This is a genomic window from Faecalicatena contorta, from assembly GCF_021531995.1.
Lineage (GTDB): Bacteria > Bacillota > Clostridia > Lachnospirales > Lachnospiraceae > Dorea_A > Dorea_A contorta_A.
In genome coordinates this window covers 1-47460 of sequence record NZ_JAFBIZ010000008.1, presented here as the reverse complement: position 1 = coordinate 47460, position 47460 = coordinate 1, and the positions used below count along the sequence as shown (strand labels likewise).

The following is a 47460-nucleotide window of genomic DNA, read 5'->3' as shown; positions in this document are numbered from 1 at the left end:
TATGAAAATTTACGCTATTTTTAACAGAAAACTCTTGACCTTCCAGTTACTCCACCCCATATAATGTCCATAACATCAATGAAAGAGGTGAATTCCAATGAAGATCAAAGAACTGGAAAACCAAACCGGCATCAAAAAAACAAACATCCGTTATTATGAAAAAGAAGGTCTGATGACTCCTCATCGAAACGATGAAAATAATTATCGGGAATATTCCGAAGAAGATCTGCGGCAACTGGAACGAATCAAGGTTCTTCGCCTTCTCGGCATATCGATCACAGATATCAAAGATTTGAATAAAGGAGGATTGACACTGGAGGACGCGGTAAAAGAACGACTGCAGCAGCTGAATGAAGAAGAAAAGATGCTTCGGGTTATCCGAAAAGCCTGTGAAAACATTCTTCAGGAAAAAATCTCTTTCGAAACGATAGACGAACACATTCTGGAAGAAAAACCGCTCTGGAAAAATCAACTTGTAAAACTATGGAAGGAGGATACGAAAATGAAAAAAACAAGAAAAATAACCGGTATGATCTTATGTACTTTTCTGTTTGTCTGGCATTTGCTGTTCCCTGTCCTGTTGACATATGGACAGACACCGGGCATTTCAGAACGCCTGAACAGTCTCGGCAAACTTGGCTCTGGTACTGCAATTGTAACTCTGATTATCACTTCGCTCATGCTTCCTATCATTTACATTGCATTTTTTCTGAGTTACCTTTACGAAAAGAACAGTATATTCTGGACGATTCTGTCAATTGCAACCATTGGAAACGGGATTATATCCGCTTATATCTGTTATGCAATCCTTGTTACAGAAACTGCACCGGTATGGGTATTTCTGACATGGATGGCAATCCGGGTACTGTTATCGATTGTCGAACACGCAAACAAAAATTCCGGGGAAGAATTCTGGCAGGTCATGCTTAGAAAAGAGGTTTCCATTTAATCCTTTATAGTAAAGGGATTGTTGCAAATCATGAATATTCTTTACAATAATCCCTTTACAAATGTACATATTTCTCGATTGCCTGAGCGGCAAACTCAGCTGTTCCGTCGCCGCCGGCTTTATCAATATTACGCTTCATGCGCTCATCACCGACATACATCTGACCAAGACCGCTTAATATTTCCTTTGTACAGGAATAATAATGTTCAGAAATAAATGCCTGTAACGTTGCGATCTTTTCCTGTACGCAATGATCCTCCGGTGAAAGATGCTGCAATTTTCCGATTTCCGCAAAGATCTCCATCATCTGATCTGCCGTGTCTCTGACCTCATTTTCTGTCTTTCCTTTCATTTTCTCCTCGCATTCTTCGTAGGCTCTGGTCTGTCCCCATCTTTCCTTCACTTCCTCGGCATACTGGTTCCATTCACTTTTATCAAAAGCATCAAACTCCATCTTATAGACTCCCTTCTCCTGGATTTCACGGGCAAGTGCGATCATTTTTTCGATATGCTTCTTCTGCAGCTCCAGAAGTGTTATCTGCTGATCCAATGCTTCTGCCGGATCAAACTTCGGACTGTCCAGTATCTCCCTGATCTCCTTCAGAGGGAATCTCAGCTCCCGAAACAGTAATATACTTTGTAAACGACCAAGCGCTGTATCGTCATACAGCCGATAGCCTGTTTCTGTCACCTTTGCCGGTTTTAACAGATCTATTGCATCATAATAATGAAGTGTGCGCACACTTACACCTGTGAGTTTACTGACTTCATGTACTGTTCTCATTTTCCCTCTCCTCCTGTTTCCTCCCGTCCGAGTACATTATGAGGTATGACGTAGCGTCAGAGTCAAGCAATTTATTCTATTTTCTTCTATATTTTTTTTGCACGCACATAGCGTGTTGCGATCTCCACAATCAGAAATCCAAATGCAATCGCCGCACACGTCTGTCCGAGCGCAATCGTCTGCTGCTTCGCCATCACATAGTCCGCCTGAACGATTCCATGCATCAGGTAGAACAGGGTTGCTCCCGGAATCACAGGCATGATCGACGTGGTAAGAAATATCGTTGCCGGTGCTTTGTGAACCCGGGACATGATGTAGGCATAAGCTGCCACAAATGTTGCTCCTGCAAGTACAGCTGCCATATCATTTTCATAATAATGCTGAACCAGAAGATAGCACCCACAGTTAATAAGACCGCCGATTCCCGCCCAGAAAGACTGCCACGGCTCCGCCTTAAAAACCAGTGCAAATCCCATACTTGCCACACCACAGGATATCAGTTGTACCGCAATACTTGGTGCAATATACATTTCATACATATCCCCTTCAAACAACAGCATTGCAAGCCCGGTCCCACAGGCAATCGCGACTGCTCCAAGACATGCATGCGCAATGTTCAGTATTCCTGAAAGATAAGCCCGATCCAGCACATCCCGGATTCCGTTTGTAACGCCAAGGCCACTGATCAGTACCATGTTCAATCCCAGAATGATCCGATCCGGATGATGCCCCAGTCCGAACCTTGCCACCAGAAAAACTGCCGCCGCCGAAAGAAAGGCAACGATAATATTATATACCGCAAGGTTGTCCTCCTTTTTCCCAAGTATATTTCCAAAATATACTTCCACAAGAGCACAGATTACAATACCGACCAGAGTATCCACCACATCACATCCGAAATATACACCGAATCCAACGCCTCCCAGAATCGCCGCAAGATATGCGAGATATACCGGCTGAGGCTTTCGGTTTATTACTTCGTTGTATTTCTCTCTGATCTCTTCTACTGACGGCTGATTTTTGCATATATATCTGGACAGATTGTTCAGATAGTCCAGACGGTCATAATTAAACCCAACCTTATGTATCCTCCGAATCTGCGTAATATAAGGCCCTCCCGGCGGTTTTATTGTCGCCTGTATATTACTCTGGATTACAAAAACATTGCACTGTTCTGTGCCGTAACTCTCCATCATTCGATAGATACTGTCTTCCGCACGGTTCGTTTCTGCCCCGCTTTTTACCATCTCTTTTCCAATATCCAGAACCACATTGAGCAATGCTTCATAATCTATATCCTTTTGTCCTCTTTTCATTCTATCATCTCCAGAATTCCTGCATATCCACTTCGCCTCGCAAGATTCTTCAATCCCTCTAGAACCTCTTCTTCCGAATAATTACATTGCTTCAGAAAATCATTCCCTTTCCTGCTGACATACTCATAAAAGAGCAACGCTTCCTCCACATCTGCCTGATTCTGATAGTCGATCTTTTCAAGCAAACTATTTTCCGCTTCATTGATATGCCCATTGTCTGTCAGATCCTTCCATTCCGGTTCTTTCGAACCGGACACCTGATATTTATTTTCAAGCGGAAGAGTCACCTGAACATACTTCTTTCCCAATATCAGACTGGCAAGTACACGAACGGATTCTTTGATCATACGCATGATATAATCCTGTTCATCTTCGTATTGCATAACGGATACCTCCTGATAAAGTCAATCATTTTTTCCTACTGCGGCTTCCTTGCCGTAACAGATGAGGACATAATATACTCGCCAATAGAAAGTTCCCGTCCCCATCGTTCCTCGTATTCTTGCGATACATGCTTTGTCGTGATCTCCACATCCTGAAATCCTGCCATTTTCACAATATTTTCCAGTTCTTCCACCGAAGAAGCGCCGGACACTCAGCAGGAATGCATTTCTTCACTTTCCTGCATCTCTTCTGTGAGCTCTTTCATGATTACAATATCACAGATGGATATTCTTCCTCCCGGTTTGAGTGCACGATAAATTTCCCGATATACGCGCGGCTTGTTATCTGAAAGATTGATCACACAGTTGGATATGCATACATCCGCCGTATGATCTGCAATGGGAAGGTTCTCGATCTCTCCCAGGCGAAACTCTACATTGCGAATCCTGTTTGCTTTCGCAATCTTCCGGGATTTTGACAGCATCTCCGGAGTCATATCCACACCGATTACCCGGCCTCTTCTTCCAACTGCTTTTCCGGCAATAAAACAGTCCAGACCGGCGCCGCTCCCCAGATCCAGAACCACTTCTCCGGTCTGAATATGAGCTTTCCGGTGTGGATTGCCACATCCAAGACCCATATTTGCGCTTTCCGGAGCCATCGCCAGTTCCTCTGCCGTATATCCGATACTGGCCGACATCTCTTCCGATGAAACCACTTCATTCAGAATCAAGTCCTGCTCTCCACCCAGAGCAATCTTTCCATAATCTTTTCTTACCTGTTCCTGTACTGAGTCCATAACGTTCCCCTTTTTATAACATGATCCTTATATCCACTATATACTGCCTGTTCAGTTTCGTCAATTCTGAGTATCTTCCTTCTGAGCAAGAGTTGTGTACATGGCAACTCCCAGTATTACCATTCCACCTATGATCTCCCGTATCGTCGGGATCTCTCTCAGAAACAAAAATGCATACACTATGCCGTATACCGTTTCCAGACCGGAGATTAGTCCGGCTGTCTGTGCCTTTACTTTCTTCTGAGCCGATACAAACAGCGTATATGCAAATGCAGTACAGATACAGCCGATAAACAGAATTCCTGCCGCGTCCTGAATCCGCATGTGAATTTTGACAAAAAACATGACCGGAAGCAGCACAAGCGCTGCCGTTCCCTGTTCATAAAAGCAGATCAACTTCCCATCGTATTTTACTGCAAAGTAACGATTCGCCAACGTCAGAATTGCATAGGTGACACTGCAGATCATTCCCCAGATGATTCCTATTGTCATCTGATTTTCAAGTGAAAACTCCGGAATTGTAATGAAAACCCCGACCAGAAGAAGAACCGCTCCCATCACACTCTCTTTACGAATCGGCTCATGATAGACGATCGGCTCAAGAACCGTCAGAAACAGAGGATATGTAGAGAACGTGATTGTTCCGATTGCTACAGAGGACACTTGAATAGACTGAAAAAATGTAGTCCAGTGTATTGCAAGTACTACTCCGATCACCATGATCAACAGGTAATCTTTTTTTTCATCCAGACGGAGCCTTTCCTTTTTTATGAGAATCATACCCAGAAGAAGTAACGAAGAACACACGACTCTCCCCAGTGCAACGAGCACTGACGGCACTTCCACAAACTGTCCGATTACTCCTGACAGTCCAAACAACATAACCGCCACATGAAGATATATGATTGATTTTTTATCTTGTTTCATTCTCTTTTCCCTTCATAGCCATAACATAATAAGATTGTGTCTTATGCGCATCGTCGCACGCAGTTTTTTGTAACAGGTAATTCCTGATGAATGTCCTGTCACAAAAAAGATATATCCGACAACCGGAATCCACCCGACCATCGGATATCATATATTTTCTGTTACAAGAATATTCTACGTATATCGTTATACATGACAAACACCATCAGCACCATCAACAGCACAATTCCGACCAGATGTACATACCCTTCTTTTTCCGGCGGTATTCTCTTTCTTCTCACAGCTTCTATTGCCAGAAATACCAGCCTTCCTCCATCAAGAGCCGGAAGCGGCAGCAGGTTCATGACACCCAGATTCGCGGACAACAGAATCGCTATATTTAAAAGCTCTGCCAGTACCACAAAGATTCCGTAAGACTTACTCTCCTGATAGGTATCGTCCACCACATTTACGATTCCGACAGGCCCCGATAACTGATCCGCACCAATCTGTCCAGTGACCAGCATTTTCAGACTGTCCAGCGTCGTACAGATCCAGAACTTCACCTGGTAAGCGCCGTACTGAACTGCCGTAACCGGATTAGCATTCATGTAACCGGAACTTGTAACGCCAATTCTGGTATATCCCCGTTCTTCATCCATCTTTGGTGTCAATGTAACCGTCATCTTCTCCCCGTCACGGATAAAAGTGATTTCCACATCCTCTCCCTGATGAAATTGATTGTAGAAGTTTACCTCCCGGAAGAGATTGATCTTCTTGCTGCCCATCCGGATGATTCTGTCTCCGGCCTGCATGCCGGCCTCTGCCGCCGGATAGCCACTCTCCACTTCACTGATCACCGGTTTGTCATAACCGATCATCGCAGTAAGAATCACAGAAAAAACCAGTGCCAGGATAAAATTAAACACAGGGCCTGCAGCAATCACTGAGATTCTTGCCCACACAGACTTATTATTAAAATTGTTCGGAGAGTCTGTAGCCTCCTCATCCTCTCCCATTGCACAAAACCCACCGATCGGAAGAATTCTGACCGAATATTTCGTTCCCTTATGTTGTCTGGAATAGATTGCAGGTCCCATTCCGATCGCAAATTCATCTACATCAATTCCATTATTTTTTGCAAGAAGAAAATGTCCCAGTTCATGAAAGAACACAATAAAACTGAAGATCAATATTGCCAATATAATACCCAAGTTATTCCTTACCTCCTGCTGTTGATTCTCTCATAGGTTGCCGACTCGGTCTCCAGAATCTGTTCCAGAGTCGGGTTTTCTATATTTTTATGAGCCTTCATACAGTCTTCTATGATTTCCATAATTTCCAGATATTTAATCTCCCGTTTCAGGAACTGGCTGACTGCCAGTTCATTTGCCGCATTGAAAACGGTCGGAAGGCTTCCTCCTTTTCTGCCTGCCTCATATGCAAGCTTCAATCCATAGAATGTCTCCATATCCGGTTTCTCAAACTCCAGCTTTCCAAGACTCCAGAAGTCCACACGTTCTCCCGGAAGATACCTTCTCTCCGGATAATACAGCGCATACTGTATTGGAAGCTTCATGTCCGGAGTCCCAAGCTCTGCCATAATAGCTCCGTCCACATATTCAACCATCGAATGAATAATACTCTGTGGCTGCACTACAACCTGTACCTGATCTACATCTACACCAAACAGCCATTTTGCCTCAATTACTTCCAGGCCTTTATTGATCATCGTGGAAGAATCGATGGTAATCTTCTGACCCATGGACCAGTTTGGATGCTTCAGTGCATCTTCCACTTTAATTTCCATCAGCTTCTCTGCTTTTCTTCCACGGAACGGACCACCGGAAGCAGTAAGAAGAATTTTGTGAACGGCTTTCTGTTCATTTCCCTGCAGGGACTGAAATATTGCACTGTGTTCACTGTCCACCGGCAGAATGGATACTCCTTTTTCCTTCGCCAGAGGCATAATCAGATGTCCGGCTGTTACCAGCGTCTCTTTGTTGGCAAGCGCAATATCTTTTCCTGCGTTAATCGCTTCAATTGTCGGACGGATTCCGATCATTCCAACTACTGCTGTTACCAGTATATCCGTCCCGGACATGGTTGATACATCCAGAAGCCCCTCCATACCGGATACGACTTTTGTATCCGTATCTGCAATCTTTATTCTCAGCTCCTGTGCTTTACCCTCAGACCACACAGCCACAAGTCTCGGATGAAATTCCCGGATCTGCTCTTCCAGAAGCCTGATATTACTTCCGGCTGCAAGTCCGAGCACTTCGATATCTCCATTCTCCCGGGCCACCTCAAGTGTCTGAGTTCCTATCGAACCCGTCGAACCTAATACCGCTATTTTCTTCATATTCTACCTCTTTCACGAATGCTTTCATATAAGATTACAATGTTCCGGCAAGGAATGTTGCCAGATAATAGATGACAGGCGCCGTAAATATTACACTGTCAAAGCGATCCAGAATACCGCCATGTCCCGGAATCAGCTTGCCATAATCTTTAATCTCATGATTTCTTTTAATTGCAGAGGCAGCCAGATCTCCGACCTGAGAGATCATGCCGCCGACTCCGCAGATAATCGCATAATGCAGCACATTAGCATCTGTGCCTGCCCAATGATTGGCAGCCAACGCAAAAAGTGCACCAAGCAGCGCCGCTCCGACAACTCCTCCGATTCCGCCTTCTACCGACTTTTTCGGACTGAGCTTCGGCGCCATCTTATGCTTTCCGATCAGCATACCCACACAATATGCACAGGTATCACATCCCCAGGAGCTTAAAAAGATCAGCCACACAACGACCGCTCCATCCACAAGCATTCTCGTCTGATATACGTAAGAAAGCATAACCGCCACGTAAAACAGACCAAAGAACACCGTCATAACCTGCTCTGCTCTGTATGTCGGAAATGTAAATACATACACTGCCATAACAACTACAAGCAAAAGAATGGTGAGCAGGGTTACATATTCCATATGCGAACTGATCACCAGACCATAATAAACGACTGCCGCAAGATATCCTGTCAGTCCCGGCAGCTTATTGTGCACTCCCACAACCTTGTATAATTCTGATAACCCGATCAGACTGATCAGAGCCAGGAATCCAAACAACAGGTTCCCGCCATTTCCGACCGTAAGAATCAGTACAATTACAAGCACAATTCCGCTTAACAATCTTGTCTTAAACATTCTGTTTTTCCTCCTTTACGCCTCCGTACCTTCGATCTCTGGCGTTATACTGCTCAATCGCCTTTAACAGCTCTTCTTTCGTGAAATCAGGCCACGGAACATCTGTAAAATAGAATTCTGTATATGCCAGCTGCCATAACAGATAATTGGAAAGTCGAAGTTCTCCGCTGGTTCGGATCATAAGATCCGGATCCGGTATATCGTGCGTATCCAGATAATGTTCAAAGATCTCTTCATCAATCTCTTCTGTCTTTATCTTTCCGGCAACGCAATCATCTGCAATTCTGCGGACTGCACGAAGGATCTCATCTCTGCTTCCATAATTAATGGCAATCTGGAAATTCAGTCCTCCATTATTCCTGGTCGCCTCCTCAAGCTCCAGAATCCGTTTTCTAATATCCTCATCTAATCTTGATATATCCCCGATTACACGCACTTTCATGTCGTTCTTTGCAGCCGTTTTCAGACAGGTCTTCATATAATTTCTCAAAAGCGACATCAGTGCATCCACTTCATCCTTCGGACGGTTCCAGTTCTCTGTAGAAAATGCATATACCGTCAGATACTTGATCCCCATGCGCCATGCTTCCTCACAGATACGTTCTACATTCCTGCTTCCCTGTGCATGGCCATAATTACGCGGCATTCCCTTCGCTCTGGCCCAGCGTCCGTTTCCATCCAAGATAATCGCAACATGCTGCGGTACATTCATATGGTCTAATCTCCTTCTATAACGTAAGGACAGCCTCAGTCACCCTGGGCTGTCCCATTTTTCTTATACTGTCATTACTTCTTTTGACTTTTTCTCTATTGACTTATCAATCTCTTTTACATATTTATCCGTCAGTTTCTGAAGATCATCTTCCATATCCTTGATCTCGTCCTCAGATACTTCAGAACCTTTCAGTTTCTTTACTGCATCAATTCCGTCACGACGGATGTTACGGATTGCAACCTTTGCAGCCTCTCCTTTTTTCTTAACATCCTTTACCAGCTCTTTTCTTCGTTCCTCTGTAAGCTCCGGAAATACAAGACGGATCGTAGAACCGTCGTTTGTCGGATTAATTCCAAGATCAGATACCTGAATTGCCTTTTCAATCACCTTCAGCATCTTCTTCTCCCATGGCTGAATCTGGATCATACGTGCTTCCGGTACGGATACATTCGCAACCTGCTGAATCGGAGTCGGTGTTCCATAATAATCTACAACAATCTTGTTGAGTACGTTCGGATTGGCACGTCCTGCACGGATCGCACCAAGCTCTCCGTCAAGATTCCCCAGTGTCTTTTTCATCTTTTCTTCATACACGTTCAGTCTTGCATTCATAGTTTTTCCTCCTCATTTATGATACGGTCACTTTTGTTCCCGTAAACGTTCCTTTCATAGTTTCTACAATGCTGTTCTCTTCATTCAATCCAAATACCAGCATTGGCATCTTGTTCTCCAGACACATGATGGATGCAGTAAGGTCAACCGCCATCAGCTTTCTGTCAATAATCTCCTGAATAGAGATCTCATCAAACTTTTTCGCCTGTGGATTTACCTTTGGATCACTGTCATAGATTCCGTCAATTGCCTTCGCCAGAAGCATTGCGTCTGCCTCAATCTCAATCGCACGAAGAACTGCTCCTGTATCTGTAGAAAAATACGGATGTCCGGTTCCCCCTGCAAAGAAAATAACCTTTCCCGCATTCAGTGCCTCCACTGCAGCATCCTTGGAAAACAGTGTGGTAAATGCCCCGCATACAAACGGTGTAAACACTTCTGTCTTCATCCCTGCATAACGAAAGATATCGGACACGTAGATACAATTCATAACCGTCGCCAGCATGCCGATCTGATCTGCCTTTACACGGTCAATCGTCTCACTGGTTCTTCCTCTCCAGAAATTACCTCCTCCGGTTACGATTGCAACCTGAATTCCTTCATCCACCAGCTGCTTTACCTGTTTTGCCACACCCATACAGGTTGCCTCATCAAATCCGGTCTTTTTATCTCCTGCGAGTGCTTCCCCGCTGAGTTTCAACAATACTCTTTTCATAAGTTCATGCTCCTTAATTGTATGTTCTATGCTCTCTTCGCATAATTATTTTAAATTATATCACAGGAATACAAAAAAGGGAATATCTTACCTGTGAACTCCGAAATTATCTTCTGATTTTTTCAAAATATTTCTCATAATTGCAAAGTACATAATGACCAGAAGTCCACCGGCAAGTACCCATGCTGCCGGACTTGCAAGGCATATTCCTGTATAACTTCCGGCTTGTGATGCTGCAATTGCTGCCACACTTCTTCCGACCAGTTCTGCAATCCCTGCAGTCATCGGCAAAAGTCCATACCCCATTCCCTGAATCCCATTCCGATATACATTGACAAACGTCAGGAATATCAAAGAACCGCCAACACATTTCAGATAGATATCAACATACCCGGTAATCTGACTGATATTCTCTGATACAAATAATCCTGTCATATATTTTCCGGCAAAAGCAAGAACCGAACCGGACACAATCGAATAAACAATCCCTGTCCATGTAGCGCTTCGAAAGCCGCTACGGACACGTTCTATTCTGCGCGCTCCCATATTCTGTGCGCAATAAGTTGCCATCGTGGTTCCAATGGCAATATATGCCTGTGTAAATACCTGTTCGATCTTGTTGGCAGCGGAAAATCCTGCCACTGCCACAGATCCGAGCAGATTCAATGCAGACTGAACAACGATCGTTCCGATGGCTGTAATTGAGAACTGAAATGCCATCGGAAGACCAATGCTCATCTGCCACTTTGCCAGATTCCAGTTCATTCTCCATTCTTCTTTTTTCGGATGCAGAAGTGGAACTTTTTTGATAATATAGATCAGACACATGATTCCGGATATCCCCTGTGAGATTACAGTCGCACCGGCGGCCCCTGCCGCACCCATATGAAATCCGATAATAAAAAGCAGATCCAGAATAATATTTAATATTGCCGCCAGAATAAGAAAATACAAAGGGCGCTTACTGTCTCCCACTGCCCTTAAAAGACTGGAAAGAAGATTATAAAGTACCTGTGCCACAATTCCTCCACAGATGATCATAATATAGCTGTAGGCCTGATCATACATATCCGCAGGCGTATTCATCCAGAACAGAATCTTCTTCATCAATGTCATACTTAAAATTGTGAGAACAACTGATATGATTGCAGAGAGAATGGCCGCTGATACCACAGACTGGCGTACCGCCCGCATATTTCCTGCTCCAAAGTGCTGTGCCGTAATTACAGTGAACCCTGCAGTCAGTCCCATCAGAAATCCAAGGATCAGAAACATCAGCGTTCCACAGGATCCAACTGCTGCAAGAGCCGTATTGCCGACAAATTTACCAACAATTACGGTATCCACCATACTATATAACTGCTGAAATATATTTCCAACCAGAATCGGAAATGTAAAATTCAATATAATCTTTGTCGGGTTGCCTATTGTCATATCACCTTGCATCTGTATATCCTCCAACTTCAAAAGATTCTTTGCAGATGACAGGACTGTCGCAAATCTCATTCGTTTGCGACAGTCCTGTCAAAAAAACTTTATTCATTATATAGATCGTATATGTCAATTGCAATATGTATTTTCCACAAAAAATATGACTTTTAGAATGACTTTTTAATAATTTAGCCGATTCCGCCCATCACACCCGGCATCTGATTACTGCATCTCCTCAGTAGACGAAAGAATCATACATATGGAATTGCTTACAGCGATTGCATACTCCTGCGGACTTTCCCGCATCCCGGTCTCCACCCACCGGAACAGAAGATTCCCAAATCCACCTGCAGAATATTCCATAAAATATTCTACCTGTGGAATATCCCCCGTCCGTTTTCCTCCGATTCGCTTCTCCATCACCCTGTGAGCAAAATGTCCTGTTGCATAATACAGAATCTCTAGTATACTATATAAATGAAAACGTTACAACTGTGACATTTTATACTTTTACAAGTGTTATTCTATTTTACATAATATGATCCGGAGGTTATTATGAATCAGACAATTGTAATATATGAATCTAAATATGGATCTACCAGACGATATGCCGAGTGGATTGCCGGGGCTTTGTCCTGCCCGGTTCTTGAAAAACGGTCTGTTCACCCTGCTTCTCTTGCCGAATATGACACGATCATCTATGGAGGCGGTCTGTATGCGGGCGGCGTCAGCGGCATCTCACTCCTTACCAAAAATTATGATTCCATCAAAGAAAAAAATCTTGTTTTATTTACCTGTGGAGTCGCCGATCCAAAAGATAAGAACAATGTATCTCACATCCGCGAAGGGCTGTCCAAAGTTCTGACCCCGGATATGATGAACAGGATACAGATTTTTCACCTGCGCGGCGGTATTGACTACTCCCGTCTGAACTTTGTACACAAGTCCATGATGGCCATGCTTCATAAAGTCATGATTTCAAAAGACCCTTCCGAACTGACCGAAGAAGATCGCATGATGCTTGATACTTACGGAAAAAAGGTGGACTTTTGCGATCAAAACTCCATCGATCCACTGGTCAGATATGTTTGCGCTCTCAATGCATAAATGGTATAATAAAGTTAATATTTGTGCAAAACACATCATTACCGGTGACGGTAAAACAGTACTGGAAGATCAGGCAGTTGTTGTTGAAAATGGAAAGATTCAAAAAATCGGAACCAAAGAAGCTCTTATAGCAGCATTTCCGGAAAAAGAAGTCAAAGATTATGGGGATGCAACTCTTTTACCTGGACTATGTGACATGCATGTCCACCTTGGTTACTGGTTTTCACAGCCTGACAGCTTCAATTACAATGATCAGCTGATCACTTTGTATGCTTTACAGCATGCACAGGCAGCTTTTGAACGGGGTATTACCAGTGTACGTGACATGACTTCTGCAAGAAAGCTATGTGCAACATTAAAGATGGCTGCGGAAAAAGGATTTATTACAATTCCGAGAATCACACATGTTGACAATGGTATGTGTATGACCGGCGGTCATGGATGGGACGATGATATCGCCCAGGTAGACGGACCATGGGAGATCCGTAAAGAGATTCGCCGTCAGGTACGTGACGGCGCAGAATGGGTGAAGATTCTTACTACACATAGAAGCCACATTCCCGAATATACGCAGGAAGAGCTGGACGCAGCTGTCGATGAATGCCATCGCAGAGGCATCAAGTGCGGCATCCACGCCGGAACCCAGCCGGGAATTCAGATGAGTATTGATGCCGGATTTGACACCATCGAGCATGGTACTTTCATGACTTATGAGCAGGCACAGCAGATGGCTGAAAAAGGACTTGCCTGGACTCCTACCATTATGGCTTATACTTATCTCTATGAAATCACAAAGAAAAACCTGGAAGAATGTGCAGGAAAACCAGTCAATGATCCTGTTATGCAAAAGGAAATGGCCAACTGGGAATATTTCGAACCCGCTTACAAGGCCTATCGTGATAACTTCAAAAAGTTTTATGACACCGGCGTTACCATACTTGCCGGAACAGATATGGTTGTATATGGCTCTCCACTTCTTCCGCTTCCGCGAGAACTGCAGTACATGGTAGAATACGGAATCACTCCGGTACAGGCTATTCAGACTGCAACCTCCAATCCGGCAAAGGTACTTGGCTTCGAAAGTGAACGCGGACTGGTCAAAGAAGGTCTGGACGCAGATCTTCTGGTAGTCGGCGGCGACTTAAGCCAGGATATCACTCTTCTGAATGATGTAAAGCTTGTCACTCTTGGAGGCAAACGTGTCTTTGAAGATGGTATCCGGTATGTAGGAACCGGCAACATGTTTATGTGATTTGCATAGTTTATTGCATTTTCAGTATATGAACTGAAGGGGACACCGCAGTAACGGCTATTCAGCTGTTACTGCGACGTCCCCTCTTTGCACATTTATCTAATCCCTCTGTCTCGGACAAAACTATTTCAAATTCTTTGCACGTTCATCCCAGAAAATACAGTCATTTCTCCCGATCACTTCTGAAGTAAACGGAGTTCCGTCATTCTTTTTATAATGCTTTGTTGCCCGCAGTACATATCTGGATCCTACATAGACAATCGGAACATTGAAAAATACGATCAAAATATTTCCAAGATCGGAAAATGCCCACAGGTTTCCAAGTTCCAATCCGGCAATATTGCAAAGGATACCAAATGCAGCCACAAAAAGCGCAATCCCTCTGACGATATTTATGAACCCCTTGTCTTTACGGATCCGATTTGCCGCAATCTCCGAAAAACTGATCATACCAAGAAGACAAGTATAGGCAAACATGCAAAAGCACAGTGTAATCAGGAAAGTCACAATTGCATTTGCTGCCGTTCCCGGTGTCAGCTGTGCAATGGATTCGGTAAATTTCGGTAATTTATCAAGACCTGCCCATGTATCTGCATTCGGTCCGTCCCAGCAGTGAGCCATTACCACAACAAATCCGGATAGTGTACATATCACAATCGTATCCAGGAATACACCGATAGATGCCAGAATTCCCTGCTCACATGGATGTTTTGCATCAGATGCTGCCGCAGACATGGTAATCGTTCCCTGTCCGGCCTCATTAGACATTAATCCTCTTTTTACGCCCTGCGCGAGTACCGTTCCAAACATTCCGCCAAAGAAGGCTTCCGGTCGAAAAGCACCGGAAAATACTGCTTTGAAAAAGTAAGGAACCGAACCAATATTCAGAACAATCAGAATCAGAACCGTCACAATATAAAGAACTGCCATCACCGGAACCATCTTATCCGTCCACTTTGTAACCTTCTTTATTCCTCCAAAAGCAATGATTGCAGTCAGCACAATCGTCAATGCACCAACCACATAATAGAATACCGAATCAGAAGCAATGGCTGCTCCCGTTACAATCTCAGCCATTCTTCCCAGGGAAGATACAACATTGAATCCCTGTGCCGGAAGACAGCAGAAAGCATACAGAATATAAAGCAATGACAGAAACACTCCGATCCATACTTTATTGCCAAGAAGTTTTCTTCCATAGAATGGAAGACCTCCGATAAACTCATCATCTTTCTTCTCTTTGAAGATCTGCGCCAGAACACCTTCCATATAGGCTACCGCCATCCCGAAAAATGCAGAGATCCACATCCAGAACAATGCTCCCGGCCCTCCAACTGCAATCGCCCCAGTTACGCCGATGATATTTCCCGGCCCCACGCGCATGGCAGAACTGAGAAGAAATGCCGCGAGTGGAGAGATTCCCGTATCTACCGTGCGCTTCTCCGTCATAATTGCGATTCCTTTTTTAAAATGCGTCACCTGCATGAATCCAATCCGAAAACTGAAAAAGATACCGGAACCTAATAACAGGATAATTGCAAATGAAAAGTTTCCCAGCAGAGGAATGGAAGCATACCATTCAAAATTCGTCGGAAAATCCCATAAAAAATCCGATAAAGGACCGATAAACGCAAAAATACCATTGATTGATTCAAAAATTTCTTGCATACCTTATTCTCTCTTTTCTCTTTCTTTTTATTATTTTATCTGAAATTTTACAGATAAGATTCTTGTTACTGACTGATCAATTCTATCCTGCGATATTTCTCCGTTATGAACTGCCTCTATTACCCCTTCATAAGCAGACCGGAAATCTGCAGGCATCAGGATCAGATCCGTCCCTGCCTGTATGGTCTTAACAGCCGCTTCCGCCGAAGAATACTGTTGTACAATAGCCCCCATATTCATAGCGTCTGTAATGACAATGCCGTCATATCCCATCTTTTCCCTCAGTACTTCTGTAATCATATACTCAGAGAGAGAGGCCGGTTCCTGATCCCCCGTAATCCCCGGCATAGAAATATGCCCGACCATCACGAAAGAGGTGCCATCCGCAATCCCCTCCTGAAATGGAATCAGCTCACACGATTCCAACTCCTCCAGTGTTTTATCTGAATATGCATATCCGGCATGTGTGTCTGCCGAAGTCATACCGTGTCCCGGAAAATGCTTATAGGTCGCATAGATACCGGATTCTTTCAATCCTTCCATTACTGCCTGACACATATCGGAGACGACCTGTGGATCCGTCCCGAATGAACGTTCTTTTACGACTTGATTCTCCGGGTTGGTCAGTACATCCGCAACCGGTGCAAAATCAACATTAAATCCCAGTTCTGCCAGCGAAACACCGATAGACGCACCAACCTCTCTGGCCCGGTTCATATCATTGGCCTGTCCGATCTCGGACATATTCTCAATGGCCTGAACATTAAACTTCCCGGTTCCACTGATCCTTGCAACCGTTCCTCCTTCTTCATCCACACACAAAAGTGCCGGAAGGCCGATCCGTCCCATACTGTAAGACTGCACATTTGCAAGCATCGTCTTCACCTGTTCCGGTGACTGCAGATTACTGTCCAGATAGATAAATCCACCAACCGGAATCTGATCAATCGCATTTCTTGTCGCATCTCCCGCTGCAATCACCGGATCCACTCCTTCTACAAGAGATTCCGGCAGCACAATAAACATCTGGGCCACCTTTTCCTCCAGTGTCATTGTCTGCAGATACTGGTTGATCTTCTCTGTCATCTCATTCTCTTCATTTTTCTGTTCTGTATCTTTTCCTCCTGCATCTTCAGTCGACGCTTTCAACGGTGTCGCGTCTCCTGTCTGCTTATCCCCGTTTGTTTTACTGCTGCATCCACTGCACAATAACAGAAGTACAGCGACCGCCAGCAGACTACATCTTCTAATTTTCATATTCTACAATATATCCTATCTTTCCGCTGAAATACGGAACCACACTGATAATATCATTCGGTACATCATTCCAGGTCCATCTGTTCTCATTTTCATAATAATAAAAGTCCATACAGTCTTCTGCTATCTCACCATCCTGAAAACTTGGTTCTCCCTGCATCCATTCGCCATATGCCCAATATTCCGGAGAGTTGAGCACATCCCCATAGAGTTCATTATTCTCATCTACCCAGTAATAATCTACTCCATTCGCATCACGGCGTCCTCCCAGTCGGAACTGAATCTTATTGTATCCCAGTCTGGCAATGTCCGCCAGAATATAATTATATTCTTCTCGACTGTTGATATGGACCAGATATCCACCAGCCTGGCGGGCTTTGTTGAACGCTTCCTGCCATGTACAGTCATCAATCACATAATCATAACTGTGAATTCCGCCTTCCGTCGAGTCATACACCGGCTCTTCCTCTTCGGCATCTGTTTCTGACTCTTCGTCCACTTCTTCCTCAGGCACATCTTCGCTGTTTTCTTCTCCCCTGTCTTCCTCTTCGGCCAGAAATGCCTCCATATCAAAGTCTTCTTCTGCTTCTTTGTTCTTCATTATTTTTACAGCAGATCCAAGCACAGCGGCGAGTACCAGTACACCGACAATTAAAAGAATCTTCTTCTGATCATTCATTCCTTTTTTTGGCGGAACCGGCTGTATTTCCGGCTGTTGCCACAGCTGCTGCTCCGGCTTTTGTTCTGTCCCGGATCCAACAGGTGTTCCACAGTTCGTACAGAACTTTGCATTCTCCTTTACTTCCATTCCACAATTCGGGCACTTCATTTTCTCATTCCTCCCTATTCTCTGATGATTCCGGACAGAAAACTTCCTCTACCGGATAATCTTCCTCATCCGTATAATGCCACCATTCTCCTGCATATGGCCGAAACCCGTTTTCTACCATTAGACGTTCCAGATTCTGTGCATTATTCGCCGCATCTGACCCACAATCACTGTAGTCACGATCCGCTCTGGCTGAAAAATCATCAAATCCGGAGGGCATTGGAAGCTCTTCCCCATCATCTCTTACAATTGTAATATCTATAGTATTTCCTCTGCTGTGCGAAGAATATCCCTGATTCGGATTCGCCACGTATGTAGCGTTCGGACAGATATTCCACAACGTATACTGTGCCGATACCGGTCGGAATGCATCCCATATTTTCAATGAAAAGCCTCCCTGCTTTAGCTGTTCCTGTACCTGCATCAGCTTTTTCACTGTCCCAAAACGGAGATAGGCATCCGAAAAATCATAGATCTTTTGCCCTGTAAAGTTATCTGTTGTCGCATACTTCAGTTCCACAAAAATATCCGGCAGATATACTTTTACATTGACAAATGTCTCATCTGACACCTGCATATCCGGCTCATCGTCAGCATTATTTTCTTCTGTTTCTTCTGTTTCCTCTGATTCATCATTCCCGATTTCCGATTCTTTTTCCTGCCGGTCTTCTTCCGGATCCGAATGCTCCAGATCCTGAGTAACCTCCACATTGCTCTTGTCCTCATCACCGGAATGCGAAGAGCAGCCGCTGATTCCTGCTGCAAACGCCATAATCAGAATCAACACTCTTGTTCTGAATAATATATGTTTATACATTCCATCCTCTATCCTGCAATCTTAGAAAAACTGAATTTCTGATATGACGGTATCCGAATATTTTGTTCCCGGATATACAGAAACGATCATAAGCGAAATCGAACCGGTTACCGTTTCTCTGCTGAAATGAATCTCCTGCATACCGTTGATATCCTGAAGCGCGCAGTCTTCTGTGCTCCCATCGGTATAAATGACACGAAGCACTGACGGTCTGGAATTCTTACTGTAAAGATCCGCACTTTTCTGATATCCGGCATTGATTCTCATTCCACTAACCCTGCAGTTGGCATCAAAGCATATGGTGATTGTCTCAGATTCGCCCTGTCCGGATGATCCTTCCACCCAGGCTGTGGAAAGACTGCCATCCATCACACGTTCCGGACCATGCGTCATATTATATTCAGAAAGAGAAGAAGATGCCGTAATGCTGGTTACATGAACTTCAGCCACTGACGGATAGGCTGGAACGTCCGTAGAACTTTCATTCACGGCTGTATCCTGATCTGATGATTCTGGTACATCCGATGTATCTTCTTTTTCATTCTCTTCTTCCTGTGACTCTTCTGTCTCCTCTTCTGTTTTTTCCGACTTTTCTTCCTTTTTCTCTTCTTCCGCAGAAACCAGATAATCTTCATCCGCATCATTCTGACGCATATTTTTCACAATCAATCCGGCAGCTACTGCAATCACAAGCATCGCTGCCAGTACAATTATCTTGATCTTATCACTGCCGGTCCCCGACTTTATTACGGATTTTCCAGAAGTCTTATCTGACGGTTCTACCGGTGTCCCACAATTCGTACAGAACCTGGAAGTATCCTTTACTTCACATCCACAATTCTTACACTTCATTCTCTCACCTCATCAGTTCATCTAGCAGGATATTACTGATACTGTTCCATTGGAACTGATCGCTCTGCAGCAGTCTACATATACTTCAATAAAATCATATCCTCCGCGCATTGCAATGCCTCTTGCTTTTTCCATCCCGTTCGGCAGTGTTTCTCCGGCTTTGTAATGCTCAATAATACCACCTGCTACATCCAGCGTATGGACTTCATATGGTCTTCCCAGATAGCAGATGGATACATAGCCAAGCAGGATGCCCGACAGCTCGATCTCCGGAAATTCCTGGCGGATCGTATGAATGATACTGTCTACTTTCGCCTGATTATGCACATGTCCGCCCGCATCCAGCTTATGCATTGCATCCATGTACGCTTTGGAACGAGGCTGTCTTAAGAGTCTGTCCAATTTCATCTTATCAATCTGCTGTGTCTTCTGCTTCTGTTCCTGATTGCAGGTTGCACTCAGGATACTGTTTGTCTGTGTTTCATTTTTCTGTGGTGTTCTCAATATTGGTCTTGGCATCTTTGCATCTCCTCCTTAATAATGTTTTTTCCCAAATACACTGTAAAACAAAAATACTAACCCTGCGATCATTATCAGTGCCGGTCCGGCAATAACGGATAAAGCAGACATCTGAGACATAAAGTTTGCTAATGATCCAAACTTCACTTCCAGAAAATAAATTGCCCAAACAAATACAATTGCCTTTAAAAAAGAATCTCTGAGAATCCCTACCACCTTGCTCTTCGAAAAAATCAATAAAGTAGCAAGAGCTCCCACTCCTATGGACTCATTCTTCTTTAACACTGAAATAATAGCAGCCGGTACACTTCCAACTGCAATTAATGCAATTCCCGCTCCAATCAATGCAGTAATATATTGGTATGGTCCGGACCCTTTTATCACATAGTTCAGTATAATCAACGAGATAATACCCAAAATCATACCTGTAAATATCTTTACTCCTAATTTTCCAACGGCACTTCCGGAAGTTAATGGTAATAATGATATAATATTAATAATCGCGGACATAAATACAACATCCATAAATGATTCTGCTGCCTTTAACGGAGCAGTATGGAACATGGCTGCCAGTGAACCATAGTCAGCAATATCAGACAAATATGGAATTCCTCCGCATATTCCCGAAAAAATCTGTGCCAGTTCAGACAAACTGGAAAAACTCAGCAATAGAAAGGAAAACACTACCAGCATAGCCATCGTAGCCGCAACATTTGCATCTATCTCAGCCAGACTTTCTGTTCCAGAGCGTCCAATCAGTCCGGCTGCAAACAGGCCTACACATACTACTAATAATACTCCAACAACTGATGTCATCTCTTCTCCTTTTCTGATACATCTATCAATACAGCTTTTTTTAATATCTCAAAATTTTCTTTGGAAGGAAGGATAAATCCACTGATCTCCCCACATTTCTTATCGATTGCAATTCCACTGTTTCCAATCTTTACCTGTCCCGGGCGGCCTCCAAATGCGATCCAGCTCTTTTCTGCATCATAGAATTTTGTAATCTCCTGACTGCCATTTTCCTGATAATATCTTTTTGCAATCTCCAATGCTTCATTTTTTTCTACCATTATTCTAAACCCCTTTACAACACTCTGTTATTTTTTTCGAAGTTTTTGCATCATCAATCCGACAGTAACGAGTACAGTTATCTTTGACATTATCAAAATACCATGATACATCCGATTCTCCGGTCTGCGGATCTGTAAAGTATGTCTTTCCATCTCGCTGCTCAGCAATAAACGTATGTCCGCCGTCTCCGACCTCCCACAGTACCACAACCTGAGCACGGGATCCATCCCCCCACTCATTCATAGCTTCTTCAATATCTGCTTTTCCATCTCCGATCGTTGCCCGGATCTCAGCATCTTCCCACACTTCAAATGGATGGTAAGACAGATAATCATCCGCATCATTACACGGAAGAGCTGTAACATCATAGCCTCGCTCCCTCATCTCATAAGTGGGAACACATCTCTGACAGTTGGTTTGCCATTCCATACCGGACTCATAATTCGGATTGGTTGCTTCCAGGTTCTCCTGTGGAGACATCTCAACAGACATCTTTTTCCACTCCTGTGTGTTGTCATTCTCTTTAAGCGGCGGAAGCTCATAGTCCGGGAACTCCTGCTTATGTAATCTTCTCCACTCCGGATCCTGAGAATAGGTCTCATAGTCTTCTCGCCCATAATTATGAGCATTCATATATTCCGTGAGATTCTCATAAGAAGTTTTTTCTTCCACAAGATCTTTTTTCGCTTCCATTGACTGAATCTTTTCATCCAGTTCTTCCTTCTGTGCTTTGAGATCATTATACTCTTTCAACGCTTCTTTGTACTCATCTGAGCCAATTTCTTTTGACAGGACATCCTCAAACTTTTTATCTATCTCATCGCTCATCTGCTTTTGTTCGAGCACAGCATTCTCGAGGGTCTCTTCCGGCAGTTCTTCTGTTTCTTCCGGTATTTCTTCTGATTCTTTTGCTATCTCTTCTGTTTCTTTTGTCTCATCCGGCACTTTTTTCTCTGTTTCCCCGGCAATTTCTTCTTTTTTAGCGCAGTCACTGAAATCCTCTTCTTCTATCTCCTGAATCTCAGAATGATTCCCTTTTATTCCTTCTTTCAATTCACAATCTTCGAAGTTTTCATCCACTTCCTCTGTTTCAGATACGTTCTCGACATTCTCCGTGGTTTCGTTCACTTCACTGTGATCTTCTCCGCCTTCAGCAGAGGAATGACCGCCGGTTTCCATATTCCCTGACATTGTTTTCTCCTATCATTCCATAATCAATACTGAAATCTTCTCTTTCATAAAACAGACGCGGATCCCATTCTGTATGACAGATAGTCCTCCGCGTCTGTGACATGATCAGCTATACTAATACTTTTCTTGTCTTTGGTCCGCTCTTCTTAAGGGCAATCTGCTCTCCGCCAATCGGTTTTCCGGAAGCCGGCACGGCTCTCTCTTTTCCCCAGTCCCTGATAGACTCGATCTTTTCAGGACTTGTCTGTGAAAGCGGCACAACATTATTGAATGCATTGATAATATTCTCTGCACTCATAACAAAATTATCATTTGCAATGGACCGATATGCCAGATCTCTGACGGTCGACTCCAGATCAGCACCTGTGAATCCATCACTTAATTCTACAATCTTATCTGCAAACTCTCCGCTGAATTCAAGATTCAGATATTTGCGCATATACAGGGCAAGGATATCTTTTCTTTCCTCTGCTGTCGGAAGATCAACAAAAAACAGCTCATCAAAACGTCCTCGTCTCAAAAGTTCTGACGGCAGCATGGATACATCATTCGCAGTTGCAACCACAAACACCTGTTTTTTACACTCCTGCATCCAGAATAAAAACTGTCCTACCATTCTGGTCGATACACCGCCGTCTCCTGATCCTCCTGTGGCTCCGGACAGTCCCTTTTCAATCTCGTCAATCCAGAGAATGCATGGAGATACATTTTCCGCAGTCGTCAATGCATCCTTCAATTGCTGCTCTGACTGTCCCACATAACTTCCCTGAACAGTTGCAAAATCAAGTCGATACAATGGAAGTTTCCAATTGGCGGAAATTGACTTTGCAGAAAGAGATTTTCCACAGCCCGGAACACCAACCAGCAGAATTCCCCGCGGCGGCTGAAGGCCTTTGGAACGGAGCTCATCACGCTTTTCCGGAGTCAGAAGCTCTTTTTTCTCATCCAGCCATTTTCGGAGTCCCGCCAGACCTCCGACGTCCTTGACACTCTCATCTACATCAATTTTTTCAAGCCCGGAGATATCAGAGAACAATCTGTCCTTTGCATAGCGGATCTCATCCATATCAGACTTGCGGATACACTTATTCGCAATCAATGCTGCAATTACATTTTCCGCTTCAATACGGGTCACACCTGCCAGTGTGGATGCTGCCTCCCGAATATCCGTATTGTCCCACTCGATCGGAATCTCATTCCGGTAATCATCAATATACTCTTTGATAATGGAATACATCTCATCTTCATTCGGCAAATCGATCTTGATCGTCATACCCTGGCGCTGCAGCTGATTCCATACAGAATTGTTCGTCAGCACAATTACCATTCCTCCGGATTCATTTGCCAGATTCACAAGTGCCAGTATCTGTTTCGAATCACTGTTTTCCGCACTGAGATCCGGAACCTCTGTCAGTACAATCGTGAGGTACTGTTTTCTCTTCATCTGCTCTGTCATAAAGTCAATTGCTCCATATACCGACTTATCATCGCACAGAGACTTGTCTGTGGAGATATCATATACCCCTTTTGTCAGCGTGTGTGCATAGAACGGAAGCTGAAGTTCATCTGCAATCTCTTTTAACGCATCCAGTGTACGCCCAGGCTCAATCGTATTAATAGAGATAAACGGAATTCGTGCAATTGAATATCTTTTCAGCAGTTCCTTACTTTTGTTAATATCGCTCATTTCAGTCTTCTCCTTTTCAGATAGCATTCACTTTGTGATTTTTCACAATGCTGAGCAGCTTTCCGCTCCTGTCATATTTTCGCTGATTATCCAGTGCAGACTGTTCCAGCTGCTCCTGTCTTTCATTCACATAATCAACAACTAATTGTACATACTGCTGTCTGTCTTTTTCCGGCAATACTGGCAAATTGATAGCTCTTGCCAGAAAAGCATATTCTTTTCTGGCTGTAAGTAATGCCTGAACGAGTGCGCCTTCACTCCATCCTGCTCGCTGCATATCCTTATTCAACTTGTCTGTTGCATGATTCAGCCTGTCATTTACAGCATCAATCAATCTCTTCACAAACCGGTCTGCAACTCCTGCCTGCCATTCGATCGTGCCATTCTGCATTGCTTCCAGAACTTCAAAGTCATCCGATTTGGATTTGAAGATTTCAAGTACATTTACCCATTCTGCATATGTATGTGGTGCCGGTATCATTATCTCTTTTTCCTCCTGACCATAACCTGTGGAGGTACCATATCCCAATCCGGAAGGCCCTTTGCAAATACACTTTCCGGTTCCTGATATACCTCTTTCCGCCTCACTTCTGTATTTTTCACCGGTTCAAGTGCCGGTGCAACAGCCGGTTCTACCTTTTTCACCGGTTCAAATGCCGGTGCAACAGCCGGTTCTACCTTCTTCACCGGTTCAAATGCCGGTGCAACAGCCGGTTCTACCTTCTTCACCGGTTCAAATGCCGGTGCAACAGCCGGTTCTGCCTTTTTCACCGGTTCAAATGCCGGTGCCGCAGCCGGTTCTTCCTTCTTCACCGGTTCAAATGCCGGTGCCGCAGCCGGTTCTTCCTTCTTCACCGGTTCAAATGCCGGTGCAACAACCGGCTCTGCCTTCTTCACCGGTTCAAATGCCGGTGTCGCAGCCGGCTTTGGCTCTTCCGGTTTCACCAGACGTGTGCCGCAAGCTTCACAGAACTTGGAATCTGGTTCATTCAATTTCTGACAGTTCGGGCATGGTATCATTCCTCCCGCAACCGAATTAATAAAATCCGCTTTAGATCTTGCATTCATGGTCTTCCCCCCTACATCTTGATTCTTCTGTTAGTCTCAGCAAGTTTACGTACATACTGATCCGGAGATATCTGCTCCAGGAAGTCTACTACCTTCTGGCTTTCTGCATCCTTTGCGGCATATTCTGCTCTGAAGTCCACCACCTCTGCGAGCGTTGCCCGTATCAACTGCGAACCATTCGTACGTTTTTGTTCATACTGTGCCTCAATACTCTGACGATTTGCTTCAACCTTCTTTTTCTTGGAGAAATGATTCAGTACCAGTCCTGCTCCTGCGATCAGTGCAATCAGACCCAGAAAAACGTTTCCAGCAATAAACATGAACACACCAATTGCGGCAACGGCTGCTCCCGCATACAGGCTGTATGTATCAAATGCGGACATCACACACTGTGCAAGTGCGTTTGCTTTTTCGTTATCTACAAGAGTATTAAACTTGTAGATCAGTTCTGCTTCATTCTGTCCGTCTGTCGTCTTATCATTAAATGTATCAATATTGATCTCAATCTCATTTGGTATTTTCATGCGATTCTGAGCAATCACATCATTATATGCATTACTTACCCATTCTTTTGAAAGTGCAAGTGCAAATTTCTGCGTAGAAACACTGGAATGGGTACTCTCCGGCTTCATTGCCGCATCTGTCAGTAACTGAGTAAAGTCTTTATGCGTTTCAAATGCAGTCTGTTCAATTGTCATACTCTGTTTTGCTCTATTTTCATCTCCGCCAAAATCAACTACAAACTGTTCGAACTTTTCTTCTTTTCTAAGTGGCAATTCTTCATCATCAAAGTCCGTTACGAGACTGTTCAGAATCTCATCCAGCTGTTCCTTGATGGAATCCGTAGATGCTTCCTGCGCAAAGATATTGGTAAAGTAATCCAGCATCTTGGCATGAAGATTGGCTCCTTCCAGAATATCCTCCAGTATCGGCCATGTCTTACTGTATTTCTTCAGGTATACATAAGAATTGGTATCGATCGGCTCCCGCTTGGCATTAATAGCGTCTGACCACTGTGTCGTCTGATTTTCAAAAAAGCCCGGTTTTTCGGAAAGATGTTCCATCCAGTCTCCAATCTGTCTGGAGATCACTCCCTCAGAATCTGCTCCCAGAAGTCCGCCGGCATATGCATCCAGAACAATAATCGCCTTTCTGTCAAGATCTTCTTCATCCTGATTTTCCAGATACCTCTGCGTCCATTTCAGGCATGCCTGTCTACGATCTGCTCTTCTGCAGATCAGAGCAAAAAACAGAGAGGTCTTTTCATCATTGCGTTTAATTCCTTCTTTCAATGCCTTTTCTGCCAGCTCCGGCTGATCATTGATCCACGCAGCCAGCGCAACCAGACAAGGTGCAAGCCAGTATCCCGGTGTAGAGATCATGATTTCCTCCGTTGCACTGCTGATTGTATCCTTCTTTACAATTCCAAGATCATCTGCCTGAAGGATACCTGTCGTCGTTCTTCTTACGATATCATAATGCCCATACTTCTTTTCCAGTTCCTGGCGAATCTTTACCAGACGGGTTTCTGCCTGCCCCAGTCTGTTTGCCCGAACCTGAACATTTACAAAGTCGTGAAACTCAGCAGCAAGACTGCCAATCTCATCATACACAACTTTGACGTCATTTCTTACGCCTCCGATCTCCGAATCCAGAGTCTGAAGATCTCTGTGGATCGCTCCCAGATTATTCTCAATTGCTCTCAGGTCGGCCGGTCGAATTGATGTAACTTCTGCCATATTTAAATCCCTCCTCATTGTGTGTGTATATATCTTAAATAGTCAGCCAGGATTTTTTGCTGCTGCCCATCATTAAGATCTCTTCTCTTCTGCAGAATATATCCGATACAACATCTGCTGACGAAATCGTTTTCCTGATTCAGTCCCTGCATCAGACCTGCATTTAAAAACATGCTCAGAACGGCCGGACGATAATTTCTGGCCGCCCACTTTTCCAATACTTTTTCTGTATCTACCCTGCTGTCAATATAGGTTTTGACTCTGTCGTAATATCTGCATCGGTGTTCACAGAACGTACAGCCCATATGATGCTCTGTAACCACATCATAGCCACTGGCAATCTCCTGTACGCGCCTTTGCACTTCCCGGATCACATCCTGTCGATTCTTCTCGTAAAATGACTGTACCAGCGGAAGCTTGACACATTTGGGTTTATTATCTCCCTCCGCATACACTGCCGCATATCCTCTTCTCAGAGAACTCAGATACTCGATCTGTTCCGGACTCATGTTCATCGCCCGTCCCATAGCTTCTCTGTCCTCAAGAGCGACTGTACGGTGCACGATCTTCAGATTCGTATTTTTTATCGTATCCGGCGCGATCTTTGTCGGAATCTGATCCGCGATAATAATTCCCTGTCCAAAAGTTCGGATCTCTGCAAGCAGATTGCAGAAAAATTCCACCGATTTTGCCCTGGTATTACCTCCTTCACCGCCTTCCGATACATTTTTCAGAAGACGATGTGCCTCCTCGATCATCAGAATATGCGACAGCTCCTTACTTCCCTTTGTCATGAGTGATTTGCGGTATTCATACAACTGTACCAGTAAGATTCCGATGACAAAGGATTTTGTCTCGTCGTCCCCCAGATCCTCCAGTTCCATAACGACCGGTCTCGACAAAAGCTCCCTGATCGGAACCGACTTGTGCGTATTCATCATGGCACCCTTGCCGCCAATCATCAGAGAATATATCCTGGCCTGAAGTGCGGCCTTTACATTCGACTGTACCTCCTGATAATACCCCATATTGTCTACTACTACGGCGATCTTATTATAGAGATCTGTAAGCGTCGGATACTCGGTAAGTCCATACAGATTCCGGTTTTCTACGATGTCCCATCCCCGGTCGCTGTAGATCTCATACACCGCCTTTTCCAGCACATACGGCATCGGTGGATATAGATCAAATGCCGCTTTAAATGTCGACAACAGATAATCTATGTGCGTCTGCAGTGAGATCCCCGGATTCGTTTCAAATGGATTGATACGATATCTGACAGAGGTGTCTGTCGCCTCGGCTCCCAGTGTAAATACCAGAAGATCCTCAAAACCTTTCAGATTCCGCAGTTCCCAGTATTCCCGCTTCGCAGATTCGATTACCATAAAGGGAACCCGATCCCGTCGCTCCCCGGCATTCCACAGCGTATTCAGAATCGACTTGGATGTATTGGTCTTTCCTCCTCCGGTGATTCCGATGATCAAAGCATGTCTTGTAAAATCATTTTTCTCGATACAATATTTATTCTCTACAGACAGACCGCTGTTACGTCCGGCCATGCTGATATCTCCGATCTCTACCGGATGCTGCATACTTCCTTTTGTCCTGTCTGCCACGTCAAATTCTACGTATTCATCTATGTAATATCCCGGAAACTCTTTTGCAGGCAGCTGACACAGAGTTGCCAGTTGATCACTGTTCAGTAATGTCTGAAATTTATAGATATAAAGTGTGATATCCTGCGGAAATCCATCTCTGTGCCATCTTCCCAGCGGATGAAGTTCCTGATTCTCGATCAGATCCGCCATCATATAAGTATTGGATATCACGTCTCTGATGGAATTGTATTCGATCACGCGAAATGGCTCCGGCCTGGACTCTTCCCCGGAAAAACTTGCCTTAATGATATTCCCGAGCCGCATTGCATCCAATTGATTGTCCGACGCATAATACCCGTTCATTCTCCACATTCCTCTGGAGATGCCATCCTTCAGATATCCCTCCAGAATCTCAAGATTTTCAAAATAATTTTTACTGTGAAAGTCCTGCTTCTGTGCCGTCAGATTGCCTTGTGCTCCTCCGGAAACTGTCTGATTAATCAACGAGAAGATCTGTTCCATCTCCTCCAGAATTCTCTCATGTCCAAAGGTCACGGCAATATTACTGATTCCGGAAGCCAGTATGATATAAGAAAACTTTCTTCCAAGCATTCCCCGGCAGATATTCTCTATCTGAAAACTCTTTTTTTCTGCATTCGCCTTATCCGTCGGAATTCCTGTAAAGAGTCCTCCATATTCTCTCGGACAGATCCGCAGCGGATTTTCACGGACATATTCCATATCAATCCCCGGATATTCCGATTCGTAGGAAGATTTCAGGCTATCCAGCAGCACCTTCATTGTGCCGACATAGATATTGATCCCTTCTTCGTCTCCAATGACAGCATATGCAAACGGAACACCATGTCTGGCACAGCTGTTCAGAATATCTCCCACCATCAGCCCCGTATTCAGATTCTCCTCACAAGTCCAGAATCTTGTGATTCCACAGATCTTCAAAAACTGCATGTTCCGGCATTCTTCATATCCGTCGGAACGAAAATTGCCATTGGGGATCATATCCAGTTCTTTTCTGCACACTGCAATATTTTTTTCCGAAGAAGTATAACCATACTGTACGTTCATAATATCATGCCTCGTCTTACGTTATTTTTTCCGTGTAAAGAATATCCCAAAGAGCACACCCAGTATCTTAAGGATGAACGGAAGACCGGTCAGGCATAGTACAATAATAATGGCCCATACAATTCCACCTGTACCAAACGCAGTGGAAATACAGAATAACATCCCGAAAACGATAAGCGTAATAACCCACGCTGCAGCAGCCGGAATTGTACGATCCGGGCGGATTGTCGTTCCGCTCGCCTTATTCTTGATCATCTTTGCGACCACATTATTGTTGGAATCTCTGTATCCATATATCTCTACATCGTTGTTTTCAGCGACTGCACCGGAATTCACTTTTCCATACACAATCACCTGATCACAGGCATTGCCCAGCGCATTCAGTGCACTTCCGGTGTAATCCGGGAACACCTGAAACATTGTAATATCATCATCCAGCGATATCGGAATCCCGGAAAACAGTGCCCGGAACCACTTTCCGATCATAGACTTTTTCTGTGTATCCACCGATATGTTCTTTGTAATTCCGCTGCATATCGGCTGATTTCCTTTGGCAGCTGACTTTACAGCCTGCGCTCCTCCTGGCTTTGTACTCCCTGAATCAACCGTCGTCTGTCCCTGAGACGAAACGGGTACCTGACCCGCCTGATATACCTGCACCTGATCATCCGCTTCCGGAACAATACTGTTTCCATAAGGATCCGTATTTACCAGAGATCCACCACCGCCCAGAAGCACTTTTCTTGTTCTTCCGCTTCCGATCACACGAGTGCTTCCCTTATCATTGCGAGGCTCTGCATAGTCAAGCGCAACTTTTCTTGTGTTATCACTCTGCATCGCAGATGCATAAGGATCCTGCCCGATCGCACACAATTCACACACATCGCCTTCATATTCCACATCATTCACTCCACATATCCTACATTTACAAGCCATAAGACCCTCCCTCGAAACCTCGACAATATCTTATTAAATTTTACAAAATACGAACTTATTTGTCAATGAATCCTATACTGTTGCATGTCTTTTTGCACATCTTTTCGCACAATACAGATAATTTATATTACTTCAGTACATTTTTCTTCTTATTAAAAAGGGGATTATCCCGTCCTTTATTGTCAGGATAATCCCCCTCATACCAATCCTATCATAATATCGAATTCACATATTCTATGAATCCCTTCATATTACTGATCTGCCTAATGTTGGTCAATTTTTCATATAATTCTTCTGCACGATCTGTATCGGAAACATATCGAACACATTCCATAAACTTTTCTTTCAACAGATTTTCCTCAAGTGGTCTTGACGGATCGCCTTTTGCCACCTCGACTTTTTTCCTGTATTTTGTACCGTCCTTCATGCTGATCACTATCTCAGCACCTCCCACTGCATCCGAGGAAAATCTTTGGTCGTCTGCGACTACATCCAGCTTTTTGCATAACGCAGAGATCCTGGGATATATTAATTCTTCTCCATCAAAATCATCCAGTGTAAGCTTCTGAGCTGCCAGCGCAAGAGCCACCCCATAAGGCATACTGAACTTTGCCTGAGAAGGGGAATCCGGATACGGAAAACGGTCATTGTACAAAGCCGTCTCCTGTGCATAACATACGCCGTGGCTTATTTCTTCTATATTCACTGCATATTCTTTTGCAAGTTCCATTGCCGCATCGACTGCACAATGTGTGTCACGACAGGAAGGATACAGCTTTCGAATGATTCCCGGTTCCCGAAAAACAGATATCCTCTCTCCTATGATACGTTCCAGCAGTTCTTCATCCAGCTTCTCCGCAAATGTAGCAAGATAGCCGCTTATATTCTCAAAAGACTCCGGACAACTGTCAAACCCTTTCTGTGCGGCAAGTGCACAGAACACTCCTTTCATGGCGGTATGACCTGCAGAGATATCTTTATTCATATAGCCATATACTGACCGTGTACCGGAAGCTTCATTTACTGCAATTCCCAGTGCATGTATAAGCTGCTCTCTGGTAAGCTGAAGCAGCCTGGCTGCGGCAGTCGTCGCACCGAAGATACCAACCGTTCCGCTGGAATCCCATCCGGCTTTATACCCTTCGGCAAAAAGAGTTCTTCCCAGAGTTCCGGCAATCTCTACACCGGTAATATATGCTTCCAGCACCTCATTCCCCGATGCGCCGACATACTCCCCGACTACCAGAGCCACAGGAAATACGGATATTGTCGCGTGTCCCGCCAGTCCCACAACGATATCGTCAAAATCTCTGACGTGTGCTTCCATCGCATTCAGCATGGCTGCATGCAGCAGATCCGTGCCATATCCAGGAGCACCAATCACACGATATTCTCCCGGCGCACATATATCTGAATACAATTCCTCCATCATCCTGACAGAGCGTTCCTTTGAACCGGCAAGCATACAGCCGACGATCTCTGTGACACTTTGTTCTGCAATCGTACGAACATCCGGGTGGATCGTATCCATATGGATCGACATTGCATAATCAGCAAGTCTTTCTGTAATTGTCATATTGTTTCTCTCCTGTTCTATCTTCTGACACTAACTCCATGTCCACTCCGGAAGCTTGATGATCTCTCCTCCTCGAAGTGCCGATTCATGTGACAGGATTCCGCTGCATGTAATATTTGCTCCCATTTTTGCATTTGGATATGGCTCTCTTCCTTCCAGAATAGAAGAGATAAACTCATGTACCAGATGCGGATGAGATCCTCCGTGGCCGCTTCCCTGTACGAAAGAAAGATGTTGATTATCATCATTATCGTATACACAATGTGTAGTAAATGGACGAATCTCTTCCGGAAGAAGCTTCGCATAATCCGGAACTTCTATATATTCTGCATTTTCTCCACAAAACAGGACATGTTTTCCATCTTCGGTCTGCTGCCATTCAAAACTCATCTTAGAACCATATACATCCACACTTTCCCGGTACTGTCTGACTACATTCCACAGAGATCTGGTCACTTCCGCACACAGATCGGAATCTTTGAATCGGATATGCGTCGTCTCAACCGCAAAAGGTGAGTGGTAATTGTCAATCATGGATTTGTCGATGGTTCCGGAACCAAAGCAGCATACTTCTTCTGCCTGATTTCTTCCCAGTGATAAAGTAGGTGCTATTGCGTGTGTTGGATTCAGCATCGGCGGGAACCCTTTCCAGTAGTCCGGCCAGCCCGTCATATCCTGCGGATGGGATCCTCTTAAAAACTGAAGTTTTCCGAGCTTTCCTGTGCGATACAGTTCCTCCAGATAAAGAAATTCCCGGCTGTAAACCGTTGTCTCCATCATCATATAGACCTTCCCGGATTTTTCCTGTGCATCCACAATTCGCTTACAGTCTTCCACAGACAGAGCCATCGGAATCGTACATGCTGCATGCTTTCCTGCCTCAAGCGCCTTACATATCATATCTGCATGAAGCTGTGGCGGTGTATTGATGTGTACTGCATCAATCTCATCGTCTGCAAGTAATTCATCATAATCCGTATATAGCTTCGGTATCTTCCACTGTTCTCCCAGCGCTTTCAGCTTTTCTTCCGTTCTCTGACAGACTGCCACAAGAGTGGCACCCGGATATGCCTGATAGATCGGTATGAATTCTGCGCCAAATCCAAGACCTACGATCGCTACATTTACATTTTTCAATTTCCGTCCCTCCTTCTTACAGTTTGACTGATTCTTCCTCATTTTATTGACTTTTTTTGTCTATTTCCTATAATTAAATATAGCATATACATATTTGAAGAAAGCGACACGGTTTAGTATATTTACGACATATCATCGGTTTTTTATATATAACAGGAGGATTCATATGACTCGCAAAGTAACAACACTTGATTTTTTAAAAACAGTCTCTTTCTCTTCCCTTTTCAGTCTGTGGGATCAGAATCATGAGACCAGCTTTTTTCTAAAAGATACGAACGGCGTTCTGGTGTTTGTCAATGACGCACTCGTATGCCAGTATCATCTGCAATCCAAATCTGACATCATCGGAAAAACGGATTTTGACATCCTCCCCTGGCATCTTGCTGCCAAATATCGCAACGACGATCTGCACATTCAGGAAACCGGACAACCCATGCCTGATATCTATGAACTGGTGGTGTCTCCCTCCGGTTCTCTTCGCTGGTCAAAGACCAGTAAGTATCCGGTCTTTGACACGAATGAGCAGATCATTGCCATTCAGGGTACAATGGATTATCTGAGTCTCGACCGACTGATCATGCAGAAGGCAACAAAACTTTATTATATCTTGCCCTACATAGACGAACACTACTCCACATTAACCGTCACCTCTCTTGCCAATGCCTTGAATCTGTCGGTGCGCTCTCTTCAGAGATACTTTAAGCTCCATCTGAACATGACACCGATCGAGTTCGTTACCTGTATAAAACTGCAGAAAGCCTGCGAACAGCTGAAGAACGGAAAGAACCTTCAGACTGTCAGCAGGCATTGTGGATTTTGTGATCAAAGTTATTTCACCAGAATATTTCACAAGCACTTTGGGATCTATCCAAAAGAGTACATCAAAAAATACTGCCGCTCCTGAGCAACAGATCTCTTTTTCATGGTTTTATGATTCTGCAAGATACTTTGCCGTGATCGTATGCCCGTTACTCAGCATCTCGAGAGGTGTTCCGGTAAATACAACTTTCCCTCCGTGTGTTCCGCCATCCGGTCCGATATCAATGATATAATCTGCCATCTTCATGACATCTGTATTATGCTCAATGACGATCACAGTATTGCCGTGCCGAATCATGGATTCGAATAATTCCATTAATGTACGGATATCAGAAGCATGCAGCCCGGTGGTAGGCTCATCCAGCACATAGATGTGCCCTTTTCCGCGCAATTCTTTTGCAAGCTTTACTCTCTGGCGTTCTCCGCCGCTTAAGGTTGATAACGGCTGTCCGAGAGACAGATAAGGCAGTCCCACCTCCAGAAGTGCCTCCAGATGCTTCCTGATCTTTGTATTATCCCGAAAGAATTCTGCCGCATCTTCTACGCTCATATCCAGTACTTCTACAATACTTTTTCCCTGGTACTTACACTGTAGTGCCTCCTCACTGTAACGCTTTCCGCCACAGCTTTCACAGACAGTGGTTACCGGATCCATAAATACCAGTTCTGTGGTGATGGTTCCCCGTCCTTTGCAGGCCGGACAGGCTCCTTTGCTGTTGAAGGAAAAAAGTCCCGCATCTTTCTGACAGGCTCTGGCATATACCTTACGAATTTCGTCAAAGAATCCAAGATACGTACAGGCCGTCGAACGCCCCGTTGCAGTGATTGCGCTCTGATCCACCAGAACCACACGATCCTCATACTCTTTGGCAAACACATCCCGGATCAGAGAAGATTTACCCGATCCCGCAACCCCGGTCACAACAGTAAGCACACCCAGCGGAATATCTACATTCACATGCTTCAGGTTGTGAACAGCTGCATCTCTTACCTGCAGCCACCCGGTTGGTTTTTCCGGTACTTCCTTTACCGGAATCTTTTCTTTCATCGCATCACCGGTTCTGGTACCGGACAAAAGCAGATTTTCATAACTACCCTGAAACAGGATCTGTCCGCCGCCCTTTCCCGCAAGCGGTCCCACATCAATCACCTGATCCGCAATGCGGATGATATCCCGGTCATGCTCCACCACCAGAACCGTATTTCCCTTGTCTCTGAGGCTCTCGAGCAGACGGATCATCCTGTGAACATCTCTTGGATGCATCCCTGTACTGGGCTCATCAAAGATATAGATCATCCCCGTCAGAGAACTTCCCATATAACGTACCAGCTTCAGTCTCTGTGCTTCACCTCCCGACAGCGTGGAAGACTCCCGGTTCATACTGAGGTAAGGCAGGCCTATATCAATCATGCGGCCCAGCGCTTCCGTCAGTGATCGTACAATCGACTGCGCTCTGGGATCCGTAATCTTCTTAAGTTCCTCATACAGCCTTGAAAATTCCATCTCGCACATGTCCATGATGTGATATCCATGAATGCGACAGGATAAAGCTTCCGGATTCAGTCTGGCCCCTTTGCAGTCCGGACATACGATCTCATCCATATATTGATTGATCTTCTTCAGTGTATGGTCACTTTGTTCCTCCGGCCCCTTCATCAGACAGAGCCGTTTAAACTGGTTATATACACCTTCTATTTTCTTGTCCAGTCTTTCCCCGTCTTTGGTACGACTTCCATACAGAAGAATATTCTGTTCCTCTTCCGACAGATCCTTCCATTTCTTATGAACGTCAAACAGATCCGGTCTCCGGTACAGCTTCCAGTAATATTTTCCCGGTCCAAAGGCCGGAAGATGAAAGATTCCTTCCTCATACGTCTTTTCTTCATCGATCAGCTTATGAATATCCAGTTCCATGATCTTTCCGATACCCGCACAGGTTTTACACATCCCATTCGGATTATTAAAGGAAAAATAAGATGCCGGTCCGATATGTGGTTCCCCGATCCGGGAAAAAAGAAGCCGTAAAGAAGCATACATATCACTGATGGTTCCCACGGTAGACCGGGCGTTTCCGCCCAGCCTGCTCTGATCGATCACAACGGAAGGATTCAGATTATCAATGTATTCCACATTCGGTTTTTCGTATTTGGGAAGCCGCCCCCTGACCCAGGCAGTATATGTCTCGTTCATCTGACGCTGACTCTCTGCAGCAATCGTATCAAATACGATACTCGACTTTCCGGAACCGGACACACCGGTAAATACAACAATCTGATTCTTCGGTATTTCCAGCGATATATTCTTCAGATTGTTCTGCTTTAGTCCTCTGATTATGATTCGATCAGTCTTCATCTTCATGATTCATCCTCCTTCATTTCTATTCAATCTGGAGTCATTGTACAGTCTCCCCATAAGGGGAGAGTCAAGAGCATATTTTCGTTTATCCCTGATTCTTTTCCGGAACTGCAGTCATCACAAGATATACTGCTCCCAGCAACAGCACTGCCCCGATCATTATGATCAGCATTTCTGTCGTGGTGACTACATGACCACGGAACACCGGATTGCAGTCCAATGAATCTGCGATTCCCGTAACCACCTCACCCGGAAACCCTTTCGCTTCCATCTCTTCAAACACGCCTCGAAGCATGTGATTCTTAAGCATGGAAGTTCCATATGTACTGGGAAGATATGACATTCCCTTCTGCAGACCCTTCGAAAAATTTGAGATTGGCATATATGCGCCGCAGACGAATCCATAACCTGCACTTACAATGGTGCCTACCGCAGACATCTGCCCCTGTGTCTTCAACGGATAGCATACGATACTGGACAGAACCGTACCAAAAAGGATCAGAACAACAATATCAATCACCAGTAACACAATATCTCCTGCATTCAGATACCATCCCATTGTCTTGATATATGCCAGGCATATGACGAGTGCCAGAAGATTCACCATCAGTGAATTCAGTACCGTAGAGAAAAAATACCCAAGATATATGACAGGCTTTTTCACAGGTGCCACATTAAAGTCTTTCCTTGAACCATTGGCTCTGTCCTGAATCATTGTCAGATTCACACAGAATGTTACTGTAACACAGCTTACTGCAAGAAGAGCTGCTGCAAGCTGTGAAGCAACCGTCCCGTTAATCAGTTTCTCTGACACATCCATGAATTCCGGAAGTGATGACTCAAATGACTGCTTATACACATTTGCCAAAAAGGTACCGTATAAAACGATCAGAATGATTGGCGTGATCAGAGAGGAAAAGAGCATTCCTTTATCTCTGAAAAACAACTTCCTGTTTCTGTTAATCAATGCGAATAATGTTTTCATAACCTACTGATTCTCCCCTCCAAGTGACTTTCCGGTAACCGCAAGGAACACATCATCCATGCCTCCTTTGACCACCTCATAGTCTCTGAACAACCCCTGATGAGACACAATTAGCTTTGTAGCAGCCGCCGTTGAAGAAACGGCGATCTGGTATCCGTCGCGGATGGCTTTATATTCCATACCCAGTGTTTTTATCTCCTCTTCTGTTACATCATACAGGGACACATAATCCTGCACATAGCGGTTCTTAAGTTCCAGGGGGGTACCTTCCGCAACAATACTTCCACTGTCAAGAATCACAACATAACTCGCAGAAGCTGCCTCCTCCATGTAATGTGTTGTTAAGAATACCGTCATATTCTCCTCGGTTCTCAGATGTTCAATGACATTCCAGATCAGTTTCCTGGTCTGCGGATCCAGACCTGTGGTCGGCTCATCCAGGATCAGGATTTCCGGTCTGTGGATCAGCGCCCTTGCAATATCGATCCTTCTTCTCTGCCCTCCGGAAAGCTTTCCGACCGGCCGATTCATAAACGCCTTAAAATCAAGTATTTCTGACAATTCTCTTAATCTGTTCTCAAAATCTTTCCCTGTAATTCCATACAGGGCCGCACGGCTTTTCAAATTTTCCTTCGCCGTCAGCGGCCGATCCAGAATGCTGTCCTGAAACACAACCCCAATCGCTCTTTTGGTTTCCTCCATCGAATGTTCCGCATCCATACCATTTACCAGTACTGTTCCGCTGTCTTTTTGAAGCTGACCGCAGATGATGGAGATCGTCGTACTCTTTCCGGCACCGTTGACTCCCAGAAACGCAAACAATTCTCCTTTTTTCACCTGAAAGCTCAGATCTCTTACCGCTTTTACATCACCAAACGATTTGTTTAAATGTTCAATTTTTATGATGGTATCTGATTGATTCATAAGTTAATATCCTCCAGTTTTTTTGCAATACTTAAAATAAGGACAACTGTTCTCCGGCCAGTTTATCCTCGAACCTATGCATATATTCAAATAATTGATTCGTTCTGTATTCTATCCCGGCCTCTGTACATTTCCTTCGCACCAGATTCATCAGTTCTTTCTCCTGTGGCACCGGAAGTTCATAGGCATTCCCGTAAGTTCTGATATACCGCTCTTTCATTCCCGGAAAATACTGATCCAGTTTTTGATAAAAGTACTGCCGATCCCCGTCCCTGAGCGTTACTCCAATTCCGAAAGTCATGATTCCATATACTTCTGCTTTCCGGCATTCCTCCAGCAACTGCATCATATTTTCTTCGGTATCATTGATAAACGGAAGAATCGGTGTCATCCATACGATTGTAGGAATCCCTTCTTCTTTCATAATATTCAGCACTTCAATCCTGCGCTTCGTCGTACAGACCTGCGGCTCCAGTATCCTGCACAGATCTTCCTCGTAAGTCGTCAATGTCATCTGAACAACACACTTTGTCTTTCGATTGATCCTTTTCAAAAGATCCAGATCCCGCAGGATCATATCCGATTTTGTCTGAATCGAAAGCCCATACCCATACTCATCGATCAATTCCAGACAACGCCTTGTCAGCCGAAGATTTTTTTCCAGATGCAGATACGGATCGCTCATAGCCCCGGTGCCGATCATACATTTTTTCCGTTTCCTGCGAAGTGCCTGCTCCAGAAGCCCGGGTGCATTGATCTTCACCTCAATATCCTCAAAATCATGGCTCATCTGGTAGCAGGTGCTTCTGGCATCACAGTATATACAGCCATGTGTACATCCTCTGTATATATTCATTCCGTTCTGTGCCGAAAGAATTCCTTTTACATTTACTTCATGCATGTCCTGATCTCCTGTATCTCTCACACCCGTCAGCATTACGGAGTTGGCGGAATGATGATTGCGGCAATAATATATGCCAGAATCCCGCTGCCTCCCATAACACAGAACAATACCCAAAGAAGCCTGACAAATGTAGGATCCACATTCAGATATTCTGCAATACCACCGCAGACACCATCCAACATTCTATTTTCTTTTGATTTATAAAGTCTTTTGTTCATCTTTTCATTCCTCCGCTGATTGATTTCATTCAAAAGCATCTTTCCCTGTCTTTACAACCATTATAAAAAACATTCTGTTAACCCGATAGATGTATTTTGCAGTGAAATGTGTCATTTTTATAGCGCCGGTAGATACACAAAGCCGATGTCCTGTGAGCATTCTCACAAGTCATCGGCCATACCCTTACCACCTTAGCATCCTTCGCTGCACCTGTGACAGCCTCTCCATGGATCCCATCTTCCCATACATTCTTCAGCTCCGATAATGATTATCGATTGTTATTTTTGTCTTCCGCTTTCGCTTCATTTCCTTTACAGATTCCATTTCCGTTATGGCTGCCAATCACCTGATTTTTCCGTGGCGAAAATATCATTCCTAACAAAACTCCCGTCAAAAACAACACAGCACCCGAAAGTACAATCTCACGGCCGGTGTATTTCCCTTCATTGATGCTGTTGATTAAAAGTTCACATTTCTTTCTCATATTCGTCTCCTTTTCATGTTGTATATGATTAATTATACTCTTTCTCCATACGTTTCGATAGGTACATATTATAGGTAAATGTGCCTTTTTTCAGAAATCCTCTGATTTTATGGAAGCAAAGTTCATGGTCTCTTTCACCTTTGCCTCAAAAACTTCCGCAGGAACAAGCGCGATTCCCTCCTGATCATCACTTAGAACAATTAATCTCTGTCCTCCGGTAAGACCAAATATATCCCGTACCGCCTTGGGGATGACAAGTTGTCCCCGTTCATTGATTGTAATGGATCCCCAGATGTTTTTTCCTTTCGGTGCCGGCGGTATGGCCGTTTTCCCATCGATTGTCTCCGATTTTAACAGACTGTCAATTGTAATTCCATATACGTCTGCCAGCCGCTTACATTTTTCAATATCGGGAATCGTAGCACCACTCTCCCATTTTGCATATGCCTGACGTGAAATACCGATTTTTTCAGCCAGTGTTTCCTGTGAAAATCCATGGATATTGCGCAGCATAATCAAATTTTCTTTTAGCATCGTGTCCTCCTTACTCCTGCAGCGAATTTACTGCTGTAATATAAACATCACTGTGAACCGTATGTATGATGTGGTCGCTGGTATCTGTTTCGACCAGACGGCAGTTGTCGCCAATATAAGACACCGCACGTTCTGCCTGTTCACGGGATGCGGCACAAAGCAAAGTCCCGTTTTCGCTGATACTCTCTTTTGCATGTAGATATATGCAGGGAACCTTAATTGAAGACAGTATCTCTTCATGTGTCAATCCGTGATTCCAGCTCAGATCATAGAACCTCTCACCATATGCAAAATCATACTCTTTTGCATATTCGAATACAAACCATATTGAAGACGGAAGAAATCCAATCCGAACCGCTTCATCCGGATGCTTCTGATGATACTTTTCCGCATAATCTGCGATACCGGGCATGGCATTCTTCATAAACAGTTTCCCCCAATAACAATTTCTCAGATAATATGCTTCCCAGCATTCTTTTTTTGCAGACTCATTATAGTCGTGAAGCGGCTGATAGGTGTCCAGATATGCAAAACTTTCTTCCCATCCCTCTCCTTCTGTAGAGAAGATCGGAGGATCTTCCAGCACCGCACCTGCTATATTTTTACCGCCAGAAGCTGCAAGATAAGCAGCCGTAATTGCTCCATTGGAATGTCCCGCCACAACCGTAGGACTACCTATCACATGATCAATAAACCAGATCAAATCATCACCGTTTACATCAAGATAATACAGGTTCTCGTCATGCGAAGATTCTCCATGACCATATACATCTACCGCATAGATATGCCAGTTTTTACTTAGCTCAGGCAGTACAAGTGCATAATCTTCCCACATACTCATCTGTCCGTGGATCAGCAGAAGTGCCGGTCTGTCATTCTCCACTTCTCCATAGTTTATTATGCTTCCGTCAGGCAGTGTTACCTGCTTTTCTTCTGCTCTCACCTCTTTTAGTGCTTTCTCATACTTATCGTACCAGTGCATATTTTTGTACCAGTAAAAACCAAAAGCCGCTGCCAACATTACAATTACAATCAAAACAACTATCCCAACTATTTTCATCACTTTTTTCATAAGTATCCTTTCTTTTTCTTCTTAATCTTATGAAAATTGTAATCTATAGTTGCCCGATAATCCATGACACAAAGATGTCAAAATCATCAAATTTTTGTTATGTCTGGTTGCCCCATATGATCATTCTTCCTGGAATAACTGTCCCGGAAGTTTTAATTTTTCCTTTATCGGAAACTCCTTATCAAATGTTTCCACCTCTGCTTTATCCACATAATATCCCTGTGGTGTTGCATACTCACCGGTAATGCCATTCAGATATCCCGGAATCAATTCCTTACACAAAAAGAAGGTCGCATCTTCTCCTTCCGGCAAGCCATGATAACGAATGCCGAAGGTACTTGCCGTGGTAAATCCACTCTTGCCATAAAAGTCAATGTTGCCTTCAAAGCAAACAGCGCCACAGCCAAGTTCCTTCGCTTTTTCTAATGAATAGTCCAAAAGAATTTTCCCATATCCCTTTCGCTTTCGTTCCGGTGTAATGCAGATCGGTCCCATCGTCATGATCGGGATCTCTCTGCCATCATCTGCCTTGATCTTTGCTCTCATAAACATGTTCTGACCAATCAGCCTGCCATCCTGTTCCATCACAAAATCAAGTTCCGGAACAAATGCCGGATCGTCTCGAAGCTGATTCAGCACATAATGCTCATAGCATCCCGGACGATAGACATTCCAGAAACTTTCTCTTACCAGATTTTCTACTTCTCGATATTCTTCTTCTTTTTCTAAGCGAATATTAACATTGTTCGTATTCATTTTTATCCCTTCCTGTTTCTTTTATTGATTTTTGCAATCGTTTTAAATTTTTGCTTTTTTTCAGCCAAATACCCTTCTGTATCTTCCGCATATCGATTCTCATTCATCAGTTTTTGATAAGAACGAAGTCGATCAATCGCTAATTTTCCTTGTTCCACAGCCTCCTGCACCGCACAGCCCGGTGTGCCTGCAAAATGTGTACAATTACGGAACCGACATTTTCGTGCCAGTTCCTCGATATCTGAAAATGTCTGATCGATTCCGTCTCCGGCATCCCACATCCCAAGTTCACGCATTCCCGGTGTATCGATCACCATGCCTCCGGACGGCAATAGGATCAGCTCACGATGCGTTGTCGTATGCCGTCCTTTATCATCATTTCTCAGTCCATTGGTATCCAGATATTTTTTCCCCAGAAGACAATTGATCAAGGTAGACTTTCCCACACCGGAGGAACCGATAAATGCGATGGTCTTTCCCTCGGTAAGATACGGGTATATCTGCTCATAACCTGTTTGCTCCTTCGCGTTTGTCACCAGAATATCCACACCTGCTGCAACAGAAGACACTTCCATAATCTTATGATCCAGATCCTCACACAAGTCCGATTTTGTCAGTACAACAATCGGTAATGAACCACTGTTCCAGGCAATCGAAACATAGCGTTCTAATCGTCGAAGATTAAAATCGTTATTCAGGGACATACACAAAAAAACGGTATCAATATTGGCAGCAACCACCTGCTCCTCATTTTTTTCACCGGCAGCTTTTCGGATAAAACTGCTTTTTCGCGGAAGCACATGATGGATCACTGCGTTGCCGCCATTTTCATTCCAGTCCACCATCACAAAATCACCGACTGCCGGATACTCTGATTTTGTCTGTATCTCATAGTGAAATCTTCCTGATATCTCTCCCAGTTTTTCTCCTTGTGAAGAAACCAGCCGGTATATTCCTTTTTCCTGCGAAAGAACCCGCGCAACGTTCAAGCCTGCAAATTGCTCCGACGATTTTTCAAAAGTCTCAGACAGACCATACTGTCTCATAGGAACCTCATTTTTCATATCACTCATTCTCCTCTCCCGGATTCAACATATGACTCTGTATAAAATGTTTCGTATGATTGCTGATAATATCGATATACTCCTCATTATTCCCGGCTTTATCGGACATACTGATCAGAAGAAAAAGCGGAGCATAATATTCTACCGCAAGCTGTCTGGGATTTTCCTTTTTCAATACGCCTTTTTTTATCAGCTCGCGAAACAAGTCTTCCATATATGCAACCGGTCCCGCAATCAGACACTGGCTGTAAAGCTCTGCCATTTCTTCATTTCTGTACTGCTCCAAAGTTAACATTTTTCGAAACGGAGATGCAAAATCATCCTCTGTCCAAAATATTAATTGTTCAATGGTATACTTTTGAATATCCTTCACAGATGTATGTTCATATGAGTCCGGCATTGTATCATATTGTTCAGCCGGCACCCGGTAATCCCTGGCACGTTTTGCGTCAATCTGTATCATTCGTTCAACAATGCTGTCAAAGATGGCACGCTTGTTTTTATAATGCCTGTACAGTGCACCTTTTGTTATGTTAAGCTCCTCAGCAATCGTTCTGACAGATACAGCCTCATAGCCATCCCTTGCAAATAACTGCAATGCCGTTATTAATATCTTCTCCTTTGTATCAGCCATATTGCATTCCCCCATGTGACATGTAATAGAATCATTCTTTTCGCACTTGTAAACGGTCGTTTACATACATTTTAGTAAACGACCGTTTATTTGTCAAGTGTTTCTATTTTACAACTTCATTCCACTCTGCCCCGTCCTCGTCCGTCCAAGTATCCGTTCCGTTATAGGTAAAATGCCGCTCTATACGATCCAGATAAGTTCCATCTGCCAATTTATATACGGTCGTCTTATCTCCACGAAGATTTACAATCTCTACTACATCTTCTCCCGGATAATTGCCTTCTGCATTCGTTTTTTCTGTTGCGTCACCCGCTGGCTCATTTCCTGCTTCTTCCTCTTCTTCCGAAACGGTTATCTCCAATTCTCCCGCATCCTGCGTCTCTTCTTTCTCTGTACTGCCTGAGTCCTTTTCGTCTGACTTTACGCTGCAGGCACAAAGTGTGATAGACAAAATAACAACCATTACACCCAAAATTACTTTTTTCATGTACATACTCCTTTCCTCTCTATAATACTCTGCAGGGCATTTCCAACTGCATATAAGCCATTACTTCTGTCGATTCCTTTCTTAGATTATCACCAAATGCAAAAACAGGCTTCCATCACACGGATTTAGGCCTGTTTTACACGGAATTATCTTAATTGGCAAATCGTATTCTGTCGATCAGTGATTCCTTCTTCAACGATTTTTCAATTACAACTACCAGAATAATCTGTACAAATATAAGCAGGGCAATCATAATAAGAGCGACTTCCAGAGGATAATGATAATTTCTGATACTGAACATTCCATGTTCTCTTGCCCATAAGAAAACCGGATATCCTGCCAGACTTCCACCTCCGATTGCAACAATCAACGTTCCGACTGTGTAAAATAATCCTTCGAACTGCAGCATTTTCAAAAGCTGCGAGTCTGTCATACCGACCGCCTGCAGCATACCGATTTCTTTTTTCCTGACATGGACACTGTGAATCATCGTATTGATCATATTCATGATGCAGATCGCCCCCAGGATCCCAAGAAATGCATAGCAGGCACCTCTTGTCAAAGTCATCGAAGACTTCCACTCATCATAATAAGATTTCCAGGTCTCCATCTGAATTCTGCCATTTTCTTCAATCATTGTCTTCAACTTTGCTTCTACATCTGCATCATATTTTTTGTTTGCAAAAATACGGTAATACATATTCAGATTATAGCTGCTGAAGGATCGAAGCCCTTCCTCTGCCATGATGAGATAGTTATATCTTGTAAATCCCAGATCATAGTCTCCGATCGCTGCAATCTCCAATTGTTTCCGGCATTTCTCGTCACCGTTCCGGGTTACGACATCAATAACATCTCCTATGTATTTCCGGTCGGCTCATCCGCCAGAATAATTGCCGGCGAGCTTACTAATGCTCTTGCGATGGCAACTCTCTGCTTCTGTCCACCGGATAAAGTATTTGGCATAGCCTCCACCTTATCCTCGAGTCCGATCTGTTCCAGTATTCCCATGATCTCTTCTTTCTTTGCTTTCCTTCTTTCTATTTTTGATATTCTAATCTGATCTCCCGGACGTTACAAAACCCTTACAAAAACAATTACAGTTTTGTAAGGGTCTAATTTTTTTCGGAATCCAATAACGGAAGCATAATCTGAAAGATACTCCCACTCCCGTTTTTTCTTTTCGCAACAATGGAACCACCCTGCTGCTCAATAATATTTCTTGCAAGGTACAGACCTACGCCTGCCCCTTCCTTAACAGTATTCTTCGTATTGCTGCCCCGGAAAAATCTCTTGAATATCTCATGTAATTCCCCTTCCGGAATTCCGATTCCCTCATCCTCAACCCGAATCAGGACATGGTTTACCAGACAGTTCACATGAATACTGACTGTGGTTCCGGACGGCGAATACTTCAGTGCGTTATCCAGGACATTGACCAGTGCTTCCACGGTCCATTTCCACTTGTATTATTCTGTATTTCATTGACGAGGTGAATAAATAATATGTAACCGCCAGGGCAATCCTTGTCAGCAGAATGAGCGCCACCATAATCAGAATATCGATCCGAATGTTCTTACCTGCATAATACTCAATATTCTCGTTCAGTCCATCGGCAATCTCCGGATAAATAATGGATAATTCCCTTTTTTGCTCTTCTAGGATTCGATTCTCAGATAATACTTTGCATACAAAAACAGTTACGATCAGTGCTGTCACACCCAGAATCAGGCATATTACCTTTACTTTTTGTTTACCTTTTCCGTCCATAAATATCCAAGTCCCCTAACATTTTCAATGCAGTCTGTTCCAAGCTTATTCTTAAGCCGGCTGATGTTGACTGCCACGGTGTTATCATCCACAAACTGCCCATCCAGTCCCCATACCTTTTCAAGAATACTGTCCCGGGAAAGAATATGCCCTGCATTTTCAAGAAGAAATATCAGGAGCTGTAACTCCGTTTTGCTTAATGTAACAGGAGCTCCTGCTTTTTTCACCTGCATATCATTTACAAACACCTCGATATCATCCGAAACATACACTCCCTGTTCATGATTGCCCAATCTTCTCATAAAAGCATTGACTTTCGATGTGAGGATATTCACAGAAAAAGGTTTTGTGATATAATCATCCGCACCGGTATCATATCCGTTTACAATATCGATTTCCTGATCCATCGCTGTCAGATAGATCAATACTGCATTGCTTTTTTCCCTTACCTTATGACCAAAATCCAATCCATTTCCATCCGGCAAAATAATATCGCTAATGACAAGGTCGATATTTTCTTTGTTGAATATGGATTGTGCTTCCGCTATCGAATAAGCAGAATACACATGATATCCTTCCTTGCCGAGCTTCAGAGTGATTCCTCTGTTTAAGTTTTCATCATCTTCAAGTAATAAGATATTTTTCATCATTTTTGTTACCATTTAAACTACTCATTCGGTGATATAATAAATGTAACCTTTCTCACCTTTCTCCCTTCCGCCGGTTTGTTTTGTACATATTTTTGAATGAGATCTCCATAAGCCTTGATAAAATCCATCGTTTCCTCATCACTCATCATCAGAGAAGCTGATGCGACCGTAAGAAGATCTCTATGCGGATCGGGATTCTCTCCGTGAAAATATCGATAAAATTCTCCCTGCAGTCCCATCAGTGCCGACTGGATCAGACCACTATACTCCTCATTGGTATTCTCATAGGGCACCTGCGATGCAATTGCATAGGTCTTCTCCACAGAACCACGCTTAAACTCTTCCTTCACCACAGTAATGATCTCCGCATCCAGAAGCACTTTTATATGGCGATAAAGACTGGCTCTCGGAATATCCGGCAGTTCCTCCCCAATCTCTGCAGATGTTGCCTCTTTTTTTATCATGATGACCTGTATGATTCGCTGGCGTGTGGCATTCATACAGGCTTCCATATAATCTTTTTTCATATCTGTTCCCCACTGCTTTCCTTCCGCCTCCGGATGGCGGTACAATCTGTTCATCATAATTC

Annotated in this window: 51 protein-coding genes and 1 pseudogene; 4 read left to right on the top strand and 48 right to left on the bottom strand. The window is 44.0% G+C overall.

All coding sequences use genetic code 11. From position 1 onward, the window contains the following. The first annotated feature begins 97 nt into the window (after positions 1-97). Positions 98-949, top strand: a complete 852-nt coding sequence (locus tag JQM82_RS02205; RefSeq protein WP_235248316.1) for a MerR family transcriptional regulator — start codon at positions 98-100, stop codon at positions 947-949. 55 nt (positions 950-1004) lie between these two features. Here the strand turns inward: JQM82_RS02205 and JQM82_RS02200 are convergent, their stop codons facing one another. The 13 genes from JQM82_RS02200 to JQM82_RS02135 form a co-directional block, all read right to left on the bottom strand. After that, the gene (locus JQM82_RS02200) at positions 1005-1733 is read right to left on the bottom strand and encodes a MerR family transcriptional regulator (RefSeq protein ID WP_235248314.1); all 729 of its coding nucleotides are present in this window, start codon (positions 1731-1733) and stop codon (positions 1005-1007) included. Between the two features lie 86 nt (positions 1734-1819). Further along, complete coding sequence (locus JQM82_RS02195; RefSeq protein ID WP_235248312.1) at positions 1820-3049, bottom strand: threonine/serine ThrE exporter family protein; 1230 nt, start codon at positions 3047-3049, stop codon at positions 1820-1822. Then, positions 3046-3432 (bottom strand): DUF6483 family protein, encoded by a 387-nt coding sequence (locus tag JQM82_RS02190; RefSeq protein ID WP_235248309.1) that lies wholly within the window; start codon positions 3430-3432, stop codon positions 3046-3048. The genes JQM82_RS02195 and JQM82_RS02190 overlap by 4 nt, the downstream gene beginning before the upstream one ends. Positions 3433-3467: 35 nt before the next feature. Continuing rightward, positions 3468-4232, bottom strand: a complete 765-nt coding sequence (arsM, locus tag JQM82_RS02180) for an arsenite methyltransferase (RefSeq protein WP_328284190.1) — start codon at positions 4230-4232, stop codon at positions 3468-3470. A gap of 60 nt (positions 4233-4292) precedes the next feature. Then, positions 4293-5159: a DMT family transporter gene (locus JQM82_RS02175; protein ID WP_235248306.1), complete on the bottom strand. Its 867-nt coding sequence runs from the start codon at positions 5157-5159 to the stop codon at positions 4293-4295. Positions 5160-5320: 161 nt separating this feature from the next. Beyond that, on the bottom strand, positions 5321-6352 hold the full coding sequence (gene rseP / locus JQM82_RS02170) for an RIP metalloprotease RseP (protein WP_235248305.1): 1032 nt from the start codon (positions 6350-6352) through the stop codon (positions 5321-5323). Between the two features lie 8 nt (positions 6353-6360). Beyond that, a complete protein-coding gene (locus JQM82_RS02165) occupies positions 6361-7503 on the bottom strand; it encodes a 1-deoxy-D-xylulose-5-phosphate reductoisomerase (protein ID WP_235248304.1) in 1143 nt (380 codons plus the stop codon). A 34-nt stretch (positions 7504-7537) separates the two neighbouring features. Beyond that, entirely contained in the window at positions 7538-8344 is an 807-nt protein-coding gene (locus JQM82_RS02160) for a phosphatidate cytidylyltransferase (protein ID WP_235248303.1), read from the bottom strand. Beyond that, entirely contained in the window at positions 8337-9089 is a 753-nt protein-coding gene (locus JQM82_RS02155) for an isoprenyl transferase (RefSeq protein WP_268827646.1), read from the bottom strand. Before JQM82_RS02155 ends, JQM82_RS02160 begins: the two co-directional genes overlap by 8 nt. Before the next feature lie 30 nt (positions 9090-9119). Further along, positions 9120-9671: a ribosome recycling factor gene (frr, locus tag JQM82_RS02150; RefSeq protein ID WP_235248299.1), complete on the bottom strand. Its 552-nt coding sequence runs from the start codon at positions 9669-9671 to the stop codon at positions 9120-9122. Between the two features lie 16 nt (positions 9672-9687). Then, positions 9688-10386 (bottom strand): UMP kinase, encoded by a 699-nt coding sequence (pyrH, locus tag JQM82_RS02145; protein WP_235248298.1) that lies wholly within the window; start codon positions 10384-10386, stop codon positions 9688-9690. Positions 10387-10473: 87 nt separating this feature from the next. Continuing rightward, positions 10474-11832 carry an MATE family efflux transporter gene (locus JQM82_RS02140; RefSeq protein WP_235248297.1) on the bottom strand — a complete coding sequence of 453 codons (1359 nt, stop codon included), beginning with the start codon at positions 11830-11832 and terminating at the stop codon, positions 10474-10476. 207 nt (positions 11833-12039) lie between these two features. Further along, the gene (locus tag JQM82_RS02135; protein WP_420370600.1) at positions 12040-12240 is read right to left on the bottom strand and encodes a TetR-like C-terminal domain-containing protein; all 201 of its coding nucleotides are present in this window, start codon (positions 12238-12240) and stop codon (positions 12040-12042) included. A gap of 132 nt (positions 12241-12372) precedes the next feature. Between JQM82_RS02135 and JQM82_RS02130 the strand changes: the two genes are divergently transcribed. Further along, complete coding sequence (locus tag JQM82_RS02130) at positions 12373-12924, top strand: flavodoxin domain-containing protein (RefSeq protein ID WP_235248296.1); 552 nt, start codon at positions 12373-12375, stop codon at positions 12922-12924. Next, complete coding sequence (locus JQM82_RS02125; RefSeq protein WP_235248295.1) at positions 12917-14176, top strand: amidohydrolase family protein; 1260 nt, start codon at positions 12917-12919, stop codon at positions 14174-14176. The genes JQM82_RS02130 and JQM82_RS02125 overlap by 8 nt, the downstream gene beginning before the upstream one ends. A 123-nt stretch (positions 14177-14299) precedes the next feature. Here the strand turns inward: JQM82_RS02125 and JQM82_RS02120 are convergent, their stop codons facing one another. The 17 genes from JQM82_RS02120 to JQM82_RS02040 form a co-directional block, all read right to left on the bottom strand. Continuing rightward, positions 14300-15844 (bottom strand): alanine/glycine:cation symporter family protein, encoded by a 1545-nt coding sequence (locus JQM82_RS02120; RefSeq protein ID WP_235248294.1) that lies wholly within the window; start codon positions 15842-15844, stop codon positions 14300-14302. A 30-nt stretch (positions 15845-15874) separates the two neighbouring features. Continuing rightward, positions 15875-17101 (bottom strand): glycoside hydrolase family 3 protein, encoded by a 1227-nt coding sequence (locus tag JQM82_RS02115; protein ID WP_235248293.1) that lies wholly within the window; start codon positions 17099-17101, stop codon positions 15875-15877. Beyond that, the gene (locus tag JQM82_RS02110) at positions 17091-17930 is read right to left on the bottom strand and encodes a zinc-ribbon domain-containing protein (protein ID WP_235248292.1); all 840 of its coding nucleotides are present in this window, start codon (positions 17928-17930) and stop codon (positions 17091-17093) included. The genes JQM82_RS02115 and JQM82_RS02110 overlap by 11 nt, the downstream gene beginning before the upstream one ends. A gap of 4 nt (positions 17931-17934) precedes the next feature. After that, positions 17935-18747, bottom strand: coding sequence for a M15 family metallopeptidase (locus tag JQM82_RS02105; RefSeq protein ID WP_235248290.1), 813 nt, complete (start codon positions 18745-18747; stop codon positions 17935-17937). A 21-nt stretch (positions 18748-18768) separates the two neighbouring features. Further along, positions 18769-19599: a zinc ribbon domain-containing protein gene (locus JQM82_RS02100; protein WP_235248289.1), complete on the bottom strand. Its 831-nt coding sequence runs from the start codon at positions 19597-19599 to the stop codon at positions 18769-18771. Between the two features lie 21 nt (positions 19600-19620). Next, positions 19621-20118, bottom strand: a complete 498-nt coding sequence (locus tag JQM82_RS02095) for a hypothetical protein (RefSeq protein ID WP_235248288.1) — start codon at positions 20116-20118, stop codon at positions 19621-19623. 15 nt (positions 20119-20133) lie between these two features. Then, complete coding sequence (locus JQM82_RS02090; RefSeq protein ID WP_235248287.1) at positions 20134-20934, bottom strand: hypothetical protein; 801 nt, start codon at positions 20932-20934, stop codon at positions 20134-20136. Beyond that, a complete protein-coding gene (locus JQM82_RS02085) occupies positions 20931-21194 on the bottom strand; it encodes a hypothetical protein (protein WP_235248286.1) in 264 nt (87 codons plus the stop codon). Before JQM82_RS02085 ends, JQM82_RS02090 begins: the two co-directional genes overlap by 4 nt. A gap of 4 nt (positions 21195-21198) precedes the next feature. Beyond that, positions 21199-22386, bottom strand: coding sequence for a toxin glutamine deamidase domain-containing protein (locus JQM82_RS02080; RefSeq protein WP_235248285.1), 1188 nt, complete (start codon positions 22384-22386; stop codon positions 21199-21201). A gap of 109 nt (positions 22387-22495) precedes the next feature. After that, entirely contained in the window at positions 22496-24073 is a 1578-nt protein-coding gene (locus JQM82_RS02075) for an AAA family ATPase (RefSeq protein WP_235248284.1), read from the bottom strand. 16 nt (positions 24074-24089) lie between these two features. After that, the gene (locus JQM82_RS02070) at positions 24090-24554 is read right to left on the bottom strand and encodes a hypothetical protein (protein ID WP_235248282.1); all 465 of its coding nucleotides are present in this window, start codon (positions 24552-24554) and stop codon (positions 24090-24092) included. Beyond that, a complete protein-coding gene (locus JQM82_RS02065) occupies positions 24554-25141 on the bottom strand; it encodes a zinc ribbon domain-containing protein (protein WP_235248281.1) in 588 nt (195 codons plus the stop codon). The genes JQM82_RS02070 and JQM82_RS02065 overlap by 1 nt, the downstream gene beginning before the upstream one ends. Before the next feature lie 11 nt (positions 25142-25152). Continuing rightward, positions 25153-26880: a hypothetical protein gene (locus JQM82_RS02060; protein ID WP_235248280.1), complete on the bottom strand. Its 1728-nt coding sequence runs from the start codon at positions 26878-26880 to the stop codon at positions 25153-25155. Between the two features lie 14 nt (positions 26881-26894). Beyond that, positions 26895-29564: an ATP-binding protein gene (locus JQM82_RS02055; RefSeq protein WP_235248279.1), complete on the bottom strand. Its 2670-nt coding sequence runs from the start codon at positions 29562-29564 to the stop codon at positions 26895-26897. A 21-nt stretch (positions 29565-29585) separates the two neighbouring features. Further along, positions 29586-30500, bottom strand: coding sequence for a hypothetical protein (locus tag JQM82_RS02050; protein WP_235248278.1), 915 nt, complete (start codon positions 30498-30500; stop codon positions 29586-29588). A 211-nt stretch (positions 30501-30711) separates the two neighbouring features. Next, the gene (locus JQM82_RS02045) at positions 30712-32076 is read right to left on the bottom strand and encodes an MmgE/PrpD family protein (protein ID WP_235248277.1); all 1365 of its coding nucleotides are present in this window, start codon (positions 32074-32076) and stop codon (positions 30712-30714) included. A 30-nt stretch (positions 32077-32106) separates the two neighbouring features. After that, positions 32107-33213 (bottom strand): Gfo/Idh/MocA family protein, encoded by a 1107-nt coding sequence (locus JQM82_RS02040; protein ID WP_235248275.1) that lies wholly within the window; start codon positions 33211-33213, stop codon positions 32107-32109. Positions 33214-33379: 166 nt separating this feature from the next. Between JQM82_RS02040 and JQM82_RS02035 the strand changes: the two genes are divergently transcribed. Further along, on the top strand, positions 33380-34117 hold the full coding sequence (locus tag JQM82_RS02035) for a helix-turn-helix domain-containing protein (RefSeq protein ID WP_235248273.1): 738 nt from the start codon (positions 33380-33382) through the stop codon (positions 34115-34117). A 24-nt stretch (positions 34118-34141) separates the two neighbouring features. Here JQM82_RS02035 and JQM82_RS02030 read toward each other — a convergent pair whose 3' ends face one another. The 18 genes and pseudogenes from JQM82_RS02030 to JQM82_RS01945 form a co-directional block, all read right to left on the bottom strand. Continuing rightward, complete coding sequence (locus JQM82_RS02030; RefSeq protein ID WP_235248271.1) at positions 34142-36391, bottom strand: ATP-binding cassette domain-containing protein; 2250 nt, start codon at positions 36389-36391, stop codon at positions 34142-34144. An 82-nt stretch (positions 36392-36473) separates the two neighbouring features. Then, positions 36474-37373, bottom strand: a complete 900-nt coding sequence (locus JQM82_RS02025; protein ID WP_235248269.1) for an ABC transporter permease — start codon at positions 37371-37373, stop codon at positions 36474-36476. 3 nt (positions 37374-37376) lie between these two features. Next, a complete protein-coding gene (locus JQM82_RS02020) occupies positions 37377-38297 on the bottom strand; it encodes an ABC transporter ATP-binding protein (RefSeq protein ID WP_235248268.1) in 921 nt (306 codons plus the stop codon). Positions 38298-38328: 31 nt separating this feature from the next. After that, a complete protein-coding gene (locus JQM82_RS02015; RefSeq protein WP_235248267.1) occupies positions 38329-39198 on the bottom strand; it encodes an SPL family radical SAM protein in 870 nt (289 codons plus the stop codon). A 35-nt stretch (positions 39199-39233) separates the two neighbouring features. After that, positions 39234-39419, bottom strand: coding sequence for a PspC domain-containing protein (locus JQM82_RS02010; protein ID WP_235248266.1), 186 nt, complete (start codon positions 39417-39419; stop codon positions 39234-39236). A gap of 269 nt (positions 39420-39688) precedes the next feature. Then, positions 39689-39904 (bottom strand): hypothetical protein, encoded by a 216-nt coding sequence (locus JQM82_RS02005; RefSeq protein ID WP_235248265.1) that lies wholly within the window; start codon positions 39902-39904, stop codon positions 39689-39691. A gap of 90 nt (positions 39905-39994) precedes the next feature. Continuing rightward, positions 39995-40438, bottom strand: a complete 444-nt coding sequence (locus JQM82_RS02000) for a helix-turn-helix domain-containing protein (protein WP_235248264.1) — start codon at positions 40436-40438, stop codon at positions 39995-39997. Positions 40439-40448: 10 nt separating this feature from the next. Then, positions 40449-41510 carry an alpha/beta fold hydrolase gene (locus tag JQM82_RS01995; RefSeq protein ID WP_235248263.1) on the bottom strand — a complete coding sequence of 354 codons (1062 nt, stop codon included), beginning with the start codon at positions 41508-41510 and terminating at the stop codon, positions 40449-40451. 120 nt (positions 41511-41630) lie between these two features. After that, the gene (locus JQM82_RS01990) at positions 41631-42266 is read right to left on the bottom strand and encodes a GNAT family N-acetyltransferase (RefSeq protein WP_235248261.1); all 636 of its coding nucleotides are present in this window, start codon (positions 42264-42266) and stop codon (positions 41631-41633) included. A 2-nt stretch (positions 42267-42268) separates the two neighbouring features. Next, on the bottom strand, positions 42269-43339 hold the full coding sequence (gene rsgA / locus JQM82_RS01985; protein WP_235248260.1) for a ribosome small subunit-dependent GTPase A: 1071 nt from the start codon (positions 43337-43339) through the stop codon (positions 42269-42271). After that, complete coding sequence (locus tag JQM82_RS01980) at positions 43332-43964, bottom strand: TetR/AcrR family transcriptional regulator (RefSeq protein WP_235248259.1); 633 nt, start codon at positions 43962-43964, stop codon at positions 43332-43334. The genes rsgA and JQM82_RS01980 overlap by 8 nt, the downstream gene beginning before the upstream one ends. Positions 43965-44067: 103 nt before the next feature. Next, complete coding sequence (locus tag JQM82_RS01975) at positions 44068-44451, bottom strand: hypothetical protein (RefSeq protein WP_235248258.1); 384 nt, start codon at positions 44449-44451, stop codon at positions 44068-44070. Between the two features lie 151 nt (positions 44452-44602). Next, a complete protein-coding gene (locus JQM82_RS01970; protein WP_235248257.1) occupies positions 44603-45256 on the bottom strand; it encodes an ABC transporter permease in 654 nt (217 codons plus the stop codon). A gap of 59 nt (positions 45257-45315) precedes the next feature. Further along, a pseudogene (locus JQM82_RS01965) lies at positions 45316-45495 on the bottom strand (ATP-binding cassette domain-containing protein); the annotation flags it as partial. Between the two features lie 71 nt (positions 45496-45566). Continuing rightward, on the bottom strand, positions 45567-45902 hold the full coding sequence (locus JQM82_RS01960; protein ID WP_235248256.1) for a sensor histidine kinase: 336 nt from the start codon (positions 45900-45902) through the stop codon (positions 45567-45569). Continuing rightward, entirely contained in the window at positions 45874-46221 is a 348-nt protein-coding gene (locus tag JQM82_RS01955) for a hypothetical protein (protein WP_235248255.1), read from the bottom strand. Before JQM82_RS01955 ends, JQM82_RS01960 begins: the two co-directional genes overlap by 29 nt. After that, positions 46194-46868: a response regulator transcription factor gene (locus JQM82_RS01950; protein ID WP_334302955.1), complete on the bottom strand. Its 675-nt coding sequence runs from the start codon at positions 46866-46868 to the stop codon at positions 46194-46196. The genes JQM82_RS01955 and JQM82_RS01950 overlap by 28 nt, the downstream gene beginning before the upstream one ends. Before the next feature lie 20 nt (positions 46869-46888). Continuing rightward, positions 46889-47460 (bottom strand): helix-turn-helix domain-containing protein (locus tag JQM82_RS01945; RefSeq protein WP_235248253.1); only part of this gene is annotated, 572 nt, incomplete at its 5' end.

Coding starts and splice junctions, on each gene's coding strand:
- JQM82_RS02200 (WP_235248314.1), bottom strand. CDS start 1,733: ATGAGAACAGTACATGAAGTCAGTAAACTCACAGGTGTAAGTGTGCGC.
- JQM82_RS02140 (WP_235248297.1), bottom strand. CDS start 11,832: ATGCAAGGTGATATGACAATAGGCAACCCGACAAAGATTATATTGAAT.
- rsgA (WP_235248260.1), bottom strand. CDS start 43,339: ATGAGTGATATGAAAAATGAGGTTCCTATGAGACAGTATGGTCTGTCT.
- JQM82_RS02165 (WP_235248304.1), bottom strand. CDS start 7,503: ATGAAGAAAATAGCGGTATTAGGTTCGACGGGTTCGATAGGAACTCAG.
- JQM82_RS02075 (WP_235248284.1), bottom strand. CDS start 24,073: ATGAGCGATATTAACAAAAGTAAGGAACTGCTGAAAAGATATTCAATT.
- JQM82_RS02025 (WP_235248269.1), bottom strand. CDS start 37,373: ATGAAAACATTATTCGCATTGATTAACAGAAACAGGAAGTTGTTTTTC.
- JQM82_RS02090 (WP_235248287.1), bottom strand. CDS start 20,934: ATGACATCAGTTGTTGGAGTATTATTAGTAGTATGTGTAGGCCTGTTT.
- JQM82_RS02010 (WP_235248266.1), bottom strand. CDS start 39,419: ATGAACAAAAGACTTTATAAATCAAAAGAAAATAGAATGTTGGATGGT.
- JQM82_RS02085 (WP_235248286.1), bottom strand. CDS start 21,194: ATGGTAGAAAAAAATGAAGCATTGGAGATTGCAAAAAGATATTATCAG.
- JQM82_RS02035 (WP_235248273.1), top strand. CDS start 33,380: ATGACTCGCAAAGTAACAACACTTGATTTTTTAAAAACAGTCTCTTTC.
- JQM82_RS02190 (WP_235248309.1), bottom strand. CDS start 3,432: ATGCAATACGAAGATGAACAGGATTATATCATGCGTATGATCAAAGAA.
- JQM82_RS02050 (WP_235248278.1), bottom strand. CDS start 30,500: ATGGCTTGTAAATGTAGGATATGTGGAGTGAATGATGTGGAATATGAA.
- JQM82_RS02130 (WP_235248296.1), top strand. CDS start 12,373: ATGAATCAGACAATTGTAATATATGAATCTAAATATGGATCTACCAGA.
- JQM82_RS02110 (WP_235248292.1), bottom strand. CDS start 17,930: ATGAAGTGCCCGAATTGTGGAATGGAAGTAAAGGAGAATGCAAAGTTC.
- JQM82_RS02120 (WP_235248294.1), bottom strand. CDS start 15,844: ATGCAAGAAATTTTTGAATCAATCAATGGTATTTTTGCGTTTATCGGT.
- JQM82_RS02080 (WP_235248285.1), bottom strand. CDS start 22,386: ATGTCAGGGAATATGGAAACCGGCGGTCATTCCTCTGCTGAAGGCGGA.
- JQM82_RS02015 (WP_235248267.1), bottom strand. CDS start 39,198: ATGCATGAAGTAAATGTAAAAGGAATTCTTTCGGCACAGAACGGAATG.
- JQM82_RS02060 (WP_235248280.1), bottom strand. CDS start 26,880: ATGGCAGAAGTTACATCAATTCGACCGGCCGACCTGAGAGCAATTGAG.
- JQM82_RS01955 (WP_235248255.1), bottom strand. CDS start 46,221: ATGGACGGAAAAGGTAAACAAAAAGTAAAGGTAATATGCCTGATTCTG.
- JQM82_RS02125 (WP_235248295.1), top strand. CDS start 12,917: ATGCATAAATGGTATAATAAAGTTAATATTTGTGCAAAACACATCATT.
- JQM82_RS02095 (WP_235248288.1), bottom strand. CDS start 20,118: ATGCCAAGACCAATATTGAGAACACCACAGAAAAATGAAACACAGACA.
- pyrH (WP_235248298.1), bottom strand. CDS start 10,386: ATGAAAAGAGTATTGTTGAAACTCAGCGGGGAAGCACTCGCAGGAGAT.
- JQM82_RS02030 (WP_235248271.1), bottom strand. CDS start 36,391: ATGAAGATGAAGACTGATCGAATCATAATCAGAGGACTAAAGCAGAAC.
- JQM82_RS02175 (WP_235248306.1), bottom strand. CDS start 5,159: ATGAAACAAGATAAAAAATCAATCATATATCTTCATGTGGCGGTTATG.
- JQM82_RS02105 (WP_235248290.1), bottom strand. CDS start 18,747: ATGTATAAACATATATTATTCAGAACAAGAGTGTTGATTCTGATTATG.
- JQM82_RS02195 (WP_235248312.1), bottom strand. CDS start 3,049: ATGAAAAGAGGACAAAAGGATATAGATTATGAAGCATTGCTCAATGTG.
- JQM82_RS01995 (WP_235248263.1), bottom strand. CDS start 41,510: ATGAAAAAAGTGATGAAAATAGTTGGGATAGTTGTTTTGATTGTAATT.
- JQM82_RS02020 (WP_235248268.1), bottom strand. CDS start 38,297: ATGAATCAATCAGATACCATCATAAAAATTGAACATTTAAACAAATCG.
- JQM82_RS02065 (WP_235248281.1), bottom strand. CDS start 25,141: ATGAATGCAAGATCTAAAGCGGATTTTATTAATTCGGTTGCGGGAGGA.
- JQM82_RS02045 (WP_235248277.1), bottom strand. CDS start 32,076: ATGACAATTACAGAAAGACTTGCTGATTATGCAATGTCGATCCATATG.
- JQM82_RS01990 (WP_235248261.1), bottom strand. CDS start 42,266: ATGAATACGAACAATGTTAATATTCGCTTAGAAAAAGAAGAAGAATAT.
- JQM82_RS02115 (WP_235248293.1), bottom strand. CDS start 17,101: ATGAAAATTAGAAGATGTAGTCTGCTGGCGGTCGCTGTACTTCTGTTA.
- JQM82_RS01975 (WP_235248258.1), bottom strand. CDS start 44,451: ATGAAAAAAGTAATTTTGGGTGTAATGGTTGTTATTTTGTCTATCACA.
- JQM82_RS01950 (WP_334302955.1), bottom strand. CDS start 46,868: ATGAAAAATATCTTATTACTTGAAGATGATGAAAACTTAAACAGAGGA.
- JQM82_RS02005 (WP_235248265.1), bottom strand. CDS start 39,904: ATGAGAAAGAAATGTGAACTTTTAATCAACAGCATCAATGAAGGGAAA.
- JQM82_RS02000 (WP_235248264.1), bottom strand. CDS start 40,438: ATGCTAAAAGAAAATTTGATTATGCTGCGCAATATCCATGGATTTTCA.
- JQM82_RS02160 (WP_235248303.1), bottom strand. CDS start 8,344: ATGTTTAAGACAAGATTGTTAAGCGGAATTGTGCTTGTAATTGTACTG.
- JQM82_RS02205 (WP_235248316.1), top strand. CDS start 98: ATGAAGATCAAAGAACTGGAAAACCAAACCGGCATCAAAAAAACAAAC.
- JQM82_RS02070 (WP_235248282.1), bottom strand. CDS start 24,554: ATGATACCGGCACCACATACATATGCAGAATGGGTAAATGTACTTGAA.
- JQM82_RS01980 (WP_235248259.1), bottom strand. CDS start 43,964: ATGGCTGATACAAAGGAGAAGATATTAATAACGGCATTGCAGTTATTT.
- JQM82_RS02100 (WP_235248289.1), bottom strand. CDS start 19,599: ATGAAGTGTAAGAATTGTGGATGTGAAGTAAAGGATACTTCCAGGTTC.
- JQM82_RS02055 (WP_235248279.1), bottom strand. CDS start 29,564: ATGAACGTACAGTATGGTTATACTTCTTCGGAAAAAAATATTGCAGTG.
- frr (WP_235248299.1), bottom strand. CDS start 9,671: ATGAATGCAAGACTGAACGTGTATGAAGAAAAGATGAAAAAGACACTG.